The following is a 57,671-nucleotide window of genomic DNA, read 5'->3' as shown; positions in this document are numbered from 1 at the left end:
AAAGTGCCTTAATCGGCTCTAACAAAAGCTTAGATTGCTTAAGTAACAAAGCCGTTCTAAAGCGTAACTTTTTGTCACTGGCGAGTATGCTTTTACCATGACTGAAGGTCAGAAAGCCTTCTTTAGCATGATACTGCCCCATTCCAGAATGGCCTATCCCACCAAATGGCATATCTTCAATCGTCACTTGCAAAATAGTTTCATTGATTGCCAACGTTCCTGTGCGCAGACGTTTACATACTAAGTCTTGCAGCGTTTTATTCTCGGTAAATAAATAACTCGCCAAAGGACGCTCAGACAGTTCTATGTATTGTAATGCTGCATCAATACTATCAACTTCGATGATGGGTAAAATTGGCCCGAATATTTCGTCTTGCAACACACGCATATCTTCAGTTGGCTCGGTAACAATATGCAACCCCATACGAAATGGTGCGGTTTGGTCAGTATCATTTTTGACTTCAGGCCAAACTGTTGCCCCTTTGTTTATTGCATCATCTAAAACACCGCACAAACGTTGAAACTGCCTTTTAGTAATAATGCTCGATAGTTTTTTATCGTGCTTACCGTCGCTAAAGTGTAATAAATATTGCTCTTTTAATGCTTCAATGAGTGCACTCTTGTTCTTTTTAGTCACTAGCACATAATCAGGCGCAACGCATATTTGCCCTGCATTTGTCAGTTTCCCCAACAAAATACTCTTGGCGGTGTGTATCATATCTGCATCATCGGCAACAATAACCGGCGATTTCCCCCCAAGTTCAAGTGTCACGGGCACTAAGTTTTCTGCTGCCGACATCATTACTTTTTTACCAATGTTGGTTGCGCCGGTAAAAAACAAATGATCAAAATTCAAACTCGAAAACTCAGATGCAACAGTATGATCCCCTTCAATAATCATACAATGCTCCGTGAGGTCTGCAAATAACATGATAATTTCTTGATTCACATGTGGCGTAAATTCGCTGAGCTTTAGCATCACTCTATTACCTGCTGCAAGTGCTGTGAACACCGGTAAAAGTGACAACTGAATGGGATAATTCCAAGGAGCTATCACACCCACAACTCCCTTGGGCACTTGTTGTACCCACACCTTTGAAGGCCACATAGCTAACCCAGAGCGGCGTCTATCTGGTTTCATCCATTTCGATAAATGCTTAATTTGATATTTTAAGCCATTGATGGTTGGCATTATATCGCCAATTTTCGAGTCAAATTCGGTTCGACCATTAAAATCAAGGTCAGCTGCATTCACAAACGCCTCTTGTGCTTTAACCAACCGTGATAATAATGTTTGAAGTAACGCAACCCTGTCATTCAAATCAGCAAATGGGGCTGCCGAGTATGCAGCTTTCATCCTTAAAAGCTCTTGATTTAATTGTGATATTTCTTGTACATGCACGATTTTATGACCACATTAGTTACTGATATGACCACTATAACCAAGCAAGGTGATATACGCAAAATTAATGCTTAGTATTTACAAAATGTAAGTATTCAGTTATACATTCGACTTTAATGAATATGTCCTTAAAAGCCAAACACCAATGACCCTACACTCATGGTCATCACTGTTATAATCGCAATGGCGATAACATTCATCGCAAAGCCTGCTTTTATCATCTCTTTTATTTTTACTTCACCAGAGCCAAATATAATTGCATTGGGCGGTGTTGCAACTGGCATCATAAATGCGCAACTTGCGGCAATCGCAGCCGGAATAACCCATATAAGCGGCGTGCCTGCAACTTGTTCAGCAACAGGCCCAAGCAAGGGTAAAAACCCAGCAGCCGTCGCCGTATTGCTGGTCATTTCGGTTAAGAAACAAATTAAAGCAGTAACAACTAAAACCCCAATAACAATCGGCATTGCTGATGCTCCCGCTAAAGAGTTCGCAATGTACACGGCTAAACCTGAAGATTTAATTTGAGCAGCAAGCGTTAAGCCGCCACCAAACAGCAATAAAATTCCCCATGGCAACTGATTGGCCGACTGCCAATCGAGTACTCGTTCATCTGTTTTCTTTTTCGCGGGCAAAATAAACAGCATAATTGCTGCTATCATTGCAATACCTGTATCGGTGATATTTAATCCTGTAAATTGTGCTATATATGGTCTCAAAATCCAGCTGACCGCAGCAAAAACGAATACTGCCAGCACGTTTTTTTCTGCTAAAGTCATAGACCCAAGTTCGCTTAACTGTTGTCTAAATAAAGTAGATAAATTAACTGTGTTACCCTGCTTATCGTCTTGTAGCTTAAATGCAAAACGAGTCAACCAGTACCAACAAATTATGATCATAATAAAACTAAATGGCACAGCCAGTGCCATCCATTGTGCAAAGCCTATTTTAATTTGATAACTTTCCCATAAATATGCCACCATTAACGCATTCGGGGCCGTCCCAATAATTGTTCCAATCCCACCTAAACTGGCGCTGTAGGCAATAGCCAGTAAAAGCGCTTTCCCATAATTATCGTCACCTTGACTGTTTTCTTTTAAAACGTGAATAACAGACAATGCAATCGGCAACATCATCAGGGTTGTTGCGGTGTTGTTGATCCACATCGACAAAAAGCCACTGACCAACATCATAGCCAAAATTTGGCGCTTCGGATTATTGCCGCTTCGCAGCATAGTATGAAGTGCAATTCGTCGGTGTAGCTGCCACCTTTCCATAGCAATTGAGATTAAAAAACCACCTAGGAAAAGAAAAATCAATGGATGTGCATACAAACTTGCCGCTGTTTTAATGTCGTTAATACCCGCAAGTGGCACTGCGATCAGAGGGACCAATGACGTCGCAGGTATTGGAACAACCTCACTAACCCACCAAATAGCTAGCCAAAGAGCCAGCCCAGCAGTTCTCCATGCATTCACCTCCATACCAACCGGTGCATTTGTAAGGCAAGTTAATAAAAAAATACTTGGCCCAAGTAACAGCATTAACTGGTTAAACCTATTTTTGTTCTTTGAATTCACAGTCATAATATCTTGAATAAATTTACACAATAGTAATAATTAATTGAGGACAGAGTATGGAGCAGCTGAATGCATAGCTCAAGTGAGGAATTATATTTAACCTCAGTTCTGGATAAGCGAATTTGCCAATAAAACTATTTTTCTCACTCTCGGCGTTGCTTTCATTTGTAATAGCCCGCTATTACTGCATAAAAGCGCCTTGATATTGAACAAAATATCATTATTGGATTGTACGTAAGTTTGTTTACAACAATATTTCCTATTTCAAAACCTTTATCCAAACCTGAAGTTATTTAATATAATGAAGGTGATACTAAGTCGTATCACCTAACTTTAATGTCACACTAATTCGCAGTGACCGAAAGTGTTATACCGCTGGCTGCACTATATCCTTTCATACCGATGAACCATTGCCCAGATGCTGGCGAATCAAATGTACAACTCTCTTGGTTGCCGTTTTTGTAAGGTCTACAATCATATACTGACTCTGATACATCGCTTGCATGTTTAACGTAAAGATCAGCGTCTCCTGTACCACCGGAAACCGTAACCGTTAAATTTTGATAGCCAGAATCTAGCATCTGATTAAAACGAACCCAGCCACCTCGCGTTACTGACAAATTACTTTCAGTACGATTGATGGGAGTAGGTCCACCATTTTGGACTTGATAGCTGCCTACTAAACTGACATCTGTAATGGCGTTCCACGCTTCAACCATGACATGATATTTACCAACTTGTGCAGTTGTAATGTTACATGTTTCATTGCTATTCGAGTTGGTACTTTTACAATCATAAGATTGTAGCGATGGTTTAGCGCCAAACTTAACGTAAAGGTCGGCATCGCCTGTTCCACCTGATGTATTAAATTTTAAATTGGCGCTGTCAGCGGGGACATCAAGTGTGTAAAATAACTGTGCTTTTGCAGCCCCAGTTATCCCTGTTTTTGTAACGCCATTTTCCAAACTGTTATCAACTGGTGGTGGATCTATTGTTCCAGCAGACTTACCTAACTCAGCCAAATAGGTGACCGCCAATTTAGCAAACTTGCTTGCATGGTCTGCGTCAAATTCAGCATCATTTACTGTGTGGATCTTACGATTAATGTCAGCCATTTTAGACTCAAAAGGCATTGAAGCGGCATAACCCTGTTGATGCCATGACGCGTGGTCTGAACATCCATAACCACATTGATCAAAGCCATAACTCATTGCCGGTAAGTAAGCGTCTATTAGTTGACCTAAAAATGTATTCTGTGCGGCATTGGTATAATCAGTCATCATCACAATGTCTTGAGTGCTACCATTACGACCAGTCATATCAAACTGTACCATTCCCACAACATTTTTGCCTTGTGACTTGTATGATTGAGCTATAGCCTTAGAACCTCTTAATCCAACTTCTTCAGCAGCAAAACCCATGATTTTTATCGTTCTTTTTGGCTTAAAATCACTTGCAACCACTGCCCGCAGAGCTTCAGTTAACACGGAAATTCCCGATGCATTGTCATCTGCACCAGGGGCTCTTCCACCACTGGCATTCGCGCTGTTAATTGAATCCAAATGGCCTCCAATAACAACTATTTCATCTGCTTTTTCGCTACCAGCAATGGTCACAACCACCGAGGACTGTGCCCAACTATGCGAAAAATATTCTACGCTAATATCACTGCGAGACTGAGCAATTTGTTGCCAATGACCTTTTAACCACTCAGAAGCATCTATGCCCGTTTGCTGTGTATAATAACGGTTGTGAAATGCCGACATTGTATTCACTGTATTCGTTAAATTACTCGCCGATATTTTCCCTATCAGGGCATTCACCGTATCTGGGTTATCTATTGTATAATTTACCACCAGCGGCTGAATTTGTTGCTGCTCAACCAAAGCCAGTTGAGCCAAATACGTGTGCGCTTCCTCTAGTGAATCATGTGCAACGAACCCACCACAACGATGGTAATTATCGTGCATAAATTCACTTAGTTCATTCACTTGATTTACATTGATATTTAATAACTGGGCATGTTGATGAAGACTGGGTTTTGATTGTAGCTGTTCACCCAGCAAGCTTTTTTTCAATTTATAGTGGTGAGCAGCGTCAGGCCCAACTGTGACCCAAACATGCTCATTTGATACTTCAGAAGCCGACAGCCCCATGGGTAAAAAAAAGCAGCTCAGTAAGTACTTTACATGATGTTTCATAACTAAATTCCATTGTCTGATAAACAAAAAAGGGAGCATGAAGCTCCCTTGCTTAGTCCTAGGTATTAATTCGCTTTTATGCTTAAAGTGACACCGCTTGCTGCGCTATAACCGCGAACATCTACATGCCATGTACCCGCCTGTGGGTTGGCGATCGTACATGTTTCTGAGTTGCCATTTTTATATGGGCGACATTCATAAGACGTTGTTGTAGACTGTGAACCGAAATTCACATATAAATCCGCATCCCCTGTACCACCTGAGATTGTGACATCTAATGACGAATAACCTGCGCTCAAATCTTGCGTGAAACGTGTCCAGCCATTGCGACTTACACTCACGTTACTTTCTGTTCTGTCAATTGGTTGAGTTGAACCACCTGTTGAATAGCTTCCAGTTAAAGACACCCCTGAAATTGCATTCCATGCTTCTACCATCACATAATAAGCACCGGCTTGAGATGTTGCGATAGGGCATGTTTCATTGCTACTAGACGTCGTACTTTTACAATCTGAAACTGACAATGATGGGCGAGAACCAAATTTAACGTATAGGTCAGCATCCCCTGAATTACCTGTTGTTTCAAACTTTAAGTTTGATGCGCCAGCAGGCACGTTAAGCACAAAGAACTTTTGCTCTTTTGCCGCACCACTAATTCCAGTACGCGCAACACCATTGCTTATCTCTTCATCACCAATGGGTGGCTCACCACCGCCACATGAACTACCCGAACTCAAGTTAGATACAACACCAACCGCAGCAAGCGCCGCTTTTACATCGTCGGTGTTGTAGTTAAGATCACATGCTGCATCCATCACACCATTACCCGCTAAGTCCCAGTTAGTACTTGCAGTCCAGTATTGTTGGTTTGCTTTAGCCATCACTTTAAATGCTTTTTGAGTATCCCAACCCGCCGTTGTGGCTAAGTTATAGAAAGCTTTATTGAACACTCCTGAACTATGGTGAACATCCATACCTGACGTATAGCTAGATTGTTGATCAATTGAACGTCCATCTTGTGTTGGATTATTCATATAACGTAGTGCGCCAGTCCCTTTGAATATCTCTTGTCCTACTAACCAGTCATTAGAACCCTTCATATAGAATTCAGCTGCTTCACCCGCCATATCAGAAAACGCTTCATTCAAGCCACCTGATTTGCCACTATATATTAGGCCTGAGTTTTGCTCAGTAAAACCATGACTCACTTCATGTGCTGACACATCAAGACTTACGAGCGGGTAAAATGTGCTTTGCCCGTCACCAAAAGTCATTGCACTGCCATCCCAAAACGCATTTTCATAGTTATTGCTATAATGAACTCGCATTTTTAATTGGAAGGTTAATGGGGCTGTTCCTATCCAATCGTTATACATGTTGAAAACAACATTTCCGAAATAATGCGCATCGTTAAGTGGCGAAAATGCGCCATTAATCTCTTTTACCGTATTTTCTGGGCACGTAAAGCTATGTGCTGAACTGCCACTTGTACCGTGATTTAAGTTAATTGTCTTAACATTGGCATTTGTCATCGTACAAGTATTGCCTGACTGTGCGACGTCAAGATGACCAAAGTCTGTGCCGTATACATACTTGCCTGTTTTAGCATTTCCACCAGGGCCTGTTGCGTTTGCATGCTGTAGATTATCAAAGCTGTGGATCATTTCACCCGAATGCGCATCAATGATCTGATACGGTCGAGAAGGCGTTTTGCCATAGGTAACATATGTCACTTCGTACGCAAGTCGTGCTGTCGAGTTTTCGTCTAGCCAAATAACTAAACGAGACGTTTTATTATGCTGAGTTAGTTCCTCTGACATACCTGATAACGCTTGATGCTGCGTTATCGCTTTTTTAACCGCCACAGCTTCCGTTAATGATGGTTTTACCGTTTTAACATCACTTGCAAGATCATATACAGCGGCACCATGCGCTCTTTGCACCTGGCCATGCTTATCAAACGTTAAAATCGCATGATCTCCGACAACCGGTACACCCTGATAAACTTGTTGATATCGGCGAGTAACTTCGCCATTTTTTCCTGCAAATTCTTTAACTAAGACCAGATCGTTCCCTGCACCTAAACCGACAACTTGCCTCGCAGTTGCCGACAACAACGTTGTAGAATTAGACTGTAATAAGCTATTCATACTCCCTTGTACGTTCAAGTACTGCTTATTCGCAGCAGCTGCATTGCCTGCGTAGCTTAATGCCATCGCTGTAATTGTGGCTAAAGTGATTTGTGATAGTTTCACGTTTACGCTCCAAAATGTTGTTTAGTATTATCAGCCATTTAGATTGGCTTTTTATAAATTGAATTTTGCAACAGTAATAACCGTTACATCACCCAGCCTAGACATCATTGGAAATAAATAAACCCAAACTTAACATTTAATACATATTTCATTTACCAAAAAATAAAACTTTAAACATCAATAAATTGTAACTGTTCAAATAAGCATCAAACCTAAGTGTATAGTTTTAATGTAAACTTTTACTTACAAATGTTAATAATATAAATATGGAACGCTTCTTTAAAAAACAATAAAGATATGTTATATCAAATCAATACATTGAAAAATATACACAACTAAGCATATTTCAAAACTCACGATGATGAGAATAAATGCTAGGACCATGCTATAAATGAAAATATCTAAACAGTAACTACCAAAAAATAAGGTTGTCATATATATGAACGACAAAAAATTTCAGCTTTACCAACTTAGCGTTATCTTTAGTATGATTTTTGCGCTAGTTGGATTTTCATATAATATATGGCGTCTAGAATCAACCGAGACCAATAACAATATCCGAGTCGCCTGTTTTGAAACATTAAAAGAGCTCGCGTCACTAGAGCAAATTATTTATTACGCTTATTACGACCAAGATAAAGTCGAAGGTAACCCAAGAAAAGGCTGGATAAAAGTGGGACTTATTAACGACTTCAGTGCATTAACCTCTACTGACATAGAAAAAAGTGCTGCCAATTTAGAGCAGGTCTGGCGTGACAATTGGCCACAGCTTCATGAAGATAAAATAGCGGTTGATAAGATTGTGTTGAATATTGATAAAGTCAGAGATGAAATAAAAGTCGTGCTATCCAAGCTTAACTAAATAATTATTAATAAACCATATAAATAATACAATATTCTGAATATTAACTCTGTTATTTCCGAAGGAATATCCTGGGCGCTGCTAAAAGTAAGCCACAAACGCTTAAAATCACTCACATCCGCGCCCCTACTTTATACCATATGTATCATATGGTTATCCCATTTAAGTTGATGTTTCTTTAATCTCACGTTTCGCTGATCTTGCAGTATGAGATCACCTCGCCCCGTACTTCCCATAAATTGCCCATTACTACTGGCTATACCAGCGCAATCTCGCTGTTTAGTTACCTCAAGTAAGCTATCTGTTTGAATATCCCAATAGCTTATTACTCCGCCTCGTGGCGACGTAACAGCAAGGCGCTTATTCATAGGGTCTATGGCCAGACTTGCCGTGTATTGATTAAACACTCGCCATGTATTTAATTCTGTATTGAGCGCTTCTAGTTCAGACTCGTCACTTAACTTATGTGAAAAGATAAGTGGCTGAATATGGTGTTTAGCCCCCTGATATTGGCACCCTATATACACTTTATCATCATTAGACACGCATAAGTGACGTGTGCTTAGCTGATTATTCGGTGGAGAAAATGATCCCATTAACTTACCCGACACAGTATCTAAGTAACTGATGTTGGGCTTCATTGATTCAATATTAAGTTTGGTCCTTGGACTTGCAGGATGAGTATGGATCCCTCCATTGGCAACCACAATTGTATTACCTTGATTCATCAATGCCAGTTGGTGGGGGCCTACTCCACCACTTAAAAATTCGGCTTCAATTGCATAGGTAGTCGTGTTACGAACCACGATCACTCCCTCATATGCTTGATAACTCTTGTCAAACCGATTCTCGGTGGTATACAAAAAGTCCCCGCTCTCAGTCAAGACACCATGTCCATAGAAGTGCTGCCCAACAGAAGATAATAGCTGTTTTTTTATTGCACCGGCATTAATATCAATAACGTATAATTTGTTACCTGGTCGCCGTGAAAACGCAAAGAGCGTTTTATTTTTACCACAATAAGTTAAGTCATGCGCGCGCTCTGGTATTTCAACTCGGCCAAGCATATTACCATTATGGTCGAACCACCCAATAAAATGCCTTCCTGACAGGTCGGTGAATGCACTGGCAAACTGTGACGTTTCCGAAAATGCACAACCGCTTATTAGCACAGCAGCCGACGCTGCTGCACCAATTGAGAGCATGTTCTTGCAAAACTTTCGCCTACCATCAAGCTGTATTGTATTGCCTGCCAAGTTTAATCTCCGTCGTTAGTATTAAACCCTGGAGCAAGATCTGTCACTTGTACAAAATCAGTACTCATAATGGTACGTAGCTCTGTGATAGCTTTGCGGAGTTCTTGTAATTTGACCCGACCCTCATCTGTTTTAATTAAATCAGTTAACGTGTCACTTTTAAGTCCATTTACCTTTGCCAATAAAGTATCAAACGCCGTCATAAGTGCAGTATTGACATCTTCCCGGCCTTTGACTTGAGTTAGGTAGTCGTTAAAACCAAATTCATTGCCCCCTTTATACTGAGAGAATAAGGTATTGATGTTAACCACTATATTGTCGAATGAACTTAAACTTATGGCACTTTCGAGTAAATCAGGCTTACCTGGGATGCCAACACCTAACGGCGCTTTCAACTTGTCGTCATTGATGATCTCTAGATATTCAAACCATATAGTAAGAAACTTCTCTAATGCATGTTTTTTACTATCGAAATCGCCATTCCCATCTTTAAAACTCTGCGCGTACCCTGAGTTCCACTGTAATAAAGTATCTTCCATAATATCACTTACATTACGTGTAATAGCCTTAACATAGCCACACCTATTCTCCTTATCTTGCGCGCCGACTAGCGATGTTGCAGGATCACTGTTAAACAACACGTACTCCATTGCTGGCAAGCCCTGAATTTGGTGTTTTTGACTACCAAACCCTTCCGAAAAATCACTTTTTTCTGCCAGTGCAGCCTCTACATCTAAGGCTAATTTACTGGCCGATATCGGCCAAAATTGCACTCGTGAGTAGTAGAATGTCTCAGCAATCGGCCCGAATTTCAAAGTTCTTGCAGCCTGCCAAGCCAGATTTGTCTCACGCCAAGTTTGTTTTAGCTTTTCTAAGTCAGTATTTGAAGGCGTAGTTAACGCACAAAATTCTGTGCTATTACTTTCTAACTTTTTAGCCGCTGAGTACATATTTTGGTACGCTGGCAATATTGTATTATCAACTAAGCTTGCTGCTAGCTTCGTTAAACCATCATTCACGCTTAATGAACCGACAGTCGGAGTCGTTGGTACTGTAGGTGTCGTTGGGGTTGTCGGGGTTGTATCCGTCCCACCAGATGAACCACCACATCCTGACAAGAAAGAAAAACCAAATACGCCTGCTAATATTAAAGCAATAGGTCTTAATGTGTGTAACGCCATTCTAGGCTCCGAAAATAAGTTCATTGCAGATCCAGCCTCGGTTAAATTTGATTAATAAAGTGAAGTAATGCTTCACGTTCTGTTATTTTTAGATCAATAAATTTTTGTTGATGTGACTTTGCTTCACCACCATGCCATAACACCGCTTCTTCTATGGTTCTGGCTCGACCATCATGCAAATACGCAGCGAAGCCTTGTACGCGTTTTTGTAGACCAATCCCCCATAGCGGCGGGGTTCTCCATTCAATACCAGTTGCTGAATTTTCTATGCCTTCATCTGCCAGTCCTTCTCCCATATCATGCAAAGCCAAATCGGTATAAGGCCAAATTTTTTGACCTGCGATTGCCGCAATAGCATAATCAGGATCCGTTATATAGCTCGGGGTATGGCATGTATTACACCCAATTTGATAAAAAAGTTTTCGCCCCTGTATCGCTTGATCACTGGTTAAATCCCGAGCAGGTGGCACGGCTATGGTTTGACCCATAAAGACAGTGAGGTCATGTAGCTTTTTTGGTATATCTAGTGTGCCATTAGGATCAACATCAGCGGCTTGTTGACATCGAACTTGATGAGGTAAACATTGTTCTTGCTCAAATATTGGATTAGTAATACCAATATCATTTACAAAGGCTCCCGCAATTTGTTGCTCTAATGTGCTATGCAGTCCTTTAAAGCCAAAGCGGCCAATCTGTCGAGTCTGGTCAATCGCATCTACAACAAAGTTGTATTTCCCACTGACTCCATCACCGTCGAGATCGTCGATATCTTCTTGTACTAGCAAGTCTTCTGCTTTAATTGCATCCAATAGCCCCATACCATAAACTGCAGGTGCATAACGTGCTGATAGCCTAGAGTCACTATCCATTTGACCATAATGATAATTCTCAAATTGGTATCGAGGTTTTCGTAAGGTATATTCAGTGCCGTCGGCATATGTTCCGACTATCTGGTCATAAAACACGCGAACTTGACCCTCGCCTTTCACTGGCCCGTCCAAGTTAGCATGAGACAAACGCACATTAAGAGGTTGTAGTTGTCCGCCATATCGACTGTCTGCCATGTAACTCTTTATATTCAAAAACCGAAACAACAACGCTGGTGGCGCAAGCTCCCCATGCTTCGGTGGCTTTCCACGGCCACCATCTACATGGCATGTTTTACATGACCGAGCATTAAACAGCGGCCCTAATCCATCCCGATCCTTGGTAATAGCCGGTGATGCAACCCATGGATCTCTAAAAAAAGAAAACCCATCCCAAAAATCTAACTGGGTCATAATTGGCACATTCTCTGCTGGATACACAAATGTGCGGTGAGACACTGATTTACGGGTTGTCTCGCCTCCAGGTTTGAACTCACTCGCGCTAAATTGCGGCGTATCATCAAAGGATTCCGCTACTTTATATAAAGCAGCACCAACGAACAGTATGACGCCGATAATAATCCGCATATTTAGTCGATAGTTACGTCTTATTATCATAACGAGTTCAAAAATGCCTGTAAGTTTGAGCGCTCTGCTTTAGTCATGTTGATATAGCTTTTTTGAGCCGCAAGCGCTTCACCGCCGTGCCATAAAATCGCTTCTTCAATTGTCAATGCCCGACCATCATGTAAAAAAGTCGCTTTAGGGTTAACCGTCTTCACTAAACCGATCCCCCATAAAGGCGGGGTTTTCCATTCTACTCCTGTTGCATCTCCCTCCGGACGTCCATCGGCTAACCCGTCACATCGCTGGACATACACACACTGCTCACCACTTGTGCAACTTTCACCCGACGCCAATTCTCGAGTAACATCACAGGACCCCCCCATATCATGCAATAACAAATCTGTGTAAGGATAAATCACTAAGTCCTCAAGTGCGGTAATATTGGTTTTAGTTTCTTTGATTTGTAGCAAGTCAACATCTCCTAAAACACTACCGAGCGCCTTACCGGTTTTATGGCGTGGTACATGACAACTATGGCAATTAGCTTTATAGAACAAACCTCTTCCTGCTAATACGTCTGAGTTCCATGTATTACTCGCTTCGTCGAACCCTCTACGCTTAGGCACAGCTAGCGTTCGGTTATAAAATTCAACTTGTGCTAAGTCAATATTATTTAGATCTACACCATTGTGGTGCCTGTTATTTTCTCGCAATGCTTGCTGATCACACGCTGGTTGCAAATTCGTACACGGCTCTTCAGGATTTAGGCTACTGGTCACCCCCATATCTCCGCGATACGCACCTGATATTTGCTGTAATATCGACCCTGTAACAGCCTTCTGTCCGAACCTTGCTAACTGGCGAGCGCCAGTGATAGGTTGCGATGTATATGCAGCGCGACCCGATATACCATCGTTGTTACTGTCATTTGGATCTGCGTAGACCAGAATTGACGATTCAGGAATGCTTTCTATAAGGCCTGAGCCATATACATGTGGCGTCACTCGAGCCGAAAACCTGACATCTTCATTAAAATCCCCATATGCCAAATCTTTCACTTTATAGATGGGTTTTCTAAGTGTGTAACTCTCCCCATCTGAAAATTCACCCTGTTGTGTTTCATATTCAACCCAAGTATATGCTTCACCGTAGGATAAGCCTTCGTTAATCGCGCCTTGATATTTGGCTAATATAGGCCCTGATTTACCTTCAATTACGCCAAACACTTGGATCTGGTCGCCATAAATTGGATCGATACGACCTTTAGAATCCCCCACCCTTAAAAACATGCTCATCATTGGCTCGTCACTCGATGACGGCACCTCGCCTCTGCCATCTTTGATATGGCAACCTTGACAGCTCGTATTATTAAACAATGGACCTTCGCCATCATGATTACTTCTAAATGTATGATCTCCAGCTTTAAAAACAGCATCACGCTCTGGCTGTTGCACAATTGCAGGAATAGCATGGCTATAAGCATCATTGTTTTGGATTGTTGTCGTTGCAACACCCGCCGATAAATGCTCATTCTTATCTGCTTTATCTGTTAATAATGGTGGTAACCCATCATTTACGATAATTGAAAATGCGTGATTTGACGTATCTGGAACGGGATCTGGTGGTGTACTGGTATCTGGCGGTGTGCCTGTGGTTGGATTACTTGATTCACTCGAACCGCCGCCACACGCCGACAGCAAAATAGTGACTAACAATGCCGCTATATAGTTATATTTATTTAAAAAATTCATCTTCAGTGCCCCTACTTCTCCAATGCAAAATTGCAATGCAGAAAACTGAAAAAGGCTGACGTTGCATCAGCCACTATAGAAATTAAAGGATATGTATTAGATATCTTCTTCCGTATCACCTTTAAGTGAGTTATCAATTTCTAAGCCAAGCGCATCAACCGCTTTTTGTATCAATTCTGTTTGCTTTACAAGCGCTTGAATCGTCGCATAGACATCTTGCTTATTTTGTTCATTTTGTATTTGAACATCAAAAGACATGCCGAGCTTAGCTGTGTTATCAATCACCGAAGCCGTCGCCATCGTTGCTTCAAAAGCTGCACGAAGCTCATTTGCTAGTTCATGATGCCCTTTTACAACAAGCAGATCATGAATACTGGCACCTATAAGTGCTTCACCATCGATTTTGGTGTAAGAACCTGAATAATGATTTTGAACACCTTTTGCATTTAACCAAATATCTCTATGTGTATTATCAGAAAAACACGAATGTTCATCTTCTTGACTATCAGTTCGAACCGCAATGCTCATACGCTCACCCGCTAACTCACCGAAGCTCAAGCGACCCATACTTTCAAACATCGATGCTAGACTCTTATCAACATTTTCTGCTTTTGTATATTCACTATAGTGAAAGCCAGGCCCTGGTTTCCATGCGTTAACAACGTTTTGCAAATCATCCACCAGCAAATCAGCTGCTGCAATTAGAAATTGTGCTCTGCGCTCACATACAGCATCTTGTGCACCTTGTTCACCAGATGTACATGTTCTGCCATTTGCTTCATCAGCTGGGATGGTTGCGGCGGTATAAAAATCAGTAACAGGGCGGTGACCAGCTGTGTAATCTCGGTTTGCGGTGTAAGTAAGGTCAGCGTTTAAATCTTGCCCCCAAAGTAAGAACTCAACTGCATGGTAACCTGAAGTGACATTAGCTTCTTCCCCATCTAATTCAAATTTTTCTTGTAGAAGTGCTTTGGTGATAACAGGGAATGACGTTACGTCATGAATAATATTTCCACCATTTTGATAGACAGCAGCGTTGCCACGACCTTCGTTACCATCCATATCAATCGTATAATCAATCAAAGCTTCAGCTAAAGGCCACGCATTAATTGCACCTTCTGGACCTTCACCATCGACAAGCACCCATTCACCTGCTTCATTTTTTGTTAACGCATCGATAGGGCCTTCACGGAATCGATATACCTCAGTTTGACCATAAGGTTCTCTCGCTGCTAACCATGCTGATTTCGCCGCAGTAAAATTAGCCTCGGTAGGGTTTTGAACTAATTCATTAACTTTTTCTTGTAAAAATTTAGCGGCGATCAGTGAATCGGCAAATGCGGCATATGCATGTTGCGCATTTGTGTTAACAACATCTTGTGCTGTCACGAAATTACTGACACCGGCAACGCCTTGTTCACCCTGAACACCAGCGGTTCCAACTGTGCCATCTTTTCCATCATCACCACTACATGCAGCTAGTACCGCAGTACAAACTAAAGTTAACGCAATATTTTTAATATTTTTCACAATTATCCCATCTTTTTTTATTAGATTGTTTCACCGTGCGAAATACTAACCAATAAAGAAGGTGCATTCAATAATTATTTTCATTTAGATTTGCATTATAGATATAATTATTCTTTCTTTGTTTTAGATCAAAGTTTTCTTATAAGTTGCGGCACAACACTGGGGAAATTGATATCAATAGGTATCTAGATTGGCAGGTTTATGTATGAATTAAAACTGAATATTCGCTTTAAAATCAAAATGTATAGCTGTATTGTAAACGCAAGTTCCGTCCTTTTGCAGGAAGCTGTCCATCAAGCATTCTAGGGTCAAATACAACATAGCCTTTATCAAATAGATTTTGTGCCTTTAGCTGCAACGACTGGACAGGTGATAATTGCCAAGTAACACTTGAACCAAAAACAAAATAGGCCGATTGATTAAAATGTGGAGAAACGCTCAGATCAAGCGATTCAACAAAAACGCTATCACGCCAAACTGCATTAAGACTCAATTGAAAATCTAAGAACTGATGTGTTAATGCCAATGCACCAAAGCGTTTAAAACTGGCATTAAACGGTTCATCGAATAATTGTGTATAGCCTAGTTCAAACCATGTGTTGTTCGACAAATTGAAGTTACCGTTGAGCTCCACACCCTGCATACTTGTTTCAAACACATTATCGAAAGTAAAACGACCTTGCTCTGCATCAATCGGTACTAGGTTGATAAAGTCTTCTAGTTCATTGTCAAATACAACCACGTCAGCCTGCCACGAATCATACTGGGCATGCCAAACCAGCTCCGTTGTTTTAACATATTCAGATTTTAAGTTTGGATTGCCAATGGTGACATCGTCATTTGAATTCAACTCGTTACTCACAGGCGTTCTAAATGACTCCCCATATTGAAGCTTTACGGTATGGTGCTCATAAATATTATAAATAATCGCTAACCGAGGTGAGAGCTTATTATCAATGTGTTTCACCTCATCAAATCGAGCCCCTAAAAATAACGTCGTATGAGGGGTAATACCATACTTAACTTGACCATAAACCGCATATGAATCAAATGATTGTAACAGACCACTAAAAGCATCGTAATCGTAGACCGTCGTTAATCCATTTTGATCATACGGTTTATCAACGTAAACATCGCCACGTTCAAAATCGAAATAGCTTGTCCTGATCCCTGCTTTCGATTGCTCTTCTTCCGAATATTCAGCGCCAAAGTTCAATACAAGTTCAGCATCAAATGTGTAAGAAGCATCTAACTTAATGGTGGCATCTTGTGTTTGCCAAGCTGGACCTACAAAAAAGTCACTCTCTAAACCCAATAACTCGGCGGGTGCAATTAAGCCATTGCTTATTATTTCATGCTCAATAAATTGAACATCACTGGTTACCTGCCACTTTTCATTGCTTAACCATTGATGTGTCAAATTAAACGCAATATTTTCGCTATTGTGTTCATTCCCTACCGACCAGCCAGCTAAATTTACAAACTCCCGAAGTTTAGTTCGATTATGATGTATGGAAAGCCGTCCATTTTGCCATTTCATCCCCAACTCAACAAAATGTGTTTCTATAGGATCACGCACATTAAAAGGCATGTAACGCTCACCATTGCGTGTTTGCCATGATAAATTGGCATATACATCAATCTCTTCATTCAGTTGCTTAAACAGATTAACACTCCCTTCTACATGTCCTTGCTCTCCCAGCGCAACCGAGATTTGATTCGCATCTTGTTTTGTAACAACATTCATGACGCCTAGAAATGCATTACTACCATACAAAGCCGAACCAGGGCCGCGTATAAACTCAACGCGTTCAATAATTTCAACTGGAATAAAAGGCATGTACACAGAGGCTTTACCAAACGATGATTCATTTAGCCGAAGGCCGTTAATCATCACTAATACATTGCCACTGTCTAAATAAACACCGCGTGTGTGTTCTTTTGGAACTGCACCAACCCAATCACCCCGAGTAGATTGAAAGCCTGGCACAAAATTCATTAATTCATAGGCGCTATTTACACCTAATAAAGAAATATGCTGTTGATTGAAAACAGTGATACTCGAGGGGACGCTTGCGCGTGTTTCTGCCGTTTTGGTAGCTAAACTAATGTTTACATCAAGCAATTCTTCAAAAGATAATTCAAATAACCCCTCGTCAGAGTCCGTCTGAGCAAAGCTTGAAAGTGAAAAAACACACCCAGTTATAAACAATACTAATTTATTTTTCATCACATTCTCTATATTGCAAGAATGTTGCTCGCAATATAGAGAAACCACCGCACAGCAACCAATTCTACTTTAATAATACAAGCGATGGCTAACTGTGCAAGCTTTTAGCGGAGTTTATTGATATTTAAGCTGTTGCTGTAGACTGTTTGGCTTTAAAGTACTTATATAAGCCTATCAAAGAAGCCGCAATCCAGAATATCTCAATGACGAAGCTGGCCAAATTAAAGTTGTAACATAAGCTAATAAGTAAAAGAATGGCGCCTGATAAATTCATCAGATTATAAGTGAGGCTTTCTGGGTTTGCTTTCCCTAATTGCAACATAAAGAATGCGCCAACTACTAACCCAGTACCACTCATACCAATAACATCAAACAATAAATCGATCATGTCTTTTCCATCTGTGCAGCCGATACAATAATATCGGCAATAAAAGTCACCCAAACTGACTGGCCCGGTCCATGGGAAGGGTTATTTTCAATCGTTGAAACAGCACAAAACCGAGCAATCCTACCATTTAAGCATGTTAAATACAGGGCATTTGTCCGCTTCACTTAAACGTCACTTTACCCCCAATAATTTTTAATGCGGGTGTGCCACGGATCAAAGTTTGCCGAGAAAAAAGAGTATCACATTCAGGACAGTGCACTTGATCATGTGTAAAGTCTTTTGATATTCGCTCAATAAAGCACTTTACCAATGCCCCCTTCCCTCCTTTACGATATTTAAACAGAGTGGCTTTACATTTTGCACAAAAGATATCAACCGTTCGTGTCGGTCCTGATTTATTCGGTTTTGCCATTAATTTTATCCAGTAAGGCTTAACACAACAGCATTGAGTATAAACTGAACCGTGTGAAAGCCGCCATTAACCAACAAAAGTTTGAGTGGTCTTTGCTCGAAAATATAGCTAATTCCAAACGCCGCAGTAACAAAGCCAAGCCCTGTCAATAAGCCGAATACAACCGCACTCCAAAATGTCGGATCTTTACCTAGAAGCAGTGCCATCGAAAAAGATACGACCAGTGATAAACACATTGCAACGCCGTATATCAGTTTGGGGTCGCTATTTTTTAGGTCTAGTTCCGTTAAGCCACACCCCTCCATCCACATTTGTCCAAAAAGCCAAGATGAATACCATATCCCACCCAACATAAATGTAGATAAAGCAGCAAGTAATACCGCCCAATAATTAAGTTCAAGTATCTCCATGTCTCGTATCTCTTACGCACTATTATTTTAATTTAGTTAATAAACAGACCGTGATCAACCCAACATTCTCTCACTTTAATTTGATTTATCTTGGTGCAGGCTTCTTTTGTAGTTTCCGTTGCAACGTACGTCGATGCATATTCAATTGCCGCGCGGTATGTGAAATATTTCCTTCATTATTTTTGAGGACCTGCTGAATATGTTCCCACTCCAACCTCTCTGGCGACATAATCACTTCTTCGGTGTTCGTATTTCCTTTGGGGATCTGACCTGTTAACGCTTGTAATATAACTTGTGTATCTGCTGGCTTCGTCAAATAATCATCGGCCCCCAATTTTACTGCTTCAACTGCGGTGGCAATACTGGCAAACCCAGTCAAAAGAACCAGTTTACAATTCGGTAATCGTGCTTTAATTGGTTCAATAAAGTGCAAACCTGATTGCGTTGTCAATTTCATATCTAACAATACATAATCAGGCATAAACTCATCACAGGTAAGTAAAACCTTGCACTCCTCATTCACAATTGCACATTCAAAGCCATATTTACTTAATCTACGGGCTAACGTATTTGAAAAGGCGATATCATCTTCAATAATTATTAGTTTTTTCATTATTTGGCTAATTTTGCAGGGAGTAAGAGGCGTGTTTGAGCCCCTAAACTCATATGGTTTTCAATTGTTAGGCTTCCATTTAACCGTTCAAATGTAGCGTGAGAAAGTAACAACGCAATCCCCATTCCATCATCACTTTGTACAATTTCGTGACCCAACTCACTGAGTTTTTGCGGATCAATGCCTTTGCCATTGTCCACAATGGTCAATTGCCAACGGCTTTGCTGTATTTTACTCGATAATACAATGGTGCTATGAGCATTATGCTGATTAGCACGGGCCGCATTGCTCAAAATATTCAGTATTGCGGGGATCAACATCGGGTCAGAACTGACCATTAACCTACCAGTTTCATCAGAGCATTCAAGTTTTTGCTCTGGGTACTGAAGCGCCATTAACGTCACAAGCTCCGCCAAGACTTCCGAAACCAATTTAGCTTTATCAGAAGTACCTTCTTTAAAATTCTCCGTCTGTCGTCTAAAACTATTTAGTTGAGTTTTACATTGCGTAAGAGCGACTTGAATATCTGCAATAGCGGGATGCTCAGGCATATCCTCCTGAACCTCCTCAAACAAGAGATTTAAATTCGCGATGGGTGTTGCCAATTGATGTGTTGCTTGAGCTGCTGCACTGCCCAATGCCATAATTTGCTCACTTTTTAGTTGTTGTTCTCGTGCTTTTGCAAGTTTATGTTCTTTGTTTTGAATTTGATTTACTAACGCCATTACGACTGCAACAATCACAATAACGCTGAAAACAAAATTGACCAACATGCCTGTTAAATGTTGATGCATGTCCATATGATGTAAATGATGACTTGGCATAGTGACAAATAAATAGCCATAACTTGCTAATGCTAAACCTGCGACAATAACGACATAGTTTTTAGGTACGGTGACGGCAGCAATAACAATTGGCAACAGTAATAAAGACACAAAGGCATTACTCGCGCCACCAGACAGCGATAATAAGACGGTTAAGAACAACAGGTCAGCCAGTAATTGAAATAACATACCTGTAGGTGCCGCTTCACTGGTATTGCGATAGGCATAGACACTGACTAATTGGAATAAAGATTCAATACCAATGACCATAAACGCAGGTAGCAAAGTAATTTCTTTGTTAAAAAAGTAAGCCCCGCTTAACACCATTATTAGTTGTAGCGCAATCGCGATTGTTCTCAGTAAAAGTAATCGACCGATTGAAGAGTTAGGTGAAAATACTATCATGCCTATTTGCAAAACCAGATAACGAATTAAGCTCGTCACTTTAACTAACTCATGACAAATAACAAGCGATAGTCTATGAATGGTATGTGTTAGATCAAATAAAGTACTATTCGTATTGTAGTGCAAACTCTGGGCAAGGAGTTCCTTGGTGATAAATAAGTTGCCACTGCTCAGCGACCTTTTTCCATATCGACATTCTAATCGAATAATGCAAGGGTGCTCTAGCACTGTGCCGATATGCCGCGTGATAAGTGAGCTGCGCTATATCAGCACTCAACATTTGACCTATAAATGACTGATTATAAAACTGTGGCACTTTCTCACTGGGTAGCCTAGACATTATATGCGCTTTATTAAACATTAACCCATTGGCTGATATTTCGTGAAAATTAGGGCTAAGTAGCTGATCTAACCTATTCACTGACTGCCTTACACTTGGTTCTAATAAGATGCGTTCAAGTTCAACCAAATGTTCAAGTAAAGACTCAGATATTTTTGTCGTCATAACAAATAAGCGGGACAGTTTAACTAAAGTATTGAAAGTTTAGTTCACAGTTATATGCTTAACAATATCAACTGGCTTTGAAAAGCAATGTTTGCTATAAATGCGGGTTAGCCCGACTGGTCAGACAAGAATAGAGAACAATTATGATTTATGCCAAAATTACGGGCTGGGGGAAATGCATTCCTCCAGCAACCATTACTAATGACGAAATCAGTCAGATAGTCGAGACTAATGACGAGTGGATAACAACTCGAACGGGCATTAAAGAACGTCGCGTCAGTCATGTAAGCACCGCTGAATTGGCAACGGTAGCCAGTCAACATGCGCTAGCCTGTGCTGGTATCGATGGCTCAGATATCGACCTGGTATTACTGGCCACTTGCACACCATCTACGATGGTTGCTAATACCGCATCTTTGGTACAAAAAAACATTGGGGCACAAGGCGCAGCAGCATGCGATACCAATGCCGCATGCTCTGGATTTTTGTATGCCATACAAAATGCGACGGCGCAAATTCAAGCTGGTATGATTAAACGCGCGGTCGTTGTTGCAGCAGAGCGCATGACTTGGTATGTCAATTGGGCAAAACGTGATAGTGCGGTCCTTTTTGGCGATGGTGCAGGCGCTGTTGTGCTTGAAGCAAGCGAAACACCTAGCGGTCTGTTAGGGTCTAAAACCGGATGCGATAGCACTGATCGCAATATTCTTCACATCGAGAATTATGGTACCGATATGAATAAATATAATCCAACAGGCCCTTCTGAATTACTTTTTGAAGGTCGTGAAATCTTTAAACGCGCTGTAAAAGGCATGAGTGAAGCATGTGATGACGTGCTAAATCAAGCTCAATTAACCTTATCTGATATAGATGTTCTGGTTCCGCATCAAGCAAACTTACGAATTATCCAGGCAATGCAACAACGCCTTGATATAAACGATGACAAAGTCATGGTTAACATCGATAAATACGGTAATACCTCAGCTGCGACGATTGCCATTGCATTATGTGAAGCTGTAGAACAGGGGTTGATAAAGCCACATAGCAATATTATGTCTGCAGCATTTGGCGCAGGCTTAACATGGGCGGCAAGCTACATTAAGTGGGGTGAGCGCACAACCCCTATTAATATAAGTGACGCCAAACTGCCTGATACCGATAAAACGGGCCTACAGCTGATAGAGCATGCTGTAAAGGCATGTCAATAAAGTTATTCCTTTGTCCCCTAATCCAGTGGTAAAATAATAAAAACTTTACTCACTTAAGGGGACAACCTTGTTCACCCAACACACTGAAATCGCTCAACTTGAACCAAAGGCCATTTGGCAGTTCTTCGATCAAATTTGCGCTATTCCACATCCATCAAAATATGAAGAAGCGCTTGCACAATTCATTATTAATTGGGCAAATGAGCAAGGTCTGGACGTTCGAAGAGACCCTACTGGTAATGTTTTCATCAGAAAAGCAGCTACATCTGGCATGGAAAATATCACACCAGTTGTTTTACAAGCACATATTGATATGGTTCCACAAAAGAACGACGATGTTGATCATGACTTCACAACAGACCCGATCCGTCCATATGTTGATGGAGAATGGGTTACTGCAACTGGCACAACCCTAGGCGCAGACAATGGTATGGGAATGGCATCTTGCCTAGCTGTACTTGCTGCAAATGACATAAATCATGGCCCTCTTGAAGTGCTGCTGACGATCGACGAAGAAGCAGGTATGACGGGTGCCTTTGGCTTAGAAGCTGGCTATCTAGAAGGCGAAATATTATTAAATACCGATTCAGAACAAGAAGGTGAAATCTACATGGGCTGTGCCGGTGGCGTAGATGCTACGATCACCTTACCAATTGACAGAGTACAGGCTAGTGAACACCAAACCATTGTTACACTCACTTTAAAAGGACTCAAAGGAGGCCATTCAGGTGTCGATATTCATACTGGTCGTGCCAATGCTAATAAGTTGCTTTCACGTTTTTTAAAGAACCATGTTCAGAGCACCCCATTTCAGCTCATTAGCTTTAAAGGTGGTTCATTAAGAAATGCAATTCCACGAGAAGCTTATGCTGAAATATCGATCGCGACCTCTCAACTTACTGCTTTTGAAACTTCCGTCGATGAATACCTTCAACTTATCTCGCAAGAACTTGCCTCTATCGAAACAACTTTAACGTTCGACTGCACACCTTCATCCTCCACTGAATTACCAATGAGCGACGAAACTAAGCAGCGAGTTTTAGCGCTGATGAATGCATGTCCTAATGGCGTGATCAGAATGAGTGACGATATTGCTGGTGTCGTTGAGACATCACTTAACATGGGTGTGATCAATACACGTACCGACGAATTCGAAGTGCTGTGCTTAATTCGCTCTTTAATCGACTCAGGTCGCTCTGACGTTGAAGGGCACCTAAATTCATTGGCAGAGTTAGCTGGCGCCAACATCGTATTTTCAGGCGCATATCCGGGTTGGAAACCTGAGCCTGACTCGAAAATACTGCATATTTTCCGCGATGTGTATGAAGGTATTTACGGAAGAAAACCACATATCATGGTGATCCATGCCGGCCTTGAGTGTGGATTATTCAAAAAGCCTTATCCCGAAATGGATATGATATCTTTTGGTCCAACTATCAAGTTCCCCCATTCACCTGACGAAAAGGTGAAAATTGATACCGTTGGCCTATATTGGCAGCAAATGAAAGCGATATTAGAAAATATTCCAGCGAAATAACTGAAAGTTAGGTATACCCTTTACCAATATTTACTCATTATTGGTAAAGGCTCTGCTTACAATAGTCTTGGAATTTTTATTTAAACTGTTCGCTCTACAAAGCAAATGGTCCCTTTAGCCTTTGGTGTCCCTATTCTCTTCGAATCATGTATACTTGATGGTAATGTACAGACTTAAGTTAGGCTGACCTAGCAGAGCTGGTTAACGCGACTATTTATTTGGATCCGAAAACATAGACAACAAGACTATGTTTACCGCTTTGAATTATACCTTGAGCACAAGATATAGAAGCGCAAGAGTGCGATGTGTGGATCACCACACTCTTGCAATATTATGCCGAATAACGTTTTTCTAAATAAGAAAAGGTTGCACGTAAGCCTAACCCTTCCCCACCTGCTGGACGACCCGGTAATGAACGAACATTCCAAGCCATCACATCAAAATGTACCCAAGGTGTTTGTGCAGGTTCAACAAACTCTTTTAAGTACAGTGCAGCCGTGATAGCGCCACCAAATGGGGTTGAACCACAGTTAGAAATATCAGCTATTTCACTTTTAAATAATCCTTTGTATTGATCAAACAAAGGCAGCTGCCAAACGGGATCTTGATTAAGTAATCCCTGTTCAACAAGCCCACTTGCTACAGTGTGATCTGTACTAAAAAAGCCTGGTAACTCTGTACCTAACGCAACTCTGCACGCGCCCGTCAGTGTCGCAAAATCCATTAACAAGTCAGGTTTGTCATTTTGCGCTTCTGCGAGTGCATCACACAAGATCAAACGCCCTTCAGCATCTGTGTTATCAATTTCTACAGTAATACCTTTACGCGTTTTAATAACATCGCCTGGTCTAAATGCATTGCGTGACACCGCGTTTTCAACCGCAGGTACTAACACTCTTAGGCGTACCGGTAAATTAGCAGCCATAATCATTTGTGCTAAACCGATAACATGAGCAGCTCCGCCCATATCTTTTTTCATATTGCGCATACCAGCAGCTGGTTTTAAGTCCAAGCCACCCGAGTCAAAACAAACGCCTTTGCCCACTAGGGTGAGTTTTGCATGCGACTCATTCCCCCAAACCAAATCTAGCAACCGTGGTTTGTTATCACTTGCACGTCCAACCATATGCACTGTCGGATAATTATGTTCGAGTAACTCATCACCAATCAGTTCGTTAAACTGCCCATCAAAGCGCTCTGCTAGCTCAATCATTGTCTCAGCAAGATGCTGAGGCATCATATCTGCCGCTGGTGTATTCACTAAATCTCGAACTAAGTAAATTGACTCAGCTTGTTGATATACTTTCTTAAATATTGCCGCATCGCTGACTGCTAAGCACGCCTCTATTTTAGGTAACGATTTATAAGCTGAGAACTGATAAGCACCGAGAATAAAGCTAAGCGCCTGTTGCTCTACAAACTCATGTGCTCCTTGAATTTGATACTGACCTTTCGGTAATTGCTTAGCAAGATCTCCAGCTAACCACATGCTTTCCAGTTCATCCACTACACACAGGACCAACTGCAATTCGCTGCTATTCGCATCTGTAATGGTAAATACTGGTGATGATTGACTGCGACATGCATTAACTACATTCGCAACATATTGAGTTTGGTTGTTTAGCCAATTGTCTAATTGGGCTTTCTCAACAAAGTGTAAGGGTGTTCCTTGATCAGAGTGGACAAGTAATCCGCGCATAATACTCTCTATCTGGTAAATTCTAAATTTAGAATACCAAGTTACGCGTTCGAGATCACTTATTTACGGTTATGATTTGACTTGTTATTGACGGAAAAAGAACTCGGTAATACATCAACACCAACCCATTGTCCTAATTTTACGATCAATGGAATCGTAATAGGCGCAAACGGTAAAACAGCAAACACACCAAGACCAAGCCCTTTCAAAATATCGACGAGCTGCTTATTCGCCACCTTTAAGTCTGATTTATTTCCTTCCCCCATCGTATAGCGTTTATAGATTGTGAGCATCTCTTTTGTCTCTTGCTTTTCTTGAGCTAAAGCACCTTTAAGAGCCAACATTGTACGCCTCAAACGCACTTGTTGTTTTCGCTTTGTTATTTTTGCAACTCTCAACGGAGCCTTATGAACTACTCTAATTAGGCGCATTATCACTTATAAACACGTATGTATAATGAAGACAGTGTAGCAAAAGAAAGACCTATGTTACTATGTGATTTTAGTCTTAATTACTGCACGCATTATGTCTGAGCTTAATAATCAAAATACTGATACTCCCCTTCCAGAACCAACCAAGCCACGTTCTGATGATTGCTGTGGGGGCGGCAGTTGCTGTCCTTGTGTATGGGATGAGTACCGTGTCGCTCGAAAAGCATGGATAATAAGCGTTCAAAAGAGTGAAATATTGGAGAAATCTAACTAAACCTTTAGAAAAATACTGATTCCCCTCGATGAAAAGTTCAAAAAACAACCAAAAACCTCATTTAATTACATAAACTTATCAAAATATTTGCCTTTATTAAAAACACTGCTAAGTTTGAAAAGATGCAAATTTAATTTGCATCCTAAGTTAATGATATGTATATATTCAGAAGCTCAAATAATAATACCGAGCTCTATTTAACTTATGACAACAATAGAACAACTGGGGAAACAGGATGAAATTACAATTAAATAAGGTAAGCCGTGCTTTAACGTACGCGCTCGCTTCAACTGCCACAATGGGCATTATGTCAACGTCGGCTATCGCTGCGGAGGGGGATGAAGCAACCGACAAGAAAATAGAAAAAATTGCCGTCGTTGGCTCTCGGGCTGCGCCTCGTTCGGTTGGTGACTCACCAGTTCCAATCGACATCATCGGTGGCGAGGAACTATCGAAAGGTGGTGGCGATGATATGCTTGAGTTACTAAAAGGCTCCGTGCCATCGCTAAATGTTCACCAAAATCCAATTAGTGATGCCGCTTCTTTAGTACGTCCGGCGAACTTGCGTGGCTTACCAGCCGATAGCACGCTCATTTTATTGAATGGTAAACGTCGTCACCGTTCATCTGTTATTGCATTTTTGGGCGGTGGCATCAATGATGGAGCCCAAGGACCAGATATTTCAACGATACCCAGTATTGCACTGAAACAAGTTGAGGTTCTGCGTGACGGTGCAGCTGCACAATATGGTTCTGATGCAATTGCAGGTGTAATTAACTTTGTTTTAAAAGATGCATCTGAAGGCGGCAGTTTCTCAGTTAAAAAAGGTCAATACTTCGAAGGAGACGGTGACGCAACAACGTACGAAGGTAACGTTGGTTTACCCTTTTCTGATGACGGTTTCGCGAACTTAAGCTTCCAATACAAAGAAGCTGATCCAACGAGTCGCAGCGTCCAACGTCCTGATGCGGCAGCATTTGCTTCGGCAGGCTTAGAGGGTGTTCGAGACCCAGCCCAAGTTTGGGGTGCACCTGAAATTAATGATGATATCTCCTTATTTGCTAACGTCGGTTTAGACATATCAAATAATGACCAATTTTATATGTTTGGTAACTACTCTGAACGAGATGTACGTGGTGGATTTTACTATCGTAACCCAACAACTCGTCCAGGTGTATACGGAGGTGTGATACGGAATGTAAATGGCACACCGTCACGCCGCGATCCTAATGATGTTGAACAACAAAAGTTATGGGATGCCGCAATGCCTACCATACTCGTTGGCTCACTTGATGGCTATGATCAACAATTAAACTGCCCGGTTGTCGAAATTGGCAGCAATGGTTTACCTGATCAAGCTGCGTTAGATTCACTGACTGCTGCCAATTGTTTTGCATTTAACCAAGTATTACCGGCTGGTTTCACGCCGTTTTTTGGTGGTAACATAACAGATACCTCTTTCACTGTTGGTACAAAAGGTGAAATTGATGAGGGTTACTTTGAAGGTGCATATTTCGACTTAAGCGGCTCTGTGGGACGCAATGAATCACGGTATTTTATTACTAACACAGTGAATGCATCTTTAGGCCCAGATAGCCCACAAGATTTCAGCCCAGGTAAATATATTCAACTAGAAAAGAATTTTAATGCAGATATTTCAAAAGGCTACGATTTCGATTTAGCCTATGAAGTCAACGTTGCAGCTGGTCTTGAGTGGCATGAAGAGTCGTTCGAAGTCGTTTCAGGTGATGAAGCCTCATTCTTACCAGGCCCATTAACACAACAAGGTTTTGGTATTGGGTCTAATGGCTTCCCTGGGTTCCAGCCTTCAGCAGCAGGTGTGTTTACCCGTCGTAACTACGGCGCGTATATCGATATTGAAACACCTTTTACTGACGAGTTTTTAATGGGTTGGGCACTGCGCTATGAAGATTACGATTCATTTGGCTCTACAACAAACTACAAAGTAACTGCACAATATCAAGCAACCGACGACTTATCTCTGCGAGGTTCAATCAGTACTGGTTTTAGAGCACCCACAGTTGGCCAAGCAAATGTAAGTAACGTACAAACCAACTTAAGCAGTGGTGTTTTAGTTGATTCGGCTTTATTGCCACCTACAAACCCTATCGCAGTGCAACTTGGCGGTAGTGAACTACAACCAGAAGAATCGCAAAGCTATACGTTTGGTGCCGTTTACCAATCTGGTGATTTATTCTTAACAGTAGATTACTACAACATCGAAGTAACTGACCGTATTAGTCAATCAGAAAAGATTGAGCTGACACAGGCAGACAAAACAGCACTTAAAGCGGCTGGCGTACCAAATGTTGATGGATTAGCCCAAGTAAGCTTTTTCACCAATGACTTTGATACCACGACGCAGGGTGTAGACGTTGTTGCAAACTACTCTATGGATTTATTAGATGGTTACTCAACATTTGCATTTGCTTACAACTGGAATGAGACTACGGTAGATAAGTTTTCTGCAATTACCGGTGACTTCAAAGTAAAACGCTTAGAAGAAGACTTACCTAAACACCGCTCATCATTTACGTGGTCTTCGCAGTGGGAAACCGTGTCTTCATTCGTACGTGCTAACTACTTTGGTGAGTATCAAGGCGTACACGTTGATTTCGACCAAACTGCAAAAATTGCTGATGCTTCTGTAACTATCGATGCTGAAGTCACCTATTTTGCAACTGAATCAGTGAGTATCAGTGTCGGCGCAAACAACCTATTTGACCAAGAACCTGAAAAGTTAGATTTTGTGGGTGCAACAGGCATTCCAAATAATAACTGGGGTGGAAAGTATTATGAAACCTCTCCGTACGGGATTAATGGTGGCTTCTATTACGTTAAAGCAACATATACGTTCTAATTTACTGTAACCCAGCAGCAAAGGCGAAATGGCAATAGCTATTTCGCCTTTTTATTTTTATTATCTAACTATTGAATATCCGTTTATAAAAAATACATGCTACTACTTAAAAGAGCCAACGAGTTATTGGCCGATAACCAACTTCGAGAAGCCGAATTTATGTTTAAGGCGGTCTTGAAAGAGAACCAAAAGAATGGGCCTGCTTTGTTTGGGTTGGGCCGGATTTGTATGCGCTTGGAAGAATACGATAGCGCGATTTATTATTTAAAACGAGCTTGTGAATACCTCCCTAAAATGCTCGATCCATTGTTTGCCCTTGCTGACGCATTTATTGAAGCAGGTTCACCTGTTGATGCCAAAACAGTGCTTGAATATACACTAACCGTCGCACAGCATAATTCACAAGCACATTATCAGCTTGGTCAATTTTATTTGGATCATGGTTTCATCGACAACGCTAGACGTACATTTGAAAAAGGTATCACCTGCCCAAAAGGCGCAGTCACCGCTTTTATGCTCTATGAACTCGTGCAGATAGCGCCCAAAGCAAATCTTGATGGCTATTTAACGCCTTTACACGAATTGCTGAATGAATATGATAACAACCGCTTAAAAGTGGTGGTCTATTATGCGCTAGCTAAATGTTGTCACAGGCTAGATGATTTCAACCAAGCGTTTGATTACTTTAAGCTGGCAAATAGTACGCAATTAGAATACTGTGATTTTCGCACCGAATATATGCAACCCTTTTTTGACAGTATCAAAGCTCATTGTAACAGTGACTTTTTTGAATCCCCTAATGACAAAGTCAAAACCACATTTGTACCCACCTTTATTCTAGGACTACCAAGAACTGGTTCAACGCTATTAGAGCAGATGCTTATTCAACATAGCAATATCGGGAGCATGGGAGAGAGTACAGTTATTAGTGATAAACTAGTTCCTTTTTTAATGCATCGCTCAGAATCAGCTTTTCCTGAATGTTTACAAAATTTGACTACTTCAGTGTTGGACCACTGCCGCGCACTCTATATTGATGAAGTCAAAAAGCATCGTGTCGGTGAACAAACTGTAATAAACAAGCTCCCTGCGAATTTTCAGAATATTGGGCTAATCTATAAATTGTTTCCTGAGGCCCGTATCATTCACCTAACTCGTAGCTTCAATGCCACTGCTTGGTCAGTATTTAGCAATCACTTTGCTGAGAACGAGCCCTATTTTTGTTCTCTCAGTGAATTCCAATTGTATGCCCAATACCACGACGACACCATGCATCATTTTAAAGCCATGGTGCCTCGAAGCATCTATAGCTTAAGTTACGAAGATCTATTAGACGATCCAACTATGCAAATACGGAAAGTTTTGAATTTTATGTATCAAGATTTTCAACCTCAGTGTTTAGAGTTTCATAAAGCTCGACATAAAGTGCACACTTTGAGTAAATCTCAAGTTCGCCAACCTATAAACCAAGCCCCAAGGTCAAACTGGCGTCATTATGAAAAACTTATGTCACAATTACTTCCGGCTCAGAATACTGAGTAAACCATGATATGAGGTCTTTAAACTGATCTTGATGGGCGAGCGTATGTGTAAGCATATCAATATGACCATAATCAAAGCTATACCCATATTTTCGCCCGTATATCGTCATTTTTTGAATACCGCAACCCGACTCATCAATAAATTTTTCAATATCAACAGGTTGAGCTAGGGCTTTGTCATTAACACCAGCTACATGCAGTACCGGTGGAAGCGCTTTATTTTTGAGTACTTTTGCGTAATCAAATCCATCATCACTATCAACCCATGGGGCTCGTTTTGCCCATAGAGCACTTTGTCGATGCGATTTACGCGTTTCATTGTCACTGCCCCACTTCAACTTTTTCGCTGGTAAAAAGCCGTACTTTTTTGTGTATAAATGCGCGAGGCCAAACCACAATAAATTGGCCTGGAAATATTTACTAATATGATGGTTATATAAACTCCGCTTTGACCCAAAATAAACACATGATGCGACCTTGTTTATTACCTCAGGAAAGCGTGCAAAATAACTATTCATTAATACGCCGCCCCATGAATGTGCAACCCAGTATTTAGGAAAACTGCCATGATGACTTTCAATAAACGCAAGCATTGCTGGGAAATCTTCTAAGATCGCTTCTGTCTGACCATACATCGATGTCTTAGAGATTGCAGGCAGGCTTTTACCTCGCCCTCTTAAGTCAGCAACATAGCAATGAAACCCTTGCTCTGCTAAGTAAGGAGCCAACCCCTTATTCTTTTCTGAATAAAAGATTTTGCCGTTCTCAACTGCACCATGCATAAAAAAAATGCAAGGCCCGTTTACGCCTTCTTTATAAATATGTCTTAAATGCAGTGTTTGTTGGTTTGTTAACTCGCAGTATAAAGAGGTTTGTTTTATCATCATTTCATCATTATTATTATCAACCCTTCTCATCGTACCAGTTGAATTCACTTCCATCAATTGCATAACGACACATAAAGAAAATTCAGTGCTAGTCGAGATGTCTATGACTTCGCTATAATGTAAAAATCAAACACAGCTAGAATTTATATGCATTCAAGAAACCAACATAAACAGGGCTATGACTTTAAAGCTTTGATCACCACACTGCCTGCGTTATCCCAGTTCACCATAATGACACCCCGAGGGGAAACCAGCATTGATTTTGCGAATAAAACTGCAGTGAAGACCCTAAACAAAGCACTGCTACAACACCATTACGGCGTTAAGTATTGGGATATAGCAGACGAATTTTTATGTCCACCAGTACCAGGAAGAGCCGATTACATTCACGGTATTGCTGACCTGTTAGAGTGTGACATGACCTGCAAACAAGACAACCTTTGTCAAATATATGGGCTTGATATTGGCACCGGAGCAAATGTGATTTACCCGCTCATTGGAAATGCGCAATACAAGTGGCAATTTATTGGCTCTGATATTAATTTAAAAGCAGTGAAAAGTGCTCAAACAATTTGTACAGCAAACAAATTACCTATTAAAGTCATTCATCAACCTAACGCAGAGTTTATTTTCAAAAATGTCATTATGCCAAATCAAACGCTGCATTTCTCCATGTGTAATCCCCCGTTCCATAGCAGCGAACAAGCAGCAAGCGCAGGCACTCAGCGTAAATGGAAAAACTTAGGAAAGACCCCTCCAAAAACACTTAATTTTGGCGGGCACGCACCTGAGCTATGGTGTACGGGTGGTGAACTGCGATTTATTAAAACAATGATCAATGAAAGTAGGCTTTTTTCACAGCAATGCGTGTGGTTTACGTCATTAGTCTCTAACAAAGACAATTTACAGCCACTCAAAAAAGTACTAAATAAATTGCAACCTGTTGAGGTTAAAGTGATAAAAATGGCTCAAGGACAAAAACAAAGTCGATTTATAGCTTGGACATTTATGAATCGAGAGCAACGTAAAACATTGCTCTGCCAATAACATATGGGTACATCACAAACTGAGGTTGTGATGTACATTATTATATCACTATATAATTAAAAGAATAAATGAGCTACATACCTACCGCCCAACAATGGCCCACTTAGCCGACAACATTTCGAGATTCATTTCAGGCAAATGCAAAAATTAGCAACCCCCTCTTCAATATCACCTATTCTTCAACCCACTTTAGATTTAAGTAATTGAAGCGAAGCTTGTACCTTTTCTAACGGAGATGCAAAGTTCATACGATAAAAATTTTCATCCTCCTCACCAAACCATGTGCCTGGTGTTAACGCTATTTTAGCTTCTAGAGTTAACAACGCCTTTAATTGTTTTGGTTTCAAACCCAACCCAGAAAAATCAAACCAAATTTGATTTGTACCTTGTGGTGAAAATGTTTTAACTTGGGGAAGCTGCTTGGCCATAAAATCAACAATCCAGTTACGGGTTGTTTGTGTATAATTCAAAAATCCATCAAACCACTCTTGACCATGTTGATATGCTGCAATCGTGGCATACATAGTTACTGCATTTGCATGGTCTAGCGACATAGAACTCGACGTTGCTCTAATTTTTTCTCGTAGCATCTGATTATCACTGTAAATGTAACCATTTGAGATACTATTTAATCCAAAGTTTTTTGCAGGTGAACCGATAATTGTTAAGCTATTGTTATAATCTAACGATGCAATACTTGTGAATCTCGCGCCGTCAAAAATAATATCACCATGCACCTCGTCACTAATTATTGTTGTATTATACTTTTTTGCAATCGAAACAAGCTTCTGTAATTCCGATTTAGTCCATACCCTACCAACTGGATTATGTGGATTACACAACAGTATCATTGCTATATTTCCACTTTTCAGCTGTTCTTCGTAATCTTCGAAATCAATAACATACTGGTCACCCTCAATTTTTAAAGGGTTATTTATTACCTGCCGCCCTGCTGATTCAATCAATCTACGAAATTGGTGGTATACGGGTGTTTGGATTAAAATACCATCCCCTTCATGAGTGAAATCACGTATCAACATTGCAATGGCACTTAGTACTCCTGGAACTTGTACAAAATGCTCTGGCTTCAAATCAAGATTATGCCGTTCTTTATTCCATGTTGAAATAGCCTCAAAAACAGTTTGAGAATCGAATTCATAAGAATACAGCTCACGGTTAACTAATTGCTGCATTACATTCGTTATTGGAGAAGCTATAGGGAAATCCATATCAGCTATCCAATAAGGTGTAACATCATCTGTACCATAAATTTGCTGTAGCATCTTGCTATCGCTCTTTATGAATTTATGACGAGTATTGGTATGTTTTGGGGTAGTTTGAAACATATATCCTCTCTTTACACTTATAATTAACAACAATAAGACGTCGCTATTATGATAAAGACGTAAAACAACTTTCAGTTTCGCTGTATACGTCACATGCAACAAACGCCTATTGTCTCTACTTTATGCATACCAGCTTCAATTCACTGATATGACTATTTTGAATATTCTAAACCTGTTGTAGATATCACGATTAAAAAAGATATGAGTATAAGTAGCCTGCACTCACAGCCATTGACAAAATCACGACTAAAAATGCAACTATCATCTGATTTTTAAAAATAGATTTTAATAACACGACTTCAGTAAGGCTTGCTCCAGCACTACCTATCACCAACGCCATGACCGCCCCTAATCCCATACCTTTGGCTGCTAATGCTGCGCTTAATGGGATCACTGCTTCAGCACGTATATACAATGGGATCCCAATTATCGCAGCAAACGGTATTGCCAATGGGTTGTCATCACTGGCGACTCTTGCTACAAATTCAGTAGGCATAAAGCCATAGATCAATGAACCAACCGCAATGCCTCCTACTAAAAAAGGCAGTACTTTTTTGAAATCAGCCCATGTCACAATCCATATTTCAAACCACTTGTTTACTGGTTTACTTTCCTTACGACCACTCGCAGAACAACAACTAATCTTAGGCTCGACGTAAGCTTCAGGACGGATATACTTCTCAAAGCCTAGCTTTTCTAACAAAAACCCTGCGACCACAGACACGCCCATAGCCATGACAAAATAAAAAACAGTGACTTTCCATCCAAATGTTACTGCAAATAACCCGATAATAATTGGATTAAGTAAGGGGCTGGCAAATAGAAATACCATCATAGTGCCAAAGCCTGCTTTAGCTCTTAACAACCCTTTTAAAAATGGGATAGTTGAGCATGAACAAAAAGGCGTAATAGCGCCAAGAAACCCTGCAATAATGTACCCCTTACCATTTTTACTACTTAATATGTCCCGTATTTTATCTGGCGGGATATACGCTTGAAGTACCCCAACAAGATAGCTAATCAGTAAAAATAGTACGGTTAACTCAATAGCCAGAAAAACGAACATGTGCAGTGCTTCAAACACCATATTTTCTGTGATATTCATGATTAAAAATAATTCCACAATTCTAGTTATATCGAAATATATAGGAAACAGTATCATTGTCAACACATTTCTAGTAATATCGAAATATAAAGAATTTTTGAGGTGTTATTTTGGAAATAGAAACGATTGCTAAAGCACTTAAGGAGCTTGGCCACCCAACACGGTTAACTATTTTTAAGCGGCTAGTAAAAGCGGGTGAACAAGGTATTGCTGTTGGAGTTGTTCAAGAAGAGTTACAAATTCCTGGCTCTACATTGTCACACCATATTTCAAGTTTAGCTTCTGCTGGGTTAATTAAACAAAGACGTGAGGGTAGAACACTTTACTGTGTTGTTGAGTATGAAAAATTACTGTCTGTTATCGCATTTTTACAAGACGAATGCTGTGCTGATGAGAGTTAGCCGTGATAGATAAGTGGCCTTACCTATGCGTCTCGAGGCGTAAACAATTAGCATAAAGTAAACGAATAGTGCGATTCACAAAATGCGCTTAACAGGATGAGCATTTTTTATCTCTCTTATCAAAATCGATTAATTCCCCTTTTGAATTTATCGATAATTCACAACACTGATTAAATAATTCGCTCAGATTTTGCCGACTTTTTTTTACCCGTGACTTTAATGTTGAGTATTTCATCCCGTTTAAGGCTGCATAATCCTTCTGTGAAATGCCATCAATATCAATTGCGGTAAGTAGCTTTGCTTCACTGTCAGGTAACCCGTTAATAAATGCAGTGACACAGTGAGAAAGTTGACTATAGATATCTTCCTCAGCTAACTCATACCAAAGCACCTGTCCATTTATTTTAGAGATAGTCGCTCGTTTACGGTAAAAGTCTATAATTGCATGATTCGCGATTTGGAATACCCAGGATTTAACTTTTTTCGTATCTTTCACTGTATCTAGGTTTTGATAAGTCTTGATCAGAATGTCTTGTAATAAGTCTTCGACATCACTCGGGTTTGAAATATGCTTGTACAAAAACGCCTTAACGCTACTTTGATAATCAGCCCAAATAGCTTCTAAGTTCATAAAGTATTCCTTGTGCTCCAATCACGTAAAATATCGGTGAGCAGAAGTGCCGCACGGCACTCCTCTTATAACAATTAACAACAAGCACTTAAATTGCTGCTACTCGGTTGATTTACGTGACTGTTGTTTGCTAAATAAGTATTTGTCAGATAAAAGTCTTTAAATTGTAATTCAAAGTCGTCTGAGACCGTATTATCCATAATCGTGGTCGCCAGCACTGCACTTTGCCATGCCTGAGCTTTTGGTAAATCACATAAAAAGTCATGACCTGTATATTTTTTAACAATGGCGGCTCGGTGTAAAAGCGGTAACCATGCGATATCTACATTACTTAGACTGTCTGATTTAAAAAATTGTGTTTTACCTGACAACTGAGCTTCTATTTTATTAAATATTTCATTTAACTTGCCAGCACGCATTGTGAAGGTTTCTTCATTTTTACTGCTCATGGTGCCACATTGTGCTAAGTAGTTTTTAGTACCTAAATAACTCCATGCCCTATCCAGAGCGCGTTGCTCGTTACTTACGTTCGTTTCCAATGGGCCATATTCATCTTCAATATATTCAACGATAGCATCCGATTCAAATATCGTGATTCCATTTTCACTTATCATGACCGGAACTTGTCCATTAGGCGAAATATTCAAAAACCAGTCTGGCTTATCTTGAAGGTTTATATATTGGATCTCATAAGGAACATTTTTGGCCTCTAACGCCGCAGTGACTCTTTGAACAAAAGGACATATTTTAAAACTCACTAATTTAATCATGCTTTACCTCTAAAGTAATTTCAGTGTCTTTACATCTTTAAGACGGAGGCGTATAAAAAAAGACGACACTTTTTGAAAAAATATAGCGAGATAAGCGAGCGCTGAGCTGCATTTACCAAAACGGTAATGTGACAATAAACGTACTACCAAAGCCAACTTCACTTTCAACATGAATTGTGCCATTGTGACTTTTAACTATTGAATTTGCGATAGTTAACCCCAAACCAGTCGCTGAACCAATTGGCTTTGATGTATAAAACGGGTCGAATATTTGGTGAATATGCTCAGTACTAATACCGCATCCTGAATCTATCACTGTTATCTCTAAAAAGGCATCTCGGCGTATCGCTTTAACATGAACGGTATGATTCATATCACACTGTGCTTCCAAAGCATTTATCAATATACAGCCAATGGCTTGGCCTAATAAATCAGCAGCGGCACTAAACGAATCTTTGCACTCTACCATCAACTCAAAAGAGGATGAAGGTTCTAAATTTAAGTTAATAATGACAGTATCAAGAATATCTTGGATACAATTACCTGAGCTCACTTGTTGGCTTGAATTGGTAAAAACACTCAAATCTCTAACTATATGTGCAATACGCGTTAAACCTTGCTTTGTTTCATTAACCAAATCCTTACTTTCAGTTTGAATCCAAGGTAAATCAAATTGCCCTTCTATTTCCTTAACAAGTTCTGCCAATTCATTATGCTCACTCGTCGCCATACATAATCGCGCCCAAGCATCATTTAACTTAGTAAAATGTTCAGAGATAAATTCGTTATTACTACTAATGGCACTCAAAGGATTGTTAATTTCATGGGCAATGCCGGCAGCGAGTTGCCCGACGGATGCCAGTTTTTCTTGTTGCACTAACACTTGTTGTTGCGCATCTATTTTTTGTTTTGCCAATTCAAGCGCTATGTTTCGTTGCTCAAGTTCATAAGTGCGCTCGGCTACACATTGCTCTAGTTCTTCATTAAACGACGATAGCCTCTTGGCCATATTCGCGAGTTTAATTAGGTGTTCATATGATCTTAAAGACGCGGTAATAACAGTATAAAGTCGTTCTTTTGTTAACTCAGTCTTCGTTTTATAATCATTGATATCATATTTCAGCATCAATTCATGTTCAGGAATAGAACCTGGTTGCCCAGTCCTAAGTACAATCCTGACAGTCTCGTTATGTAACACTTGCCTAATTTCTTGCGCACATTCAAGCCCTGCTTCATCACTTTCCATAATGACATCTAACAAAACCAGCGCAATATCTGGTGAATCTTTTAAAATAGTAAGTGCTTCGATTTTACTATAAGCATGCACCAATTGAAGGGAGCGCTGCTCAAATTTATAGCTTCTTAATACTAACTTAGAGAGCTGATGAACGGACTCATCATCATCCACAATTAAAACATACCAAGGATCATGGTTGCTCATTTGGGGTTGGCTTGCTTGTGGCTTTGCCTGCTCAGGCTCACTGGAAAACAACGCAAGAGGTTTATTTCTATCTGTCATAACTGCCCAAGGAGTTTTAACACTAAGCTTGGGCGCTATAAGGTGATTTTTCAAGTTTTAAACTTGATTTAACTCCGCTTTATAGTGATGTCTACAAACTGAAACATAGCGGTCATTTCCACCAATTTCAACTTGCGCCCCATCTGCAATCGCTTTGCCATGCTCATCAGTACGCAGCACCCTGTTCGCTTTGCGTCCACAATGACAAATCGTTTTCAGTTCAATTAATTTATCGGCCCAAGCTAACAAATATTGTGACCCTTCAAACAACTCGCTTCTAAAATCAGTTCTTAACCCGTAACATAAAACGGGAATATCCAATTGGTCAACCACGTCAGTTAATTCATCAACTTGCTTTTTGGTTAAAAATTGGCATTCATCAACTAAAATACAGTCCAATTTAGTTTCATTATGATGATTTTTGATTAATTGTTTAAGACCTGTGTCATTTGCATAAATATGCGCATCGGCTTGTAGTCCAATTCGAGAAGCGACTTTACCCACTTGAGCGCGATTATCTATCGCCGCCGTCAAAATAAAAGGATTCATCCCTCTTTCACGATAGTTAAATGCTGATTGTAATAAAGTGGTAGATTTACCCGCATTCATTGCTGAATAATAAAAATAAAGTTGAGCCATTCTTAATCGTTCTACACTAGAAATTTAGCCGTAGTCTACCCAACCAAATACAAATTTGCTATGTTGACTTTACCGTCACTTAGAGTTAACCATATTACTCAATACCGTCATCATCCATTTCAAGATACTCCATATAGAACTCGGCGACAGGCATAGTACCTAATAAAGACCAAATCAAATTAATTTCATGGCTGTTGTGTGTAAAAAACTCTTTTGAAAATGTTAAAAACCCATAGCTCATGTCAAAAGGCGGGTAAACTGATACCAACTCTTGTGAATAAGGGTAGGCACGCACTTTTTCACCATTAATTAAACACAAACCAATCGAGCCATCAACAACATCTTTCATAACCAAATCATAAGCTTCTGTTTGAGAACTAGTATTAACAATAGCAAAACGTTTAGTATCTATACTCGATGCCGCTGAATAACCACTTGGTATTGCCAAAGAGAGTGCTTTGTTGCGCGCTTGAATATGTTGGTAAAGCGCCTCTTTTCCAACGATGCACCGTCCAAAACGGCTAATCGCCACTGTGGAATTCACCGAACCATCCGCGTTAAATGGATAAACCATAAACGCTTCTCTTTCAGCCCGGTAACTAGCAATTACGGCATTGACTTTGTTCTTTTTCAATTCATGCAAACACCGTTGCCAAGGCTTACGAACATAAATAAAAGAGACCTGTGGGATTTGCGCATCAGCTCGGCGCAATATTTCAATTGCCGCACCGGGATTTTGTCTGGGAACTGCTTGTCCGTTGCCCATGTATGCGGGTGACAGCTCCTTATCTTCATAACAAAACGTTACGTTCACGCCATAAGAGAATGGAGACACTGCCACAAAAGCTAAACTAACCAACCAGCGTAATAACAAAGTAAGACCTATAAATATGTTAGCCTCTTTCTAGTATACGCAAATTCATCGAAATTGCCGAAATTGTTGCACTAAACAGTCATCTAACTGAAACACAAAAATACAACACTTCCGGCTATAACAACTACAATGTGCGCCAAAGGTGGAATGTCAGATAACTGCGAAACGGTGCACATGTTTGGGTATCAAATGATCCGCACTGTGCAAAAGCTTTTTTAACACCTAAATCTCCCCCTAGATATATATCTGGGTTACTTTGTCCTCTCATTTTTACGTAATCAACAGTCCATGGTCCGACTCCTTTGATATCTAACCATGTATCTAAATCATCGTTATTTTTATGCTCAACGCAATACTGAGCTAAACTACGTAAAGCACTCTTTCTTGCTCCTGGCATTTTAAAAAACTCAAATTCACAGTTTTGTAAAGCATTTGCAGTTGGAAATAACTGTTCATTAGATTGACCTGATAAACCTTTATGTTCAACTAATGTACATAGCAAATTGCGAGCTGCTGACACACTCACCTGCTGACCTAGAATGGCACGAATACCAGCTTCGAACACATCCCAAATCCCTGGTAGACGTAGCCCTTGTTCTAATATTAAGCCACTCGGTATATTCGCCTCCAGATATTGATTAATAAACTCTGGATCTGCGTCTAAATCCAAGACGCGACGAATGTTCGCCACAACTAAATGAAGTCCACGGATATCATTGATTTTAATTTCCACATTAAAGCCATGGTTCACTTCATCAAAGTGTGCTGTAAATGACCCCATATACTCACCCAAAGAGTACGTTCTTCCGTACTTTCTTTCACCTAGCCATTCTATTGGTTCAATCAATCGCGCACTAAAAAACTGATGCAATGCGAACCAATTGTAAGGGGGGCGAAAAGCCATGAATAACTTAATTGGCGTATCGGAAATAACGCGTTCCTTTCTAAACTGGCTGGGATTGAGTGAAAATAGTTTTGAAAATGCGTCATTAAAACGGCGCAATGAGTTGAAGCCACTGGCAAACGCTATTTGGGAAATTGGTAACTGTGTTTGTTGAAGCAGCTGTTTCGCTAAATCACATTGCTTGTACAGCACATATTGTTTTGGGCTAGTGCCATAGTACCTTTTAAAAAGCTTATTTAAATAACGTTGAGAAATACCTAGTCTATTCGAAAGCCCCTCAACTGACATATGTCTCAGCGCGCCTTCATCTATGAGCTTTTTAGCTCTCACCGCCGTTGTTTCTACGCCAAGCCATGCATAACTGCCTGGTGCTGAATCTGGTCGACAACGAATACAGGGGCGAAACCCTGCGGCTGCTGCACTATAAGCATGTTCAAAATACGAGACATTTTTTTCGTGGGCCATCGGTGCAGGACAAATTGGCCGGCAGTAAATACCTGTACTTTTAACCGCGACAAAAAATAGCCCATCAAATCGATGATCTCGACTTTTCCTTGCTTGTTGACAAACTTCAGATGAATACATGTGACCACTCATATCTATATCATTGATTATATATTAACTGATATGAAAGCTATGAGTGGCCATAAATGGCACTAAATACCAAACAATTTATCTCAATTGTTTATTTATAGTGTATCTATTACAAGGCACCCAAGTACCGTTGCTCAACGTCGATCCAATTAATTACATTATAAAATGCCGCAATATATTCAGGTCGACGATTTTGATATTTTAGATAGTACGCATGTTCCCACACATCCAAACCTAATATTGGTGTGTGTTGCTCCATCAATGGACTGTCTTGGTTTAAGCTGCTAGTAACTTGAAGCGCTTTATTTTCGTCAACCACTAACCATGCCCAGCCGCTCCCAAACCTACTCACCGCTGCTGCCGTAAATTGCTCTTTAAATGTATCAAAACTACCAAACTTTTGATCAATCGCCTTTGCTAATTCACCCGCTTGTAATACACCACCTGTAGGACTCATTACTTGCCAAAATAAACTATGATTGTTATGCCCGCCAACGTGCTCTTGGACGGCCTTTTGCAATGACTCAGGTAGTGTCGAAATGTTGTTTAGTAACCACTGTGTTGGTTTATCTGCGAACTCTGTGCCTTCCAGCGCAGCATTTGCTTTATTAATATAAGTTTGGTGATGCAGAGTATGGTGGATTTCCATTGTTTTTGCATCAATATGTGGCTCTAATGCATCATAAGCGTATGGCAATGCCGGTAGAGTAAAAGCCATGATTATTCCTCGTTTATTTTACTAATGTAGGGTAATTGAACTATTGATTGGGACGTTAATACTGCTATTAACCTGTACAATCAACTCTGGAAAATGGGGGTGATGACTGGCAAAGTGCAGTAACTCTTGTCGGGTTTTATTTATATGGTGACAAGCTATTTTTGCAATATTTTCATCTGGATGTTGCCTCAACTGCGATACCAACTCATGCGCATCACATAATTTATGGCATGCTTGTGCAGGCCTTCCCATTGCCAAATAACAATCAGCCAGATTATGTGCAGCGACCACAACGGCTGGGCAACAGTGCTCAATTGCACCGCATACATTTCTATCTACTTGTACTTTACAAAATTGCTCAAGTAAGTGGGTTGCTAAAGTCCAAGCTGCAACATATTTATCTCGAGCTTCTAAAAATGCGCCGCGCTCAAACGCATGATTTCCGGCCATAATGTTGCTTTGCCATGGACTTAACGCCATATCTACATAATTTTGAGGGTGTTTTTTAAGTTGTTCAGCTAATGACATAGATTACATTCCAATAACAGTGCCACGCGTTGTAAAGCTATCACACATTCAATACATGACTTCGCTAAACTTACACAATGGGTATGAGGTGTAGCGAATATACACCTTACAAAAGTTATTGCAAATGATTTTTATTTATATTTCCATTGGTGTTATTGCGCACAATAAAGATTCATTGTGCGCAATAACGGTTACTTATAAGATCTAAAATACAATGTGGGCAAAATGTATAATGTCAGTATAGTGGCCGAAAAAATCCCTCCAATGATGACCGTCGCTAAAGGCTTTTGTATTTCAGCGCCAGTGGTTGAAACCAATAGCATCGGTAACAACCCTAATACAGAGGTAATCGCAGTCATCAAAACAGGGGTTAGCCTAGACTGAGCCCCTATCAGCACCGCAGATTGCAAACTATGAGTATGCCGCTGTTGATTAATGCTATCGACCAAAACGACCCCATTCAATACAGCAACACCAAACAATGTAATAAACCCAACAGCACTGGCCACCGATAAATAGAGCCCCGAACTATACAATGCAATCACGCCACCAATAAGAGATAAGGGAATTGCACAAGTTACAATCAATGTTTGCTTAATTGAATTAAAAGCCAAATATAACAACACCATAACGCCAACTAGTGCCATGGGGATCACAAACAACAAACGTAAATTAGCACGCTGCTGACTTTCAAATTGCCCGCCAATCTTCAAACTATACCCCGACGGTAAAGGCACCTCATTCAATTTTCGTTGAATATCACTGACCACCCCCCCCATGTCTCGACCTGACACATTCGCTTGAATAACAATACGCCTTTGCACGTCATCCCTTCGAATTTGAGCGGGACCTTGTTGATATCCAATATTGGCCACTTGTGATAACGTAAGCCACGCACCGGTCTCAGATAACACAGGAATGTTTCTGATCGCCGTAAGGCTATTACGTTCATTAGCGTTTAAACGTACTTGAATGTCATAACGCTCGTTGGCAACAATTACCTGACCTGCTCGGGCTCCTCCGATCCCTTGTGATACCACTGACATGACGTCTTTTACTGACATACCATAACGCGACAATGCCGTACGATTTGGCGTTATCATTAATTGCAGCTCACCTCCTAGTTGTTCTGCCGCCACATCCACCGTGCCTTCTACTGCTGCTATTGCTTGTGAAATTACTTCAGCTTGCTCCGTTAATACAGTCAATTCAGGGCCACTTAATTTGATTGACAACTGAGCCTTAACGCCAGATAAGAGCTCATCAACCCTTGTCGCTATTGGTTGTGAAAATGTAAACAAAACGCCTGGAAACTGAGCTAAGTTCTTTGAAATGGCTTTCTCAAGTTCAACGCGAGTTCGTCCGCCCTGTCGCTGTGATGTTGGTTTCAGGCCGATATATATTTCAATATTATTTACTGGCTCAGGATCCCCCCCCAATTCAGGCCTCCCTACTCGACTAAGTGCATAAGTTATTTCTGGAAACGTTAATAACTGTTGCTCAATCTTTGGGGCTAATTCTAAAGACGTTTCAAGGCTAGCCGATGGCGCAAGCGTTACCCGCAAGTTTAATGTCCCCTCTTCCAAGGTAGGAATAAACTCACTGCCTAATTGCTTAAACGAATACAATGCCGCACCGGATGCTATCGCCACAAATATACACATTACGCCTACATGATTAAACGCCCATATTAAACTAGACTGGTAAATACCTGCCAACTTCAATAACAGATGGTTTTTACGGGGCTTCTCTTTGTTCCTCAATAAAAATGAAGACAATGCTGGCAATAATAATAACGCAACGAACAAAGCTGAAATCAACGCAAATATAATACTCATGGCCATGGGCTCAAATAGTTTTGCTTCTACTCCCTCAAAACTAAACAACGGCAGAAATACCACAATAATAATACTCGTTGCCAGTAAAATAGGTTTCGTAACTTGTTGCGCACCTGCTTTTAAATTTTCAATAAACCCGACTTTGCCTAATTGCGCTTGATGAAACAAACGTTCAACCATAACCACAGACCCATCAACTAACATACCAATTGCAACCGCTAGCCCGCCCAATGACATTAAATTGGCTGATATACCAAACAGACTTAACAACATCAAAGCAACTGCAATTGAAATAGGAATAGCCAATAACACTAAAAAAGTGACCGTCACGTCGAGCATAAATAGGAAAAGTACAATCACGATCATTACAAAAGCACTTATTAATGCTTGTGTTATGGTTGATACTGCTGCATTCACCAATTCTGCTTGGTTATATACCGGTATCAGTGTTACACCAGCTGGAAGGGCTTGGTTTATTTTCGGGATCAGGTCGTTAACACTATTGATTGTTTCTGATGTATTGGCGCCTATCCGTTTTAAAACAATACCGCTGATCACTTCCCCATGGCGCTCAATTGACCCATCTCTATTCTTTGATGACATGGAAACAGCACCTTGGCGAATTTCCGCGCCAAGCTTTACCGTCCCGACATCAGATATTTTAACCACCGTACCATCAACGACTTTAACGGGTACTTCCGCAATTTGTTCAAGCCCTTGTGTGTCACTATCAAACCACCCACTCCCTCTTATCGTAACCTGCTCGGCCCCTTTTGGGAGGTACCAACCGCCAGCATTTTGATTATTATCCGATAAAGCGGTCATCAGTTGCTGTAAAGAAAGCCCATAAGACAACAGTTTATCTCCTGATACGTGTACTTGATACTGCTTGACCTGCCCACCAAATGACAACACATCTGTCACGCCATCGATAGGCATCAACAACCGTTTCACTAACCAGTCATTCAGGCTGCGCAGGGTCATTAAATCAATATCTGAATCCGGTGATGTTTTCAAAACATACTGAAATATTTGCCCTAACCCAGATGTATTAGGACCCATTTGAGGTGTGCCTATGCCATCTGGAATTAAGTTTTTGGCTTCTTGTAATCGCTCAAATACAAGTTGCCGAGCAAAATAAATATCAACCCCTTCTTTGAAAACAACGGTAATCCCACTTAAACCTGTTTTTGAAATCGAACGAACTTGCTCAACATCAGGAAGCGCGTACATCACCGCTTCGATGGGATACGTTATTAATTTCTCGACTTCTTCAGCACCAAGGCCTGGTGCTTGCGTATTAACGGCTACTTGTACATTAGTCACATCAGGAAAGGCATCAAGATTTAATTTATTTGCTTGAAATACACTAAGTAATAAAACGGTGATAAACACACCGATCACTAATACACGTTGTTCAATAACAACTGACACTAATCGATTAAGCATTGCCCTCTCCTAATGGTTGTGAACATCAAAGTTAGATTTCGCCGCTTGTGCATTTAAGAAAAATACACCTCCAGTCACCAACTGCTCACCCACCATCAAGCCTGTTACTTCGACTTGGTCACCATAATCTTTCGTTATTTTTATTTCTTTCGCGACATAATGTCCTGGTTCTGATTCAATAAAAACTTGCCAATCACCATCAGCACTTTGACTCAGAGCCCCCCTAGAAATTAATAATTGAGGTTCAGTTCCAGCTGTCACAAACTCCGTTTTTACAAACATACCTGCGTGAAGCATGTGGTTAGGGTTGTTTACAACAACGCGAATAAGGGCTGTTCTAGTTTTTGGGTCTATACTATGCCCGGCCTGAAGCAAACGAGCCATAAATCGTTGGCCGGCATGTAATATACTAATTTTAGAATTGAGGTATATTTCCAAATCTTGATCTTGCGGTAGCCTCGCTTGAACCCAGACTTGCGCTTCATTACTTATTTTCGCAATAACTTCTCCACCAGAAAAGCGGCGCCCTAGGGTTAATTGCTCTTGTAGTATGGTGCCATCAAGTTGTGCATAAATATTGTAAAGCCCCAGTTGCTTGGCATGTTTTTTTTGAGTATTAATAATATCTGATTCATTAAAACCATAATCTCTTAACTGACTTGCGGCGGCCTCTCGCTCAGCTTTCCCTAGCAAGTATGCCTTTTCACTCACAGCTTCACCTTTGAGTTTCGTTACTCGCTGCCACTCATCTTCTGCCAATCGGTAGCGGATCTGTGCTTTTGCGACCTCATAGCTATATAAAGTGGCTAACTTTTGCTGACTTTTGACTTTTTCACCCAAGCTCACATAACGTTTTTTAACCTGTGAAGGCACTGCAATGCTCACCAGTTCAGTTGCGAAATCATTATTAATCACCTCAGCAGGCGCTACAGCAACAACTTTGTTGTAACTGAGCACCACTGTACTCACTTCGATCCCACTATTGGCTTGTTGACGCGTCGTTAATTCAATACCGCTGTTGTCTACGTGACCATGATCGTTCTCACTCGCCTTAACCGGCAAAGTAAACATCAGTGCCAATGCATATATACGCACATTCAAACCCATAGACTTAATGTCTATAAAATTAATTTTTTTCATATTTTGATTCTCAGTAATTAAAAAAGGAACAGTTTGATTTAATTACTAAGCTAGAGGAGGTCGAAGCGGGACTTTGTATTGGGCATTTATAAACACATGTTGTGTATGATGATGATGTACAGATTTATAACCGATGTTATTTGTTAAAGCCCCCATCCATAAATCATGGCTCAAATGGCACACATGACAATGGGCATCATTTGCGGCTTCTGATAACTGTGCACTTAAATTGTCATGTTGTATTTTATGGCGTTCATGATCATCGGAAGCCTGACAGTGCGCTTCTAAAATTTGAGTCGCATCAAGCAGGTGTGTTGTCAAATGAAAAGCATCATTGTTTTTAGCTACATCGAAACTATCCAGCAAAGGCTGGCATAGTAACAACAAGACTAAAATAAATGATTTATACATGGAAACCAAAAAGTAAGGGTGTTAAACAGTACCATACCCAACTACGCCCCCTAACTCAAGAAAAAAGCACAGGCTTAAGCACAAGCGCTCCATTTGCGGGTGGCTTGATCAACAAACGACAGAAGCTTAATGCAAATAATTCTATTCTAATTGTTTAAAAACAAACTGTAATACGAATTAAAATCAATTGCAAGCATATGATTTGTAAGCATTTTTATTGACAGGGCAGTGTTTTGGGATAAACTGGCGACAATTAAATTTATGAAGGTGAATAGTATGCAAGGTAAGCAAAAAGTCATTGATGCATTTAATGCACTTCTGGCAAACGAGTTAGCGGCAATTGATCAGTACTTTATCCATTCACGCATGTATGATGATTGGGGTCTGGGCAAACTATATGAGCGCCTTAATCATGAAATGGAAGAGGAAACAACCCACGCTGATTGGCTTATTAAGCGTATACTATTCCTCGAAGGTGTACCTAATATGACTAACCGTCGTGATTTACTGATTGGTCACGACGTAAAATCAATGATGCAAAACGATTTAACACTTGAGCTTGAAGTCGTCTCCAGTGTTAAAAATGCAATTGCAATTTGCGAGCAAGAACAAGATTATCAATCTCGTGAAGTATTATCGAAACTATTATTCGATACGGAAGAAGATCATGTGTATTGGCTTGAACAGCAACTTGGTTTAATGGAAAAAATTGGTTCGCAAAATTACATTCAATCTCAAATTGGGTAAGGCACTATCATGAAAGGAAATAAAGACGTTATTATTGCTTTAAATAAGGTGCTTGCAAATGAACTTGTTGGCATTAATCAGTATTTTTTGCATGCGCGTATGTTTAAAGATTTTGGTTTTATGCAACTAGATAAAGCAGACTACAAAACATCCATTCAAAAAATGAAAAACGCAGACCGAATAATTGAACGAATACTATTCTTAGAGGGATTACCAAACCTGCAAGATTTAGGTCGCCTAAAAATTGGTGAGAATAGTGAAGAAATGATAGCGGCCAACATGGCATTTGAGCAACTATCGATCATTGACTTAAAGCATGCGATTGCGCTCGCAGAACAACACCAAGATTACATATCTCGTGATGCGTTAGATAAAATAATGAACGAACAAGAAGAACAAATTGACTGGCTTGAAACTCAACAACACTTAATTAAGGTGACAGGGATAGAGAATTATTTACAGTCTCAACTCTAATGTAAAAGTCATATACCGATTAAAAAAGGGCTTCTAAGCCCTTTTTTAATCTATGAGAATGTTTATCGTGTTTTAAGCTACTTTGTCGGTTATATCAACAATATCTATTAGTTTCTCATTAAGTATCTTTTTAGTGCAGTTTGTACACTTCCCACATTGTGTACCCACACCCAGTTCTTTGCTTAACTCACGCATGCTAGTCGCACCATTTTCGATGGTTTGAACTATTTTCTTGTCTGTGACGCCATGGCATATGCAGATATACATGAATGAAAACCAATCTCAATAACATTAACTGCTGCTAAGTTTAATCTAAACAAAAATAGTTATCAACTCGATATAGATAAAAAATGAGAATTATTGCTATTATCATAAGGTCGGGTAACATAAGTTCCTCTGCTCATTAAGAAACTAGCCGCTTTTTAATTACCGCAAATAGCCGTAAAATCCGAATTATTAAGCTGAGTTACACCCTATACCAATGCGCAATGGCTTTAAACAGTAACTCTTCATCGATTGGCTTGGCGACGAAGTCATCCATTCCATATTGCAAGCATTTCAATCTATCTTCATTATATGCATTTGCAGTAATCGCAATAATATACGGCGTGCCATACTTGTCAGGCGCATGCTTAATATGATGTGTGCAATCGAAGCCATCCATATTGGGCATTTGGCAATCCATCAATACTAAAGCTGTGGCATGGTTCTCAAGGTGTTTTAACGCTTCAATACCATCAACGGCCTTATGTAAAGTGCAGTTTGTTTTACTTAAAATTTTCGATGCAACAATTTGATTGACCATATTATCTTCTACTAATAGCACTTCAACCCCAGCAAGATCAGGTACTTTTTTAAATGCATGAGTTGCTATATCTGAGTTTGTTGCTGTTGCAGGTAATCTCACTTTAAATCGACTGCCCTTCCCAACCTTACTTTCTAAGGATAATGACCCGGCCATTGCTTCTACTAAACGCTTTGTTATGGTTAAACCCAATCCAGTCCCCCCATACTTTCTCGTTGTAGACACATCTGCTTGCGTAAACTCTTGAAATAAAATTTCTTGTTGAGCATCTGAAATGCCAATCCCCGTGTCACTCACACAAACTTCAATATGATCTTCGATAAACTCAACCTTTAACGTGACACTCCCCTGCTCCGTAAATTTCCCCGCATTACTCAGTAAATTATTAATCACTTGCGTCGCTCGTAACGAATCAATAAGGATATATTCCGGCAATTTTGCATCAATTGAATACTCAAATGTCACACCTGACTTTAATCCTGTTTGTCTAAAAACGGCAGCTAAGCTATCAAACATACGAAATGGATCTGTTGCATGTAAATCCAAAGATAATGCACCGGCTTCAATTTTCGAATAATCCAAAATATCATTTAGGATAAGTAATAAATTACGCGCTGATGTTTGAATAATTTCTAGTTGATGTGCGGATTCTTCATCCTCTTCCAATTGCTCCTTTAATAAGCCGGTTAAACCTATAATACCGTTGAGAGGCGTTCGAATTTCATGACTCATATTAGCCAAAAATTGACTCTTTGCTTTGCTGGCATTATTTGCCGCCGCAACAGCAGCAATCAGTTCTTGCGTTTTTTCATCAACTTGTTGCTCAAGCTTTGAATTAAAATCAGTTAACCTCTTGTTAAGTGCCTCATTTTCTCCACTGGCCATTTGCAACTTAGAAAAGTTCATCGTGAGTTTAAACGCAAGTTGATTAAATTGTTGTTGTAATGCAATCACCTCCAAACAGCTGGTATCTAACTGAGAAGAGTCCTCTATTAGCTTATCTGGTTCAAACTTATGAATGTCATCACTGAGCGCTGCAATCGGTTTAACCAGCATTCGGGTTAATTGACTCACAAAAACACTGCTCAAAACAATAATAAAAACAGCTAACAACAGAGATTGTCCCCACGCTGCAGCTGCTGCCAAATTAACATGCTTGCGCTCAAGCATTGTGACTACAGTCCAGCTTAAGGCTTTCGATTTAAATGCCTGACGATAAAATACCTGCCCATGCTTGGTTGTAAACAATTGCTGGTCTTTTGATAACCAGCCATTAAACACATCTTTTGGCACCAAATCTAACGTATTGAAATCACTTTTCAAAGAGCTATATACCACCTGATGACGGCCATCAAGTACAATTAACTCCCCTTTTTGAGACAGCAGTTTGGGAATAAACTGTTCAAGTGATTCAAAAATCAATGAGCCTTCCACAACCCCTTTAAACTCTTCCCCCTCAAAAATTGGTGCTGAAATTGCTACAATGGGATCATCACCAAAGCCACGGCCACGGAAAATATAAGAAATGTAGCCGTCAGGATGAAATGGTGCTTGTATAAAATAATCTCGGTCAGCAATTGAAGGAATATCACCAACTAAACTTTCTTTTAATGCCGCGGGATAATAATGTGATACAAATGCTTTTTCATCTGAAACAATGGCTGTGCGAAGCCCTGAGTGCATCGATATTAAACGCTCCAATGCAAAATCTTTGTCAATTCCGTGTGCAATTCCTCGAGCTGTCATTGAAATTGCTCTTGTATAACTTTGTAAATAGTCTTCAACTTGCTTATTGATTGTTTCAGACGCTTCACCAAGCTGGGCTTGCACCTCAAACTCTATTCTACTGTAATGATTATTGGTTAAAACAATTGATGTGATCAAAACCACCAACACAACTAACAAACTGATCGTGTAATTGAGTATTGAATAGAGAGGTTGGGCACGCCATAACGCTCTTATAAGAAAAAAGCTCAGTAAATCGATGACGGCAAGGTACAGTGTCGCGTTAATAAAATACTTTGCTAACGCAGTGAATATCACTAATAAAGGGAGTTGTAATACATAAAAGCCAAAAATAAATAACAATGGCAAGCCGATCACAAACCAAAAACTCAATCCTCGAGTAAAAAATGGTTTTTTCGGACGTACACAAAATAACTGTAGCCAGAGTATTTCTAATAAAAATACCACGGAGGGCCAGCTATGCCCCCATCTATAAAAAATAAAGCTACCGGTAATAGCAATGGCGAGTACGGCATATTGCCAACCAAATAAAACCAAACAACTTAAAACAAATAGTTGGCCAAACAAGAACTCTGAACTATCTAAAAACCAAATGGGTAATAGATTGACAAACCCGCCAATAGTCGCCAGAGCTAGCGTGAGTATAATCGGCTTGTATTTGTTATTCAATGCGAGCAATGGCATGTCTCTTAGCTTAAGTCTCTTAAAGGTAAAAGAAAAACACCATTTTGCCAAGTTATATACTGTAACTACGCAATTTTATTAGCGTACATTTAATGTTCAGGACAATCATGACTTTCTATTTGCAAAACACAGCTAGAAACACCAAATGTTTTTTGCAAAAGTAACTCAACTTGAGATCGGCATGACTCATCATGATTATCGATTGTACAATGATGTTTTAAAACAATATGTGCGCCAACAGCCAACTTACCATCTAACTCACTGATAGCGATATTGTGAACACTTTCAACATGCTCAGTCCGTAGAATCTCACTTTCAATTTGCTGAATTTTTGGTAATTTCACTGACGTAAAAAACAACCCAATAACACAACTACGAATGACTTTCACACCAGTAAACAAAACAAACAAAGAGATCATCATGCTAGAAATAATGTCAATCACCTCATAGCCCGTGACATAGATCAAAACACCTGCTGCAAACGTTGATATCGTTGACAAAAGATCAAAAAATGAATGTAAAAAAACGGCATATACATTAATACTGTCTTTTCTGCCTTTGTATAACACCCAAGCTGATGCACCATGAAATAAAAACCCAATCGCCGACACTACTGACATCAAATAAGTATTCACTTCAAAATCATGCCCTTGGCTGTGCTCTAAAAATCGCTCTGAGCCCTCAAACAAAATAACCAATGAAATGACTAAATAAAGAGAGCCATTAATTAGCCCCCCTACATATTCGGTTTTTTTATACCCATCATTGAATGTTTTGGCCAAATGAATAGCCAATGTAGAAGCAATTAAAGCAATGAATAAGCTACTGTTATGAACAAATAAGTGACCTGCATCGGCTGCAACAGCAAGTGAATTCGAAAAATAGGCACCGATTAATTGAATAACCATAAATGTGCAAGTAATTGCCAAAGCAATTAATAATCGAGCTCGAGAAGCACGATGTGTTGTTATGTCCGTCATTGAAGAAGCTGGAAACCTTAAACTGATGAAATGCTACCGCAAGGGTAATGATATACAGTCGCAATTGTAGCCTGAATTTACTTATGACGCATTAAAAACCTCACTATTTACCCATTTCTATTTCCATGTAAAACAGCAGATATATAAATACAACCGCATATTTGTACCCAATTTTAGCTGAAATAATTACTTTTTAATGCGGGTTGCGTTGCTGAATAACCTTACTATAGTAAAAAAGGATGTAGTAATAATGTCCTACTCCTATCGTATGTTAATGCGACTTAGATATAGATAACCCATGTTAGTAATGAAAAATTCATGAATGGACGTAGCCATGGCTCGAAAAGAAATTGAACATATCGAACGCCACCCTAAAGTCGTATTATTGTGCAACAAAGTTGAAGAACTCAGTGGGGTCAGCGATATAATTAGTTCGCAAGTCAGTGCTTTTCGCGTACTCACAAAAATGCATGACATAAAAGAAGTGTTACTTGAGTCGGCCCCCCTTGTCATCATTATCGCGATGCCTTCTGTCAGTGCAAGTATTGAACTGTACCGGCAGTTAGCACAACTTGGTTTTCTTGATTACCCCCATGAAAACATATTGCTGTGTGAAAACAAGGAATCAGGCGTTGGATTTCGCTGCTGTATGAAGCACGTCTTCAGCGACTATTTCGTTTATAAACCTATGTATGAAAACTATCGATTGCGCATGATATTACATAATGCGTTATTACGCTGTAAAAATGCACACGACACCACACACATACGAGAAGAGCACTTTGGTAAAATTGATGTAAGTCTCAAACAGCTGATTGATGATGCAGCTGTTTATCATGTTGACGCTCAGCAAACTTTAACAAACGCACGAAAAAATTTAGAACAAGCCAAGGGGGTTAATGATATCCAAACGGCATTAATGAAAGAACTCAGGGCACAACATATTGATCCGTTGCTAGACCAGCTCGAAAAAAAACTCGCTATGAGCATCGAAGAACTTACTAACAACTTAAAAAACAAGCAAATCACTTTGGCTGAGTTGTCAGCACTATTAATTGAAAAATCGTTGCCTGAAACCACCCGTTCAGCAACTGAATATGCAGCTGAAGACCCTTCCGACAAAGTAATTGCACTGACCAATCGTAATATCAAAATCATGGTCGTTGAAGACAATGAAATTTATCGTGAAATGATCAGTAAAATCCTAATTGACGAAGGACATAATGTAGAAGCGGTATCAAGTGGCTTAGTGGCAATTAAAAAACTCAAAAAACAAAAATACGACATGATCTTCATGGATTTATTTATGCCAGAGCTTGATGGATATAATACTACCAGAAACATTCGTAATATTAACCACTGTAAAAATTTACCAATTGTTGCGCTTACAAGTAATAAAAACAAAGAGTTAATTCGAAAGTGGGCAACACTTGGATTAACAGCATATATTGCAAAGCCATCTACTAAGCACTCAATATTAAAAACCGTCGAAAAAGCAAAGCGGGCCTTAGCCAGTTAAGAGCAAGGATAGACAGATGAGTTCATTACTGGATGCGCTGCCTCTTTTAGAGGTCACTGAAAATGGAGAAGTTTGCGCTGCGAACAATCCCGCGTGTGAGCTACTCAACGTCACAATAAATGAACTCCTTGGGAAACCTTTAGCATCACTCTTTGCATTCACACAGCGCGTTTCTTATCAGTGCATTAAAATGAATGAATCAAAAAGTATTACTGCGTATTTTAAAAATAGATTTCCTTATACATTACACTGCTATAAAATAAAACCCAATCATTACGACATACTCATCACTTGTAATCAAACCTATGCCATTACACCGTTAACACCTAACTCAAGTTATATTCTTGATACCGCAATTTCCTGTGCCAAAATAGGGATTTGGCGAGTTGATAACTCACTCAACAATGTTTATTTCTCAGACAGTTTTTATCAGCTTATTAAAAAATCGCCCGCGCAAGGCTTATCTTGGGATCGATTTGTTTCTTTGATCCACCCAGAAGATCAACTTACCTTAAAGTCATTTTTCACTAATTCCATCGCAAATGTACCCTTAAGTCTTGAATTCAGAATGGCCATACATGGCCACCTACATTGGTATCAACTCCTTGCAAACCAGCCCAATAATTATAAAAAATACTGGTATGGTACGTTACAGGAGTGCAGCCAAGAAAAACAAATGACAAAAGCATTGTCTGAGGCCAATGAAAATCGCCGCATTGCTTTAGAAGCGGGTAAAATCGGTAATTGGAGCAGCCTAAAACGCAATGGGCATTGGGAATGGGAGTGGGATAAACAGGCCAATGCGATTTTTCAAATGGACCTTACTGAAGATAGCAAAATAACAAGCTGGTTGAAGAACATTCACCCACAAGACACCTCGAATGTATTTAAAGCCTTCAGACACGCACTAGATACCGGGAATGAATTTGAGCAAGAATGCCGATATATCCAACCATCTAACAATGTCATTCATGTGTTAGTGAAAGGGCTGGTAAGTAAAAATGAACAACGAGAGAGCATCCGTATGGATGGGGTTGTAATAGATCAAACCGCCGCCTATAAAACCAAAGCACAGCTACAAGAAATAAATCTAAATCTGGAGGAAAAAGTTCGAGATAGAACCACTGAATTAAATAAAGCACTTGAACATGCTGAAACAGCAAACAAGTCTAAGTCGGATTTCCTTTCAATGATGAGCCACGAGCTACGTACACCAATGAATGTCATCATTGGGGCACTTGACTTGCTTACTCTCCAGCAAAATAGTTTTGAAGAACAAGAGCTATTAGATACCGCATCAATTTCAGCCAATAATCTGGTTGCAATACTCAACGATATTTTAGACATTACGAAAATAGAAGCCGGTAAGCTAGAGCTTGATTGTATTAGTTTCGACTTTTCAGAGCTACTTTATAATATTTTGGTTGTATTTGGCCCCATTGCTCGCAGTAAAGGGGTTAACTTGTCCGTATATGAATCAAGCACCCTTCCTTTAACCATACACAACGACGACAATAGGATCAGACAAATACTGTTTAACCTAATTAGTAATGCCATCAAATTTAGCGGTAACGACAAAACACACGCGGGTACCGTTGATATTTCTGTAAGCTGGGAGCCTGAAAATGAAATCATCCATACGCTTGTTATCTCAGTGAAAGACAATGGCATTGGTATTGATAAAAACACGCAAAAAAAATTATTTTCCCCGTTTACACAAGGAGACAAAACCACCACTCGTCGCTTTGGGGGCACAGGGTTAGGGCTTGCAATATGTGGCAGGTTGATTGATTTGATGGGCGGTCAGTTAAATTTACACAGCGAATTGAATATAGGTAGCACATTTACAGTACGCATACCGACTTGGCAATTCAAGCCTCGTAAAGTAGATACCCTTTTTTCGGTTATCACCCTCATTTGCTCAAATTCAACAGCTCAAAATATACAGCAACTTATCAAAATAGTTGAGATGTTTTGTAATGAAATTCATATAATTGATTGGGGGGCCTTACCCCAATTAGATAAGCTCAGCACTTATATACTCGCTGTCGATAACATGCAGTCCTCGTTACAATACAATATGTTAAAAACGATTGACCACAATGCGGTCGTCCTTGTGGAAAAAGGTGACATAACACAGCTTAAACAATTAATTAAAGACACACCTACTGGGTTTTTGAGTACACAAACACTGTTTTCGATACAAAAGCTTTTGCGCCGATTAGTACATACTCACAATGACTCAACGCCAAGTCTCAGCGCAACGGATTTTGACCTGAATCTTGTGTGCGAACCACAATTACATAATCAAAGTACAGATATTGACAGTCAGCTTACTCAAGTCTGTGATGACTCATTGCTTTATGCCGCAACTGACGCAAACAAGCAGGATAACCCGACTATTTTACTTGTCGAAGACAATCCCTTTAACCAAAACCTTATGACAAAGCAACTCAACCAGCTTGGCTATCAATGTGATATTGCTGAGAATGGGCTTCTAGGGTTAAAGCAATGGCAGAATAAAGCGTACACATTAATTTTAACTGACTGCCATATGCCTGAAATGGATGGCTATGAAATGACGCGGCAGATCCGTGAAATAGAGAATAATTTAGATAAACCACATATTCCGATAATAGCGGTGACGGGTGCTGCCATGAAGGGCGACAGGGACTATTGTTTATCTAAAGGCATGTCTGACTTTATTAGTAAACCTATTACCTTAGACAAATTCAAGCAAGTAATTGGGAGGTGGTATGAATGAACATGAAATAGCTAATTTAAAAATAATAAATCAGCAGGTTATGATTGACCTTATTGGTAATGACCACAATGAAATTATGCGCTTTCAACAACAATTTTTGGTACAAGCAAAGCTTACAACACATCGCCACATTATATCGTACCGAGCAACTCGACAAAATAAAAGAAGAAGCACATTTTTTAAAAACCTCCGCCAAAGCCATTGGCGCTGAGATTTGTGCTCATCATTTACAAACCCTTGAAGACTCTTCATTAGGACAAGACAAGGCGATCTGTAAATTACACATTCAATGTTGTGGTTCAATAATTCCGGACACTATTTTAGGTGGTATCATTACCACTT

Annotated in this window: 48 protein-coding genes (1 of these 48 running past the window's edge); 13 read left to right on the top strand and 35 right to left on the bottom strand. The window is 40.1% G+C overall.

Annotated elements, in window-relative coordinates; all coding sequences use genetic code 11:
- The 4 genes from J8M01_RS17305 to J8M01_RS17290 form a co-directional block, all read right to left on the bottom strand.
- A protein-coding gene (locus J8M01_RS17305) for an aldehyde dehydrogenase family protein (RefSeq protein WP_211058783.1) crosses the window boundary here: on the bottom strand, positions 1–1,357 show its 5' portion. The gene continues 11 nt to the left of window position 1, outside the view; 1,357 of the gene's 1,368 nt are visible here — the first part of the coding sequence; its start codon is at positions 1,355–1,357; the stop codon falls past the left edge of the window.
- A gap of 173 nt (positions 1,358–1,530) precedes the next feature.
- Positions 1,531–2,988, bottom strand: coding sequence for a DASS family sodium-coupled anion symporter (locus J8M01_RS17300; protein WP_211058782.1), 1,458 nt, complete (start codon positions 2,986–2,988; stop codon positions 1,531–1,533).
- 338 nt (positions 2,989–3,326) lie between these two features.
- Complete coding sequence (locus J8M01_RS17295) at positions 3,327–5,183, bottom strand: M28 family metallopeptidase (protein ID WP_211058781.1); 1,857 nt, start codon at positions 5,181–5,183, stop codon at positions 3,327–3,329.
- 65 nt (positions 5,184–5,248) lie between these two features.
- Positions 5,249–7,438, bottom strand: a complete 2,190-nt coding sequence (locus tag J8M01_RS17290; RefSeq protein ID WP_211058780.1) for a M4 family metallopeptidase — start codon at positions 7,436–7,438, stop codon at positions 5,249–5,251.
- Between the two features lie 439 nt (positions 7,439–7,877).
- Between J8M01_RS17290 and J8M01_RS17285 the strand changes: the two genes are divergently transcribed.
- Positions 7,878–8,300, top strand: a complete 423-nt coding sequence (locus J8M01_RS17285; protein WP_210994792.1) for a hypothetical protein — start codon at positions 7,878–7,880, stop codon at positions 8,298–8,300.
- A gap of 131 nt (positions 8,301–8,431) precedes the next feature.
- On the opposite strand, the gene J8M01_RS17280 is transcribed toward J8M01_RS17285, so the two are convergent.
- The 12 genes from J8M01_RS17280 to J8M01_RS17225 all read right to left on the bottom strand — a co-directional run bounded on the left by J8M01_RS17280 (position 8,432) and on the right by J8M01_RS17225 (position 21,238).
- Positions 8,432–9,556: a DUF1513 domain-containing protein gene (locus J8M01_RS17280; RefSeq protein WP_211058779.1), complete on the bottom strand. Its 1,125-nt coding sequence runs from the start codon at positions 9,554–9,556 to the stop codon at positions 8,432–8,434.
- 2 nt (positions 9,557–9,558) lie between these two features.
- Entirely contained in the window at positions 9,559–10,761 is a 1,203-nt protein-coding gene (locus J8M01_RS17275) for an imelysin family protein (protein ID WP_211058778.1), read from the bottom strand.
- Positions 10,762–10,778: 17 nt separating this feature from the next.
- Positions 10,779–12,221 (bottom strand): di-heme oxidoredictase family protein, encoded by a 1,443-nt coding sequence (locus J8M01_RS17270; protein WP_211058777.1) that lies wholly within the window; start codon positions 12,219–12,221, stop codon positions 10,779–10,781.
- Positions 12,218–13,921 (bottom strand): di-heme oxidoredictase family protein, encoded by a 1,704-nt coding sequence (locus tag J8M01_RS17265; protein WP_211058776.1) that lies wholly within the window; start codon positions 13,919–13,921, stop codon positions 12,218–12,220. Before J8M01_RS17265 ends, J8M01_RS17270 begins: the two co-directional genes overlap by 4 nt.
- A gap of 96 nt (positions 13,922–14,017) precedes the next feature.
- The gene (locus tag J8M01_RS17260; RefSeq protein WP_211058775.1) at positions 14,018–15,451 is read right to left on the bottom strand and encodes an imelysin family protein; all 1,434 of its coding nucleotides are present in this window, start codon (positions 15,449–15,451) and stop codon (positions 14,018–14,020) included.
- A 235-nt stretch (positions 15,452–15,686) separates the two neighbouring features.
- Positions 15,687–17,681, bottom strand: coding sequence for a TonB-dependent receptor (locus tag J8M01_RS17255; protein ID WP_211058774.1), 1,995 nt, complete (start codon positions 17,679–17,681; stop codon positions 15,687–15,689).
- 124 nt (positions 17,682–17,805) lie between these two features.
- Entirely contained in the window at positions 17,806–18,069 is a 264-nt protein-coding gene (locus J8M01_RS17250; RefSeq protein ID WP_192510047.1) for a hypothetical protein, read from the bottom strand.
- A 160-nt stretch (positions 18,070–18,229) separates the two neighbouring features.
- Positions 18,230–18,481 carry a hypothetical protein gene (locus J8M01_RS17245; RefSeq protein WP_192510046.1) on the bottom strand — a complete coding sequence of 84 codons (252 nt, stop codon included), beginning with the start codon at positions 18,479–18,481 and terminating at the stop codon, positions 18,230–18,232.
- Positions 18,482–18,486: 5 nt separating this feature from the next.
- Positions 18,487–18,891 (bottom strand): DUF1761 domain-containing protein, encoded by a 405-nt coding sequence (locus J8M01_RS17240; protein ID WP_192510045.1) that lies wholly within the window; start codon positions 18,889–18,891, stop codon positions 18,487–18,489.
- Positions 18,892–18,976: 85 nt separating this feature from the next.
- The gene (locus J8M01_RS17235) at positions 18,977–19,504 is read right to left on the bottom strand and encodes a response regulator (protein ID WP_211050086.1); all 528 of its coding nucleotides are present in this window, start codon (positions 19,502–19,504) and stop codon (positions 18,977–18,979) included.
- Positions 19,504–20,733, bottom strand: coding sequence for a HAMP domain-containing sensor histidine kinase (locus J8M01_RS17230; protein WP_211058773.1), 1,230 nt, complete (start codon positions 20,731–20,733; stop codon positions 19,504–19,506). The genes J8M01_RS17235 and J8M01_RS17230 overlap by 1 nt, the downstream gene beginning before the upstream one ends.
- Positions 20,734–20,839: 106 nt before the next feature.
- On the bottom strand, positions 20,840–21,238 hold the full coding sequence (locus J8M01_RS17225; RefSeq protein WP_192510042.1) for a DUF4440 domain-containing protein: 399 nt from the start codon (positions 21,236–21,238) through the stop codon (positions 20,840–20,842).
- A 143-nt stretch (positions 21,239–21,381) separates the two neighbouring features.
- Between J8M01_RS17225 and J8M01_RS17220 the strand changes: the two genes are divergently transcribed.
- Entirely contained in the window at positions 21,382–22,446 is a 1,065-nt protein-coding gene (locus J8M01_RS17220) for a ketoacyl-ACP synthase III (RefSeq protein WP_192510041.1), read from the top strand.
- 67 nt (positions 22,447–22,513) lie between these two features.
- Entirely contained in the window at positions 22,514–23,983 is a 1,470-nt protein-coding gene (locus J8M01_RS17215) for an aminoacyl-histidine dipeptidase (RefSeq protein WP_192510040.1), read from the top strand.
- A 331-nt stretch (positions 23,984–24,314) separates the two neighbouring features.
- Here J8M01_RS17215 and J8M01_RS17210 read toward each other — a convergent pair whose 3' ends face one another.
- Complete coding sequence (locus tag J8M01_RS17210) at positions 24,315–25,682, bottom strand: leucyl aminopeptidase family protein (RefSeq protein ID WP_211058772.1); 1,368 nt, start codon at positions 25,680–25,682, stop codon at positions 24,315–24,317.
- A gap of 59 nt (positions 25,683–25,741) precedes the next feature.
- On the bottom strand, positions 25,742–26,113 hold the full coding sequence (locus J8M01_RS17205) for a hypothetical protein (RefSeq protein WP_192510038.1): 372 nt from the start codon (positions 26,111–26,113) through the stop codon (positions 25,742–25,744).
- A gap of 94 nt (positions 26,114–26,207) precedes the next feature.
- On the opposite strand from J8M01_RS17205, the gene J8M01_RS17200 reads away from it, so the two are divergent.
- The 3 genes from J8M01_RS17200 to J8M01_RS17190 all read left to right on the top strand — a co-directional run bounded on the left by J8M01_RS17200 (position 26,208) and on the right by J8M01_RS17190 (position 30,810).
- Positions 26,208–26,387 (top strand): oxidoreductase-like domain-containing protein, encoded by a 180-nt coding sequence (locus J8M01_RS17200; RefSeq protein ID WP_211058771.1) that lies wholly within the window; start codon positions 26,208–26,210, stop codon positions 26,385–26,387.
- Positions 26,388–26,622: 235 nt separating this feature from the next.
- The gene (locus J8M01_RS17195) at positions 26,623–29,268 is read left to right on the top strand and encodes a TonB-dependent receptor (protein WP_211058770.1); all 2,646 of its coding nucleotides are present in this window, start codon (positions 26,623–26,625) and stop codon (positions 29,266–29,268) included.
- A gap of 96 nt (positions 29,269–29,364) precedes the next feature.
- Positions 29,365–30,810, top strand: a complete 1,446-nt coding sequence (locus tag J8M01_RS17190) for a sulfotransferase (protein ID WP_211058769.1) — start codon at positions 29,365–29,367, stop codon at positions 30,808–30,810.
- On the opposite strand, the gene J8M01_RS17185 is transcribed toward J8M01_RS17190, so the two are convergent.
- On the bottom strand, positions 30,773–31,696 hold the full coding sequence (locus tag J8M01_RS17185) for an alpha/beta fold hydrolase (RefSeq protein ID WP_211058821.1): 924 nt from the start codon (positions 31,694–31,696) through the stop codon (positions 30,773–30,775). The two genes, J8M01_RS17190 and J8M01_RS17185, sit on opposite strands and share 38 nt — an antisense overlap.
- A gap of 147 nt (positions 31,697–31,843) precedes the next feature.
- Here J8M01_RS17185 and rlmF point away from each other — a divergent pair, with 147 nt between their 5' ends.
- Complete coding sequence (rlmF, locus tag J8M01_RS17180; RefSeq protein ID WP_211058768.1) at positions 31,844–32,743, top strand: 23S rRNA (adenine(1618)-N(6))-methyltransferase RlmF; 900 nt, start codon at positions 31,844–31,846, stop codon at positions 32,741–32,743.
- 179 nt (positions 32,744–32,922) lie between these two features.
- Here the strand turns inward: rlmF and J8M01_RS17175 are convergent, their stop codons facing one another.
- Positions 32,923–34,026, bottom strand: a complete 1,104-nt coding sequence (locus tag J8M01_RS17175; protein ID WP_247671180.1) for an aminotransferase class I/II-fold pyridoxal phosphate-dependent enzyme — start codon at positions 34,024–34,026, stop codon at positions 32,923–32,925.
- A 253-nt stretch (positions 34,027–34,279) separates the two neighbouring features.
- On the bottom strand, positions 34,280–35,194 hold the full coding sequence (locus J8M01_RS17170) for a permease (RefSeq protein WP_211058767.1): 915 nt from the start codon (positions 35,192–35,194) through the stop codon (positions 34,280–34,282).
- A gap of 110 nt (positions 35,195–35,304) precedes the next feature.
- Here J8M01_RS17170 and J8M01_RS17165 point away from each other — a divergent pair, with 110 nt between their 5' ends.
- Positions 35,305–35,595, top strand: a complete 291-nt coding sequence (locus J8M01_RS17165) for a metalloregulator ArsR/SmtB family transcription factor (RefSeq protein WP_211058766.1) — start codon at positions 35,305–35,307, stop codon at positions 35,593–35,595.
- Positions 35,596–35,683: 88 nt separating this feature from the next.
- Here J8M01_RS17165 and sigZ read toward each other — a convergent pair whose 3' ends face one another.
- The 11 genes from sigZ to J8M01_RS17110 form a co-directional block, all read right to left on the bottom strand.
- Entirely contained in the window at positions 35,684–36,226 is a 543-nt protein-coding gene (sigZ, locus tag J8M01_RS17160) for an RNA polymerase sigma factor SigZ (protein ID WP_211058765.1), read from the bottom strand.
- A gap of 74 nt (positions 36,227–36,300) precedes the next feature.
- Positions 36,301–36,996 carry a glutathione S-transferase family protein gene (locus J8M01_RS17155; protein WP_211058764.1) on the bottom strand — a complete coding sequence of 232 codons (696 nt, stop codon included), beginning with the start codon at positions 36,994–36,996 and terminating at the stop codon, positions 36,301–36,303.
- 112 nt (positions 36,997–37,108) lie between these two features.
- Complete coding sequence (locus J8M01_RS17150; protein WP_211058763.1) at positions 37,109–38,515, bottom strand: ATP-binding protein; 1,407 nt, start codon at positions 38,513–38,515, stop codon at positions 37,109–37,111.
- A 57-nt stretch (positions 38,516–38,572) separates the two neighbouring features.
- Complete coding sequence (locus tag J8M01_RS17145) at positions 38,573–39,154, bottom strand: thymidine kinase (protein ID WP_192510028.1); 582 nt, start codon at positions 39,152–39,154, stop codon at positions 38,573–38,575.
- 94 nt (positions 39,155–39,248) lie between these two features.
- On the bottom strand, positions 39,249–39,995 hold the full coding sequence (locus J8M01_RS17140) for an amino acid ABC transporter substrate-binding protein (protein WP_211058762.1): 747 nt from the start codon (positions 39,993–39,995) through the stop codon (positions 39,249–39,251).
- A 157-nt stretch (positions 39,996–40,152) separates the two neighbouring features.
- Entirely contained in the window at positions 40,153–41,517 is a 1,365-nt protein-coding gene (locus tag J8M01_RS17135) for an AlkA N-terminal domain-containing protein (protein ID WP_211058820.1), read from the bottom strand.
- 118 nt (positions 41,518–41,635) lie between these two features.
- Positions 41,636–42,244: a superoxide dismutase gene (locus J8M01_RS17130; RefSeq protein WP_211058761.1), complete on the bottom strand. Its 609-nt coding sequence runs from the start codon at positions 42,242–42,244 to the stop codon at positions 41,636–41,638.
- Between the two features lie 21 nt (positions 42,245–42,265).
- On the bottom strand, positions 42,266–42,772 hold the full coding sequence (locus J8M01_RS17125; protein ID WP_192510024.1) for a hypothetical protein: 507 nt from the start codon (positions 42,770–42,772) through the stop codon (positions 42,266–42,268).
- Between the two features lie 191 nt (positions 42,773–42,963).
- A complete protein-coding gene (locus J8M01_RS17120; RefSeq protein ID WP_211058760.1) occupies positions 42,964–46,059 on the bottom strand; it encodes a CusA/CzcA family heavy metal efflux RND transporter in 3,096 nt (1,031 codons plus the stop codon).
- A gap of 9 nt (positions 46,060–46,068) precedes the next feature.
- The gene (locus J8M01_RS17115) at positions 46,069–47,199 is read right to left on the bottom strand and encodes an efflux RND transporter periplasmic adaptor subunit (RefSeq protein WP_211058759.1); all 1,131 of its coding nucleotides are present in this window, start codon (positions 47,197–47,199) and stop codon (positions 46,069–46,071) included.
- Positions 47,200–47,244: 45 nt separating this feature from the next.
- Positions 47,245–47,610, bottom strand: a complete 366-nt coding sequence (locus J8M01_RS17110; RefSeq protein WP_211058758.1) for a hypothetical protein — start codon at positions 47,608–47,610, stop codon at positions 47,245–47,247.
- A 276-nt stretch (positions 47,611–47,886) separates the two neighbouring features.
- On the opposite strand from J8M01_RS17110, the gene bfr (J8M01_RS17105) reads away from it, so the two are divergent.
- Positions 47,887–48,357, top strand: a complete 471-nt coding sequence (gene bfr / locus J8M01_RS17105; protein WP_192510020.1) for a bacterioferritin — start codon at positions 47,887–47,889, stop codon at positions 48,355–48,357.
- 9 nt (positions 48,358–48,366) lie between these two features.
- Positions 48,367–48,831, top strand: coding sequence for a bacterioferritin (gene bfr / locus J8M01_RS17100; RefSeq protein WP_210994763.1), 465 nt, complete (start codon positions 48,367–48,369; stop codon positions 48,829–48,831).
- A 72-nt stretch (positions 48,832–48,903) separates the two neighbouring features.
- On the opposite strand, the gene J8M01_RS17095 is transcribed toward bfr (J8M01_RS17100), so the two are convergent.
- The 3 genes from J8M01_RS17095 to J8M01_RS17085 all read right to left on the bottom strand — a co-directional run bounded on the left by J8M01_RS17095 (position 48,904) and on the right by J8M01_RS17085 (position 53,046).
- Positions 48,904–49,098 (bottom strand): bacterioferritin-associated ferredoxin, encoded by a 195-nt coding sequence (locus J8M01_RS17095; RefSeq protein WP_210994762.1) that lies wholly within the window; start codon positions 49,096–49,098, stop codon positions 48,904–48,906.
- A gap of 199 nt (positions 49,099–49,297) precedes the next feature.
- The gene (locus J8M01_RS17090; RefSeq protein WP_211058757.1) at positions 49,298–52,066 is read right to left on the bottom strand and encodes an ATP-binding protein; all 2,769 of its coding nucleotides are present in this window, start codon (positions 52,064–52,066) and stop codon (positions 49,298–49,300) included.
- Between the two features lie 89 nt (positions 52,067–52,155).
- Positions 52,156–53,046, bottom strand: a complete 891-nt coding sequence (locus tag J8M01_RS17085; RefSeq protein ID WP_211058756.1) for a cation diffusion facilitator family transporter — start codon at positions 53,044–53,046, stop codon at positions 52,156–52,158.
- A gap of 334 nt (positions 53,047–53,380) precedes the next feature.
- Here J8M01_RS17085 and J8M01_RS17080 point away from each other — a divergent pair, with 334 nt between their 5' ends.
- The 3 genes from J8M01_RS17080 to J8M01_RS17070 all read left to right on the top strand — a co-directional run.
- Positions 53,381–54,565, top strand: a complete 1,185-nt coding sequence (locus tag J8M01_RS17080) for a response regulator (protein ID WP_211058755.1) — start codon at positions 53,381–53,383, stop codon at positions 54,563–54,565.
- A gap of 16 nt (positions 54,566–54,581) precedes the next feature.
- Positions 54,582–57,329 (top strand): ATP-binding protein, encoded by a 2,748-nt coding sequence (locus tag J8M01_RS17075; RefSeq protein WP_211058754.1) that lies wholly within the window; start codon positions 54,582–54,584, stop codon positions 57,327–57,329.
- Between the two features lie 68 nt (positions 57,330–57,397).
- Positions 57,398–57,671, top strand: a 274-nt coding sequence (locus J8M01_RS17070; RefSeq protein ID WP_211058753.1) for an Hpt domain-containing protein, incomplete at its 3' end; no start/stop codon positions are given.

Origin of the sequence: Pseudoalteromonas sp. MMG005 (assembly GCF_018101015.1) — a bacterium.
In the GTDB taxonomy this organism is placed as follows: Bacteria; Pseudomonadota; Gammaproteobacteria; order Enterobacterales; family Alteromonadaceae; genus Pseudoalteromonas; species Pseudoalteromonas aurantia.
This window is presented reverse-complemented; position numbering and strand designations above follow the sequence as displayed.

What these genes read in the sequence shown, in the direction of transcription:
- J8M01_RS17300 (WP_211058782.1), bottom strand. Translation starts at nt 2,988, where the DNA reads ATGACTGTGAATTCAAAGAACAAAAATAGGTTTAACCAGTTAATGCTG.
- J8M01_RS17295 (WP_211058781.1), bottom strand. Translation starts at nt 5,183, where the DNA reads ATGAAACATCATGTAAAGTACTTACTGAGCTGCTTTTTTTTACCCATG.
- J8M01_RS17285 (WP_210994792.1), top strand. Translation starts at nt 7,878, where the DNA reads ATGAACGACAAAAAATTTCAGCTTTACCAACTTAGCGTTATCTTTAGT.
- J8M01_RS17275 (WP_211058778.1), bottom strand. Translation starts at nt 10,761, where the DNA reads ATGAACTTATTTTCGGAGCCTAGAATGGCGTTACACACATTAAGACCT.
- J8M01_RS17270 (WP_211058777.1), bottom strand. Translation starts at nt 12,221, where the DNA reads ATGATAATAAGACGTAACTATCGACTAAATATGCGGATTATTATCGGC.
- J8M01_RS17265 (WP_211058776.1), bottom strand. Translation starts at nt 13,921, where the DNA reads ATGAATTTTTTAAATAAATATAACTATATAGCGGCATTGTTAGTCACT.
- J8M01_RS17255 (WP_211058774.1), bottom strand. Translation starts at nt 17,681, where the DNA reads ATGAAAAATAAATTAGTATTGTTTATAACTGGGTGTGTTTTTTCACTT.
- J8M01_RS17250 (WP_192510047.1), bottom strand. Translation starts at nt 18,069, where the DNA reads ATGATCGATTTATTGTTTGATGTTATTGGTATGAGTGGTACTGGGTTA.
- J8M01_RS17245 (WP_192510046.1), bottom strand. Translation starts at nt 18,481, where the DNA reads ATGGCAAAACCGAATAAATCAGGACCGACACGAACGGTTGATATCTTT.
- J8M01_RS17240 (WP_192510045.1), bottom strand. Translation starts at nt 18,891, where the DNA reads ATGGAGATACTTGAACTTAATTATTGGGCGGTATTACTTGCTGCTTTA.
- J8M01_RS17235 (WP_211050086.1), bottom strand. Translation starts at nt 19,504, where the DNA reads ATGAAAAAACTAATAATTATTGAAGATGATATCGCCTTTTCAAATACG.
- J8M01_RS17230 (WP_211058773.1), bottom strand. Translation starts at nt 20,733, where the DNA reads ATGATAGTATTTTCACCTAACTCTTCAATCGGTCGATTACTTTTACTG.
- J8M01_RS17225 (WP_192510042.1), bottom strand. Translation starts at nt 21,238, where the DNA reads ATGACGACAAAAATATCTGAGTCTTTACTTGAACATTTGGTTGAACTT.
- J8M01_RS17220 (WP_192510041.1), top strand. Translation starts at nt 21,382, where the DNA reads ATGATTTATGCCAAAATTACGGGCTGGGGGAAATGCATTCCTCCAGCA.
- J8M01_RS17210 (WP_211058772.1), bottom strand. Translation starts at nt 25,682, where the DNA reads ATGCGCGGATTACTTGTCCACTCTGATCAAGGAACACCCTTACACTTT.
- J8M01_RS17205 (WP_192510038.1), bottom strand. Translation starts at nt 26,113, where the DNA reads ATGCGCCTAATTAGAGTAGTTCATAAGGCTCCGTTGAGAGTTGCAAAA.
- J8M01_RS17200 (WP_211058771.1), top strand. Translation starts at nt 26,208, where the DNA reads ATGTCTGAGCTTAATAATCAAAATACTGATACTCCCCTTCCAGAACCA.
- J8M01_RS17195 (WP_211058770.1), top strand. Translation starts at nt 26,623, where the DNA reads ATGAAATTACAATTAAATAAGGTAAGCCGTGCTTTAACGTACGCGCTC.
- J8M01_RS17190 (WP_211058769.1), top strand. Translation starts at nt 29,365, where the DNA reads ATGCTACTACTTAAAAGAGCCAACGAGTTATTGGCCGATAACCAACTT.
- J8M01_RS17185 (WP_211058821.1), bottom strand. Translation starts at nt 31,696, where the DNA reads ATGATGATAAAACAAACCTCTTTATACTGCGAGTTAACAAACCAACAA.
- rlmF (WP_211058768.1), top strand. Translation starts at nt 31,844, where the DNA reads ATGCATTCAAGAAACCAACATAAACAGGGCTATGACTTTAAAGCTTTG.
- J8M01_RS17175 (WP_247671180.1), bottom strand. Translation starts at nt 34,026, where the DNA reads ATGCTACAGCAAATTTATGGTACAGATGATGTTACACCTTATTGGATA.
- J8M01_RS17170 (WP_211058767.1), bottom strand. Translation starts at nt 35,194, where the DNA reads ATGAATATCACAGAAAATATGGTGTTTGAAGCACTGCACATGTTCGTT.
- sigZ (WP_211058765.1), bottom strand. Translation starts at nt 36,226, where the DNA reads ATGAACTTAGAAGCTATTTGGGCTGATTATCAAAGTAGCGTTAAGGCG.
- J8M01_RS17155 (WP_211058764.1), bottom strand. Translation starts at nt 36,996, where the DNA reads ATGATTAAATTAGTGAGTTTTAAAATATGTCCTTTTGTTCAAAGAGTC.
- J8M01_RS17150 (WP_211058763.1), bottom strand. Translation starts at nt 38,515, where the DNA reads ATGACAGATAGAAATAAACCTCTTGCGTTGTTTTCCAGTGAGCCTGAG.
- J8M01_RS17145 (WP_192510028.1), bottom strand. Translation starts at nt 39,154, where the DNA reads ATGGCTCAACTTTATTTTTATTATTCAGCAATGAATGCGGGTAAATCT.
- J8M01_RS17135 (WP_211058820.1), bottom strand. Translation starts at nt 41,517, where the DNA reads ATGTATTCATCTGAAGTTTGTCAACAAGCAAGGAAAAGTCGAGATCAT.
- J8M01_RS17130 (WP_211058761.1), bottom strand. Translation starts at nt 42,244, where the DNA reads ATGGCTTTTACTCTACCGGCATTGCCATACGCTTATGATGCATTAGAG.
- J8M01_RS17125 (WP_192510024.1), bottom strand. Translation starts at nt 42,772, where the DNA reads ATGTCATTAGCTGAACAACTTAAAAAACACCCTCAAAATTATGTAGAT.
- J8M01_RS17120 (WP_211058760.1), bottom strand. Translation starts at nt 46,059, where the DNA reads ATGCTTAATCGATTAGTGTCAGTTGTTATTGAACAACGTGTATTAGTG.
- J8M01_RS17115 (WP_211058759.1), bottom strand. Translation starts at nt 47,199, where the DNA reads ATGAAAAAAATTAATTTTATAGACATTAAGTCTATGGGTTTGAATGTG.
- J8M01_RS17110 (WP_211058758.1), bottom strand. Translation starts at nt 47,610, where the DNA reads ATGTATAAATCATTTATTTTAGTCTTGTTGTTACTATGCCAGCCTTTG.
- bfr (WP_192510020.1), top strand. Translation starts at nt 47,887, where the DNA reads ATGCAAGGTAAGCAAAAAGTCATTGATGCATTTAATGCACTTCTGGCA.
- bfr (WP_210994763.1), top strand. Translation starts at nt 48,367, where the DNA reads ATGAAAGGAAATAAAGACGTTATTATTGCTTTAAATAAGGTGCTTGCA.
- J8M01_RS17095 (WP_210994762.1), bottom strand. Translation starts at nt 49,098, where the DNA reads ATGTATATCTGCATATGCCATGGCGTCACAGACAAGAAAATAGTTCAA.
- J8M01_RS17090 (WP_211058757.1), bottom strand. Translation starts at nt 52,066, where the DNA reads ATGCCATTGCTCGCATTGAATAACAAATACAAGCCGATTATACTCACG.
- J8M01_RS17085 (WP_211058756.1), bottom strand. Translation starts at nt 53,046, where the DNA reads ATGACGGACATAACAACACATCGTGCTTCTCGAGCTCGATTATTAATT.
- J8M01_RS17080 (WP_211058755.1), top strand. Translation starts at nt 53,381, where the DNA reads ATGGCTCGAAAAGAAATTGAACATATCGAACGCCACCCTAAAGTCGTA.
- J8M01_RS17075 (WP_211058754.1), top strand. Translation starts at nt 54,582, where the DNA reads ATGAGTTCATTACTGGATGCGCTGCCTCTTTTAGAGGTCACTGAAAAT.